The 57671-nt window shown below is 69.8% G+C and carries 50 protein-coding genes (1 of these 50 running past the window's edge); 19 read left to right on the top strand and 31 right to left on the bottom strand.

Features of this window, described 5'->3' with window-relative positions; genetic code table 11:
• The 4 genes from D457_RS0124125 to D457_RS0124110 all read left to right on the top strand — a co-directional run.
• A protein-coding gene (locus D457_RS0124125) for a DUF4350 domain-containing protein (protein WP_017583248.1) crosses the window boundary here: on the top strand, positions 1-893 show its 3' portion. It extends 322 nt beyond the left edge of the window; 893 of the gene's 1215 nt are visible here — the last part of the coding sequence; its start codon lies beyond the left edge, outside the window; the stop codon is at positions 891-893.
• Between the two features lie 109 nt (positions 894-1002).
• On the top strand, positions 1003-1986 hold the full coding sequence (locus tag D457_RS0124120; protein WP_017583247.1) for an AAA family ATPase: 984 nt from the start codon (positions 1003-1005) through the stop codon (positions 1984-1986).
• The gene (locus D457_RS0124115) at positions 1986-3284 is read left to right on the top strand and encodes a DUF58 domain-containing protein (RefSeq protein ID WP_017583246.1); all 1299 of its coding nucleotides are present in this window, start codon (positions 1986-1988) and stop codon (positions 3282-3284) included. The genes D457_RS0124120 and D457_RS0124115 overlap by 1 nt, the downstream gene beginning before the upstream one ends.
• A gap of 64 nt (positions 3285-3348) precedes the next feature.
• Complete coding sequence (locus tag D457_RS0124110; RefSeq protein ID WP_017583245.1) at positions 3349-5373, top strand: tetratricopeptide repeat protein; 2025 nt, start codon at positions 3349-3351, stop codon at positions 5371-5373.
• Positions 5374-5390: 17 nt separating this feature from the next.
• On the opposite strand, the gene D457_RS0124105 is transcribed toward D457_RS0124110, so the two are convergent.
• The 4 genes from D457_RS0124105 to D457_RS0124090 form a co-directional block, all read right to left on the bottom strand.
• Positions 5391-5582: a DUF397 domain-containing protein gene (locus tag D457_RS0124105; RefSeq protein WP_017583244.1), complete on the bottom strand. Its 192-nt coding sequence runs from the start codon at positions 5580-5582 to the stop codon at positions 5391-5393.
• Between the two features lie 171 nt (positions 5583-5753).
• Positions 5754-6125 carry a type II toxin-antitoxin system PemK/MazF family toxin gene (locus tag D457_RS0124100; protein WP_239646202.1) on the bottom strand — a complete coding sequence of 124 codons (372 nt, stop codon included), beginning with the start codon at positions 6123-6125 and terminating at the stop codon, positions 5754-5756.
• Entirely contained in the window at positions 6061-6282 is a 222-nt protein-coding gene (locus tag D457_RS0124095; RefSeq protein WP_026116968.1) for a hypothetical protein, read from the bottom strand. The genes D457_RS0124100 and D457_RS0124095 overlap by 65 nt, the downstream gene beginning before the upstream one ends.
• Before the next feature lie 297 nt (positions 6283-6579).
• Positions 6580-7575, bottom strand: a complete 996-nt coding sequence (locus D457_RS0124090; protein ID WP_026116967.1) for a stage II sporulation protein M — start codon at positions 7573-7575, stop codon at positions 6580-6582.
• 116 nt (positions 7576-7691) lie between these two features.
• On the opposite strand from D457_RS0124090, the gene D457_RS33280 reads away from it, so the two are divergent.
• Positions 7692-8591, top strand: coding sequence for an RDD family protein (locus D457_RS33280; protein ID WP_051073022.1), 900 nt, complete (start codon positions 7692-7694; stop codon positions 8589-8591).
• Between the two features lie 60 nt (positions 8592-8651).
• Positions 8652-8870 carry a type II toxin-antitoxin system HicB family antitoxin gene (locus D457_RS0124080; RefSeq protein WP_039831826.1) on the top strand — a complete coding sequence of 73 codons (219 nt, stop codon included), beginning with the start codon at positions 8652-8654 and terminating at the stop codon, positions 8868-8870.
• Between the two features lie 4 nt (positions 8871-8874).
• Here D457_RS0124080 and ahcY (D457_RS0124075) read toward each other — a convergent pair whose 3' ends face one another.
• On the bottom strand, positions 8875-10137 hold the full coding sequence (gene ahcY, locus D457_RS0124075; RefSeq protein WP_017583239.1) for an adenosylhomocysteinase: 1263 nt from the start codon (positions 10135-10137) through the stop codon (positions 8875-8877).
• 18 nt (positions 10138-10155) lie between these two features.
• Positions 10156-11592 carry an adenosylhomocysteinase gene (gene ahcY, locus D457_RS0124070; RefSeq protein ID WP_017583238.1) on the bottom strand — a complete coding sequence of 479 codons (1437 nt, stop codon included), beginning with the start codon at positions 11590-11592 and terminating at the stop codon, positions 10156-10158.
• Between the two features lie 129 nt (positions 11593-11721).
• Here ahcY (D457_RS0124070) and D457_RS0124065 point away from each other — a divergent pair, with 129 nt between their 5' ends.
• Both D457_RS0124065 and D457_RS0124060 read left to right on the top strand, forming a co-directional pair.
• Entirely contained in the window at positions 11722-12168 is a 447-nt protein-coding gene (locus D457_RS0124065; protein ID WP_017583237.1) for a MerR family transcriptional regulator, read from the top strand.
• A gap of 83 nt (positions 12169-12251) precedes the next feature.
• Positions 12252-13436, top strand: coding sequence for a hypothetical protein (locus D457_RS0124060; protein WP_017583236.1), 1185 nt, complete (start codon positions 12252-12254; stop codon positions 13434-13436).
• Between the two features lie 44 nt (positions 13437-13480).
• Here the strand turns inward: D457_RS0124060 and D457_RS0124055 are convergent, their stop codons facing one another.
• The 4 genes from D457_RS0124055 to D457_RS0124040 all read right to left on the bottom strand — a co-directional run bounded on the left by D457_RS0124055 (position 13481) and on the right by D457_RS0124040 (position 17233).
• The gene (locus D457_RS0124055; protein ID WP_026116966.1) at positions 13481-14854 is read right to left on the bottom strand and encodes a protein kinase domain-containing protein; all 1374 of its coding nucleotides are present in this window, start codon (positions 14852-14854) and stop codon (positions 13481-13483) included.
• A gap of 190 nt (positions 14855-15044) precedes the next feature.
• Positions 15045-15221, bottom strand: a complete 177-nt coding sequence (locus D457_RS35055; RefSeq protein WP_014911237.1) for a Trm112 family protein — start codon at positions 15219-15221, stop codon at positions 15045-15047.
• Positions 15222-15369: 148 nt separating this feature from the next.
• Positions 15370-16740, bottom strand: a complete 1371-nt coding sequence (locus tag D457_RS0124045; protein WP_017583235.1) for a phosphomannomutase/phosphoglucomutase — start codon at positions 16738-16740, stop codon at positions 15370-15372.
• A 91-nt stretch (positions 16741-16831) separates the two neighbouring features.
• Positions 16832-17233: a DUF3499 domain-containing protein gene (locus D457_RS0124040; RefSeq protein ID WP_017583234.1), complete on the bottom strand. Its 402-nt coding sequence runs from the start codon at positions 17231-17233 to the stop codon at positions 16832-16834.
• 222 nt (positions 17234-17455) lie between these two features.
• On the opposite strand from D457_RS0124040, the gene D457_RS0124035 reads away from it, so the two are divergent.
• A complete protein-coding gene (locus tag D457_RS0124035) occupies positions 17456-17851 on the top strand; it encodes a metallopeptidase family protein (protein ID WP_026116965.1) in 396 nt (131 codons plus the stop codon).
• 88 nt (positions 17852-17939) lie between these two features.
• Here the strand turns inward: D457_RS0124035 and D457_RS33275 are convergent, their stop codons facing one another.
• The 14 genes from D457_RS33275 to D457_RS0123965 all read right to left on the bottom strand — a co-directional run bounded on the left by D457_RS33275 (position 17940) and on the right by D457_RS0123965 (position 38789).
• Complete coding sequence (locus D457_RS33275) at positions 17940-18623, bottom strand: DedA family protein (RefSeq protein ID WP_017583232.1); 684 nt, start codon at positions 18621-18623, stop codon at positions 17940-17942.
• 112 nt (positions 18624-18735) lie between these two features.
• Positions 18736-19356, bottom strand: a complete 621-nt coding sequence (locus D457_RS0124025; protein WP_017583231.1) for a VWA domain-containing protein — start codon at positions 19354-19356, stop codon at positions 18736-18738.
• Between the two features lie 39 nt (positions 19357-19395).
• Positions 19396-20979, bottom strand: coding sequence for an Hsp70 family protein (locus D457_RS0124020; RefSeq protein ID WP_017583230.1), 1584 nt, complete (start codon positions 20977-20979; stop codon positions 19396-19398).
• Between the two features lie 12 nt (positions 20980-20991).
• Positions 20992-21201 carry a hypothetical protein gene (locus D457_RS0124015; protein WP_017583229.1) on the bottom strand — a complete coding sequence of 70 codons (210 nt, stop codon included), beginning with the start codon at positions 21199-21201 and terminating at the stop codon, positions 20992-20994.
• Positions 21191-22822 (bottom strand): TRAFAC clade GTPase domain-containing protein, encoded by a 1632-nt coding sequence (locus D457_RS0124010; protein ID WP_017583228.1) that lies wholly within the window; start codon positions 22820-22822, stop codon positions 21191-21193. Before D457_RS0124010 ends, D457_RS0124015 begins: the two co-directional genes overlap by 11 nt.
• Entirely contained in the window at positions 22823-25195 is a 2373-nt protein-coding gene (locus D457_RS0124005) for a GAP1-N2 domain-containing protein (protein ID WP_017583227.1), read from the bottom strand.
• Position 25196: 1 nt separating this feature from the next.
• Positions 25197-26405, bottom strand: coding sequence for a hypothetical protein (locus D457_RS0124000; protein WP_017583226.1), 1209 nt, complete (start codon positions 26403-26405; stop codon positions 25197-25199).
• Between the two features lie 2 nt (positions 26406-26407).
• Positions 26408-29107, bottom strand: a complete 2700-nt coding sequence (locus D457_RS0123995; RefSeq protein ID WP_017583225.1) for a fibronectin type III domain-containing protein — start codon at positions 29105-29107, stop codon at positions 26408-26410.
• Positions 29108-29129: 22 nt separating this feature from the next.
• Positions 29130-30713 carry an Hsp70 family protein gene (locus tag D457_RS0123990; protein ID WP_026116964.1) on the bottom strand — a complete coding sequence of 528 codons (1584 nt, stop codon included), beginning with the start codon at positions 30711-30713 and terminating at the stop codon, positions 29130-29132.
• Between the two features lie 98 nt (positions 30714-30811).
• A complete protein-coding gene (grpE, locus tag D457_RS0123985; RefSeq protein ID WP_239646201.1) occupies positions 30812-31396 on the bottom strand; it encodes a nucleotide exchange factor GrpE in 585 nt (194 codons plus the stop codon).
• 282 nt (positions 31397-31678) lie between these two features.
• Positions 31679-33310, bottom strand: a complete 1632-nt coding sequence (locus D457_RS0123980) for a DUF5719 family protein (protein ID WP_017583222.1) — start codon at positions 33308-33310, stop codon at positions 31679-31681.
• A 3-nt stretch (positions 33311-33313) separates the two neighbouring features.
• A complete protein-coding gene (locus tag D457_RS0123975) occupies positions 33314-36772 on the bottom strand; it encodes a glycosyltransferase family 2 protein (protein ID WP_026116963.1) in 3459 nt (1152 codons plus the stop codon).
• 310 nt (positions 36773-37082) lie between these two features.
• Positions 37083-37370, bottom strand: coding sequence for a WhiB family transcriptional regulator (locus D457_RS0123970; protein ID WP_014908913.1), 288 nt, complete (start codon positions 37368-37370; stop codon positions 37083-37085).
• A 240-nt stretch (positions 37371-37610) separates the two neighbouring features.
• Positions 37611-38789, bottom strand: coding sequence for a hypothetical protein (locus D457_RS0123965; RefSeq protein WP_026116962.1), 1179 nt, complete (start codon positions 38787-38789; stop codon positions 37611-37613).
• Between the two features lie 247 nt (positions 38790-39036).
• On the opposite strand from D457_RS0123965, the gene cofD reads away from it, so the two are divergent.
• Together cofD and D457_RS0123955 are read left to right on the top strand one after the other, a co-directional pair.
• Positions 39037-40026 carry a 2-phospho-L-lactate transferase gene (gene cofD / locus D457_RS0123960; protein ID WP_017583221.1) on the top strand — a complete coding sequence of 330 codons (990 nt, stop codon included), beginning with the start codon at positions 39037-39039 and terminating at the stop codon, positions 40024-40026.
• Positions 40023-41351, top strand: a complete 1329-nt coding sequence (locus D457_RS0123955; protein WP_051073021.1) for a coenzyme F420-0:L-glutamate ligase — start codon at positions 40023-40025, stop codon at positions 41349-41351. The genes cofD and D457_RS0123955 overlap by 4 nt, the downstream gene beginning before the upstream one ends.
• Before the next feature lie 158 nt (positions 41352-41509).
• Here the strand turns inward: D457_RS0123955 and D457_RS37260 are convergent, their stop codons facing one another.
• The 5 genes from D457_RS37260 to D457_RS35915 all read right to left on the bottom strand — a co-directional run bounded on the left by D457_RS37260 (position 41510) and on the right by D457_RS35915 (position 45339).
• Positions 41510-42163 (bottom strand): phosphotransferase, encoded by a 654-nt coding sequence (locus tag D457_RS37260; RefSeq protein ID WP_394297050.1) that lies wholly within the window; start codon positions 42161-42163, stop codon positions 41510-41512.
• Between the two features lie 166 nt (positions 42164-42329).
• A complete protein-coding gene (locus D457_RS0123945; protein WP_017583218.1) occupies positions 42330-43241 on the bottom strand; it encodes an aldo/keto reductase in 912 nt (303 codons plus the stop codon).
• Entirely contained in the window at positions 43238-44419 is a 1182-nt protein-coding gene (locus D457_RS0123940) for a cupin domain-containing protein (RefSeq protein ID WP_017583217.1), read from the bottom strand. Before D457_RS0123940 ends, D457_RS0123945 begins: the two co-directional genes overlap by 4 nt.
• Positions 44420-44428: 9 nt before the next feature.
• On the bottom strand, positions 44429-44596 hold the full coding sequence (locus D457_RS36270; protein WP_017583216.1) for a hypothetical protein: 168 nt from the start codon (positions 44594-44596) through the stop codon (positions 44429-44431).
• A 374-nt stretch (positions 44597-44970) separates the two neighbouring features.
• Positions 44971-45339 (bottom strand): hypothetical protein, encoded by a 369-nt coding sequence (locus D457_RS35915; RefSeq protein ID WP_152514346.1) that lies wholly within the window; start codon positions 45337-45339, stop codon positions 44971-44973.
• Positions 45340-45462: 123 nt separating this feature from the next.
• Here D457_RS35915 and D457_RS0123925 point away from each other — a divergent pair, with 123 nt between their 5' ends.
• A complete protein-coding gene (locus D457_RS0123925) occupies positions 45463-46308 on the top strand; it encodes a helix-turn-helix domain-containing protein (RefSeq protein WP_017583214.1) in 846 nt (281 codons plus the stop codon).
• Positions 46218-46496, top strand: coding sequence for a DUF397 domain-containing protein (locus tag D457_RS35050; RefSeq protein WP_338043094.1), 279 nt, complete (start codon positions 46218-46220; stop codon positions 46494-46496). The genes D457_RS0123925 and D457_RS35050 overlap by 91 nt, the downstream gene beginning before the upstream one ends.
• A gap of 64 nt (positions 46497-46560) precedes the next feature.
• On the opposite strand, the gene D457_RS0123915 is transcribed toward D457_RS35050, so the two are convergent.
• Entirely contained in the window at positions 46561-47427 is an 867-nt protein-coding gene (locus D457_RS0123915) for a helix-turn-helix domain-containing protein (protein ID WP_083926848.1), read from the bottom strand.
• 267 nt (positions 47428-47694) lie between these two features.
• Here D457_RS0123915 and D457_RS33265 point away from each other — a divergent pair, with 267 nt between their 5' ends.
• The 6 genes from D457_RS33265 (at position 47695) to D457_RS0123885 (ending at position 54715) form a co-directional block, all read left to right on the top strand.
• Positions 47695-48132 carry an ATP-binding protein gene (locus D457_RS33265; RefSeq protein ID WP_017583211.1) on the top strand — a complete coding sequence of 146 codons (438 nt, stop codon included), beginning with the start codon at positions 47695-47697 and terminating at the stop codon, positions 48130-48132.
• The gene (locus D457_RS0123905; RefSeq protein WP_017583210.1) at positions 48132-48371 is read left to right on the top strand and encodes a hypothetical protein; all 240 of its coding nucleotides are present in this window, start codon (positions 48132-48134) and stop codon (positions 48369-48371) included. Before D457_RS33265 ends, D457_RS0123905 begins: the two co-directional genes overlap by 1 nt.
• On the top strand, positions 48368-48745 hold the full coding sequence (locus tag D457_RS33260; RefSeq protein WP_017583209.1) for a hypothetical protein: 378 nt from the start codon (positions 48368-48370) through the stop codon (positions 48743-48745). Before D457_RS0123905 ends, D457_RS33260 begins: the two co-directional genes overlap by 4 nt.
• Before the next feature lie 396 nt (positions 48746-49141).
• Positions 49142-50734, top strand: coding sequence for a Na+/H+ antiporter (locus tag D457_RS0123895; RefSeq protein ID WP_017583208.1), 1593 nt, complete (start codon positions 49142-49144; stop codon positions 50732-50734).
• Between the two features lie 179 nt (positions 50735-50913).
• Positions 50914-52158, top strand: a complete 1245-nt coding sequence (locus D457_RS0123890; RefSeq protein ID WP_017583207.1) for a glycosyl hydrolase family 18 protein — start codon at positions 50914-50916, stop codon at positions 52156-52158.
• A 220-nt stretch (positions 52159-52378) separates the two neighbouring features.
• Positions 52379-54715 (top strand): chitinase C-terminal domain-containing protein, encoded by a 2337-nt coding sequence (locus D457_RS0123885; protein WP_017583206.1) that lies wholly within the window; start codon positions 52379-52381, stop codon positions 54713-54715.
• A gap of 117 nt (positions 54716-54832) precedes the next feature.
• Here D457_RS0123885 and D457_RS0123880 read toward each other — a convergent pair whose 3' ends face one another.
• Positions 54833-57460, bottom strand: coding sequence for a bifunctional FO biosynthesis protein CofGH (locus D457_RS0123880; protein WP_083926847.1), 2628 nt, complete (start codon positions 57458-57460; stop codon positions 54833-54835).
• Positions 57461-57671: the final 211 nt, after the last annotated feature.

The raw sequence follows: 57671 nt of genomic DNA, 5'->3' as shown, positions 1-57671 counted from the left end.
TGCTGGTGCTCTTCCTCGACCACCGGCTGCTCCCCGAGGAGCTGGACGCCCTGGCCGAGCTGGAGGCCGACACCGTGCTGGTGCAGCCCTCCCTACGCTCCCTGAACACCTTCGCGCCCGGGACCGACGTCATCGGTCGGGTCCACGAGGGGCGCACCCTCGAACCCGGCTCCGACTGCGAGCTGCCTGCCGCGTCCGCCGCCGGTGACGCCGGGGTGGTCGGCGAGCTGTACTCGGCCGAACCCGGGACCGAGGCCCTGGGCTGCTACCCGGCCGACGGCGGTTCCGCCCTGCTCCAGGTGGCCGCGCCGGACGGCACCACCACGACGCTGCTGGGTACCGGTGCCCCACTGACCAACCGGGACCTGGACTCGGCGGGCAACGCCTCGCTGATGCTGAACCTGCTCGCCGCCGAGGACGTGGTCTGGCTGCGACCGGACCCGCCCGAGGAGGTCGGCAGCGCCACCCTGTGGGAGCTCGTCCCGTCCGGATTGCGCTGGTCCCTGGTTCCGCTGGCGCTCACCCTGCTGCTGTTCGCCCTCTGGCGCGGGCGGCGGATGGGCGCGCTCGTACCGGAATCCCTGCCCGTGATCGTGCGGGCCGCGGAGACCACCGAGGGCCGGGCAGGGCTCTACCGGTCCCGCCAGGCGCGCGACCGTGCGGTCTCAGCACTGCGCGAGGGCTTCCTGGAGCGTTCGCTGCCCAAGCTGGGCCTGCGCCGAGATGCCGGACCGGAGGCGGTCGTGGCCGCTGTGGCGGCCCGCAGCGGGGACGACCCGCAGACCCTGTGGCCGCTCCTGTACCCGGCCCAGCCGGACCCGTACGCGGCGAACGACGACGCGATGCTGCGGCTCGCCGAGGAGATCGACCAGCTCGCCGGGAGGCTGCGGTGATTCCCCGCCGCCGTCGCCCGACGCACAGCTTCGCGCCGCACAGCCGTGAGTCGCACAGACCTGAACAGACCCATGGGGTCACTGACGTATCGAGAGAGGTAGACGGCACGTGAGCGCCTTCACACCCGAGGCACTGCCCTCCGCCGACGAGGCCCGGGCGGCGCTGACCGCCCTGCGCCGCGAGGTGGCCAAGGCGGTCGTGGGCCAGGACGAGACGGTGACCGGCCTGGTCGTGGCACTGCTGTGCCGCGGCCACGTACTGCTGGAGGGTGTGCCGGGTGTCGCCAAGACGCTGCTCGTACGCACGGTCTCCCAGGCCCTGTCACTGGACCACAAGCGGGTGCAGTTCACCCCGGACCTGATGCCGGGTGACGTGACGGGTTCGCTCGTCTACGACCAGCACACGGCGAAGTTCGAGTTCATGCAGGGGCCGGTCTTCACCAACCTGCTGCTGGCCGACGAGATCAACCGGACCCCGCCCAAGACGCAGGCCTCGCTGCTGGAGGCCATGGAGGAGCGGCAGGTCACCGTGGAGGGGCGCCCGATGGCGCTGCCAGACCCGTTCATGGTCGCGGCCACCCAGAACCCGGTCGAGTACGAGGGCACCTACCCGCTGCCCGAGGCTCAGCTGGACCGGTTCCTGCTGAAGGTGACCGTCCCGCTGCCCGAGCGCAACGCCGAGATCGATATGCTCGGCCGACACGCCGCCGGTTTCGACCCGAGCGACCTGACCGCCGCCGGGGTGCGGGCGGTGGCCGGGGCCGCCGAGCTGCACGCCGCCCGCAATGCGGTGGCTCAGGTACGGATCGCCCCAGAGGTGCTGGGCTACATCGTGGACCTGTGCCGGGCCACCCGGTTCTCCGCCTCCCTCCAGCTGGGCGCCTCCCCCCGGGGCGCGACCGCGCTGCTGCGCACCAGCCGGGCGTGGGCGTGGCTGTCCGGCCGCGACTACGTGACCCCCGACGACGTCAAGGCCCTGGCCAAGGGCACCCTGCGGCACCGGATCGGGCTGCGCCCGGAAGCCGAGCTGGAGGGCGCCACCACCGACGGGATCCTGGACGGTGTGCTCGCCTCCGTCCCGGTGCCGCGCTGATGGTGGTCACCGGCCGGGCCGCACTGCTGGCGCTCCTCGCGACGGGAGCAGTGGCGATCTCCGGCGATATCAGCGGGACCGTCACTTACCTTGCCGTGAGCCTGGTGCTGGTTCTGGTCGTGTTGGACGTGCTGTTGGCGACCGGCCCGCGGAAGCTGCGCCTGACCCGGGAGGGTGACACCTCACTGCGCCTGGGTGAGACCGCCGAGGTGTTCGTGACCGTCTCCAACCCGACAAAGCGGCGGCTGCGCGGTTCGGTCCGCGACGCCTGGCCACCGAGCTCGCACTCCTCCCCCAAGGTCCAGCCGCTGCTGGTGGGCGCCGGGGAGCGCCGTCGTGTGCGGACCGCGCTCACTCCCACGCGCCGCGGTGACGCCCGCTCCGCCGGGGTGACGGTGCGCAGCATCGGCCCGCTCGGGCTGGCCGGCCGACAGCGCACGCTCCAGGCCCCCTGGACCGTACGGGTCCTGCCTCCGTTCCACAGCCGCAGACACCTGCCGGGCAAGCTGTCCCGACTGCGCGAGCTGGAGGGGCAGCACACCACGATGGTGCGCGGGCAGGGCAGTGAGTTCGACTCGCTGCGCGACTACGTGCCCGGCGACGACGTGCGCTCCATCGACTGGCGGGCGACCGCCCGCAACGACGGCGTGGTCGTCCGCACCTGGCGGCCCGAACGGGACCGGCGCATCCTCATTGTGCTGGACACCGGCCGCACCTCGGCCGGAAGGGTGGGCGACACCCCGAGGCTGGACCACGCCATGGACGCCGCGCTGCTGCTGACCGCGCTGGCGGGCAAGGCCGGCGACCGGGTGGACTTCATGGCCTACGACCGCGCGGTGCGCGCCCAGGTGAAGGCCTCGGGCAAGGGCAGCCAGGTCAACCGGGTGGTGGAGGCCATGGCCCCGCTGGAGGCAGAACTGGTGGAGTCGGACCCGGCGGGCCTGGTCAGCGCCGTGCTGACCCAGGGCCGGGCCCGCAAGCTGGTGGTACTGCTGACCGACCTCAACGCCACCTCCCTGGAGGAGGGGCTGCTGCCGAGGCTGCCGCTGCTGTCCTCCCACCACCTGCTGATGGTGGCGGGGATCCAGGACCCGCAGGTCGAGGAGATGGCGGCGGAACGGGGCAGCGCCGGGGCCCTGTACCGGGCGGCCTCCGCCGAGCGCACCCTCAGCGAACGCCACCGGATCAGCGCCGAGCTGCGCAGGATGGGCGCCGAGGTCGTGGACGCGGACCCGGAGCACATCGCCCCGGCGCTGGCCGACGCCTACATCAACCTGAAGGCCCAGGGGCGGCTGTAGGAAGTCGCAGGAAGACGTTGTGGAGGCGCTCTCCCCCGGCGGGAGGGCGCCTCCTTCGTGCACTATGGGGGTCATGGCCTCACCCCCCGAAGCCCACAACCGCAACGCGAACGACGTCCAGGGCGCCGTCTACGGGCAGCTGCTCCAGGTCCGGGACATCCACGGCGGCGTCACCGTGAACGCCGCCCAGGCGCCCCCACCGGTCGCGGACGTGTCCTTGGACCCGCCTCGCCCCGCGACGCCCGTACGCGGCCGCGAGGAGCTGCTGAGGACGCTTCGCGGGGCCATGGAACGCGGCGCACCGGTCCCGCACGTGCTCACCGGCCCCGGCGGCTTCGGGAAGACGACCGTGGCGGCCGCCCTGGCCGAACACGCCCGGTCAGCGGGGTGGACGGTGTTCTGGGTCCGACCGGACGCGATCCTGCCGAGCATGCTGGAGGTCGCGGTCGAACTGGGCGGCTCCCGCCAGGAGGCCGAGCGGTTCGGGGCCGCTCCGAGGTCGGCCGCCCGCTGGGTCTGGCGCCACCTGGACGCCGCGCCCCGCCCCTGGCTGCTGGTGATCGACAACGCCGACCAGCCTGAGCTGCTGGATCCGGAGAACCGTCCCGGGGAACAGCGCGGCTGGATGAGGTCGAGCCCGGGCGGGTTCGTGCTGGTCACCAGCCGTGTCGACGATCCCGCGCTGTGGGCGCCCGCCGACGTGCACCGGGTCGGGGTTCTGGAAGGCGGGGAAGCCGTCGCGGCCCTGGCCGACCACGCCGGACTGAGCGAACTCCCCGGAGGCACCGGGCTAGCCGAACGCCTCGGCGGGGTACCACTGGCGCTGTCCCTGGCCGGTCGCATCCTCGCCACCCACGGGATCCTGTTCCCCGACGCGAACTCCCTGTTGGAGCGGGTCGACGGCGACATCTCCGAGCTGGATCAGCTCGCCGCACCCGTGACCGATACGGACAGCGACGAGCGTCGACAGCTCTCCGGTGTCTGGGACCTGTCCCTTCGCCTCGTGGCCGCGAAGGAACCACTGTCGGCTCCCCTCCTCAAGGTCCTGTCCGTCCTGGGTGCCAACGCCGCCGCCGTTCCCCTGCGCAGACTTCCGCTGTCCGAACTGGCGGACGGGACCTTGGCCGACCTCGACGAGGTAGGGCTCGTCCGGGCGATCAACGCACTCGTCGTCCACGGGCTGGTCACCGTCGGCCAGCGTTCGGGCGAGACCTCCCTGCGCCTGCACCCGCTGGTATCCGAGACCATCCGCGCGAACCTGGGGCTTGAGTCCCTCTCCCAACTGGAAACGGCACAGCGCCTGCTGGAGTGGCGCGCCGACCACGACCTCGCTCTGGAAATGGGTGCTCACTCGGCCCTGCACACTGTGCTGTCGCGCCTGCACGGCCCAGCGCACCCGGCCCCGATTCGGGCGAAGATGCTGTTTCACCGGGCCGTGTCACAACTCGGCCACCGGGAAGAGGCGGAGCAGGGTCTCCGGAGCGTCGTCTCCCAAAGCAGCTCCGACCTGGGTGACACGCACCCCGAAACCCTCCGGGCTCAGCACGCGCTGGCTGACGCACTGCGGGCCCTCGACAGGATCGACGAGGCCGAGGAGATCTACCGCGCGGTGGTCGGCAAACGCGAGTCCGTGCTGGGCCCTCTGCACCCGGAGACACTGAGCAGCCGCCAACAGGTCGCCCTGATGGTCGCACTCCGCGGTGACCTGGACTCCGCCGAGGAGGACTTCCGGGCCCTCTGGCAAACGTACGAAGAGCTCTCCCTGCAGGATGATCGGATCGCGCTGTACACGCTGGAGAACCTCTCCTTCCTGCGTATGCACAAGGGCGACCACGACGCCGCCGAGGAAGGATTCCGCAAGGTCCGGCAGGAGCGGATCCGCGCCCTGGGACGGAACCACCCCGTTACGGTCGAGGCCGACTACAACCTCGCCAGGGTCGCGTTCGCCAGGGGGGACCACACGGTCGCGGCCGCGGCGTTCCGTGAGGTCGTGGAACTCCGGGAGGAGATCCTGGGTAAGGACAACCCCCGTACGGAGCAGGCTCGGGAGTGGCTGGAGAAGGTCAGACAAGCCCTTTCCGAAGGCTGATCATCCCGCCCTTCCCGTCAGCCCGACCGGTCAGCGATCAAGGTCACCAGCGCCGACCACTCCCGTGTTCCGACACCCAACACGGCGCTCTCGGGATTCTGTGTGTCCCGGACCAGCACCGGGACGGCCGGTGCGAAGGCCACCTCGACGCAGGCGCTCTCCATGCTGCTGTGACTGCTCTTGAACCAGCGGGGGGTGTCATCGCTCATGGCGCCGATCCTGCCACAGGAGACCACCCATCCGCCTCCCCCATCTCCTCCTCGATACGGGCGAGCTCGGCTTGATCATGACGGCTGAAAACGTTGGAAGCCACAGGACCGAGGTGCGGTAGCACCGGCTTCTCTTCGAGTGCCAAAGGGTCATGGCCACGCCCAAACCGCTCAGAGCAAGCGCAGTACCAGGCGGCACGCCTTGTCGACCTCGTCCAACTCACTGGGGTCAAGCCGCCCCGCGAACTCCCCGCCCCTGAGCTCGCGGTCAACCGAACGCATCTGGTCGGTCAAGACCGAGGTGGAGGTGCCGTCGGCCAATGTGATCTCAGGTCGGAAGATCGCCGGGCCCGAGCTCGTCGACGTGGGGGCAACGACAACAGTCGACAGGTTGAACGGCCCCTGCAGTTCAACGCAGTACCTTGGTCCACGCCGCGCATGTCCCTGGAGTCGCCGGTCAGCGCGAAGCCGGTAGAGATCACCACGCACCCGCGTCACCCATTTCCTCTGCGATCCGAGCACGCTCAGCCTTGTCGGCCTCATCGTGCCGGAGGCGTTCAGCGTCCTCCCGCGCCTGGGCGTAAAGCCGTTCGACATAAGCCTCGTGGATGATCTCCCTGAGCACGGTGGAACGGTCACGCCCCTCGGTGAGCTCTCGCAGCTCACGCTCGGTCTGTTCATCTGGCCTGAAACTGATCATCGCCACGACCTCAGCGTAAGACAAGTTGTCATACGGGATAAGGGCTAACTCTGTGTTACGCGATCCGGCTGGGGTGTTCGTACTGTCCAGCGACCGCGTCGGCGATTCCACGCTGTGGGCGATCGAGTAGCTGCGCAGGTCGGAGGTCCTGGAGGATGTGGGCACAGGGGCAGCTCGTGCCACTACGGAGACTGCCCTTCTCGGACGGCGAAGACCACCCGCAGACCCGGCTGGTGCGGGACAGCCTGCGCGCGGATCGACCGCGCCGAACCTCGAAAGGCGGGGAACCGCCTCCGGTCAGCCCGCCACCGGGACCGCTGCCGGGGCGTCCCTGATGTCGCCGGTCTCGCCCTCCTCGTGGGCCTTCTTGCCTACCGTGAACACGTAGACGAGGAACAGGACCTCCGCGACCACGCCGATGCCGATCGCGATCCAGGTGTTGGTGACCCAGCCAGTGACCAGGCCCTCGATGAGGCCGGAGACGAACAGGACCACGACCAGGCCCAGGGCCACCGCGATGGCCGCACGGGCCTCCTCGCCCAGGGCACGCAGGCGGGTCCGCTCGCCCGGGGCGATCAGGGTCCAGCCGAGTTTCAGGCCCACGCCGCCCGCGACGAACACGGCGGTGAGCTCCAGGAGGCCGTGCGGGAGGATCAGGGCGAAGAAGACGTCGCCGCGGCCCATCGCGAACATCATGCCGCCGGCCGCGCCGATGTTGACAGCGTTGAGGAACAGCACCCCCAGGGTGGGCAGGCCGAAGGCCACGCCGAAGATGATCGCCTGGGCCGCGACCCAGGCATTGTTGGTCCACACCTGGGCCGCGAAGGAACCCGCCGGGTTCTCCACGTAGTAGTTGGCGAAGTCGTGTTCGACGTAGCGCGCGATGGACTCGGGGGTACCCAGGGCGGCCAGGACGTCGGGGTTGGTGGCGATCCACACCCCGGTCACCGTGGCCACCGCGAGGGTTCCGGCGGTGACGCCGATCCACCACCAGCGCAGCCGGTACAGCACCGCCGGGAACACCCGGGTGAAGAAGCCGATGACGTCGGTCCACGAGGAGGAGTGCGCACCGCTGACCGCCGACCGGGCCCGGGCCACCTGGGAGGACAGTCGGGCGGCCAGCTCCGGGTCCTGACCCGAGGAGCGCACCACCGACAGGTGGGTGGACACCCTCTGGTAGAGCTCGACGAGTTCGTCGATCTCCTCACCTGTGAGCGAACGGCGCCTGCGCACCAGTTCGTCCAGTCGGTCCCACTCCCGGGCGTGCGCCGCGGCGAACACGTCGATATCCACGTATGGGACACTACTGGATCCGGGCCCCGCGGCCGTGACTGATGCGAACGGACCGCCGCACGGACGGGTAGTCTCTGGGAGACGGTTTCAGACACCCGGTAAGGGAGCGTGTACTGGTGTCCTATCCCGGTGGCGGCGAGTCCCGTGACAACGCGTACGGCACGACGCCGCTGGTCACCGGTGACGCGGTGGTACTCGAACTGCGCCCGGCCGGGTTCGCCACACGCGCGGCCGCCATCGCGATCGATTTCCTGGTGCAGGTCATCGCGCTGATCGCTCTGGGCCTGGTCGTCTCCTGGATCGCGTTCAGCGTCGACCCCGCCGCGACGGCCGCGATCTCCCTGGCCACCACGATCCTGATCATCGTCGGCTATCCCACCGCGTTCGAGTCCATCTCACGCGGGCGTTCCCTCGGCAAGATGGCCCTGGGTCTGCGGGTGGTCGGTACCGACGGCTCACCCGAACGCTTCCGCCAGGCGCTGGCCCGGGCGCTCTCGGGGTTCGTGGAGCTGTGGATGACCTTCGGTGTGATCGCCCTGGTCACCTCGATGCTCAACCGGGACGGCCGCCGGGTCGGCGACTTCGTGGCCGGGACCATGGTGGTGGAGGAGCGCACCGGAAAGCGCCGCGACACGGTCATCCCGATGCCACCGCACCTGGCAGCCTGGGCGGCGGGCACCGAGCTGTCCCGTCTCTCCCCCGAGACCGCGAACTCCGCCCGCCAGTACGTGCTGCGTTACAGCGAGCTCGCCGAGCACACCCGGCACGAGATGGGCATCCAGCTGGCCGACGCGGTCGCCGCCCAGGTCAGCCCGCCCCCGCCGCCCGGCACCACCCCGCCGTTCTTCCTGGCCGCTGTGTTGGCCGAGCGCCGCCGCCGCAGCCTGGAGGCCATGGGCCAGGGACCACAGGGCGCCCAGGACCCGCAGGGCTACCAGAGCCAGGGGCACTACTCCCAGGGGCAGCCCCAACAGAGCTTCCCGAGCCAGGGGCAGAACCCGCAGCACCGTTGGTGACCCCCCATCAGCGAAAAGCGTCCACGGCGACCGCCTGGGCACGCCGTGTCGGAGGTAGCGATGAGCACGTTCGCGGTCATCATCGAGCGGGCCGAAGACGGTGGTTTCGGTGTCTGGTCCCCTGACCTTCCCGGCTGCGTGGCCCTCGGGGACACGGAGGAGGAAACCCTCCGGGAGATGCACGAGGCCGTGCGGGGGCACCTGACAGTGCTCCGGGAGCGAGGCGAAGCGCTCCCGGAGCCCAGCACCGTGGCGGCGACGACGTTGACCGCTGCGTGAGGGGTCAGGGGCGCCAGGAGTTGAGGTAGGCCTCCTGGTCAGGGGTAAGGGCGTCTATGCCCACCCCGAGGGCGGCCAGCTCCAGGCGGGCGACCTCGTTGTCGATCTCCTCCGGGACATCCACCACGCCCGGCTCCAGGGTGGTGTGCTCCTTGGCCAGCCACTCGGTGGTCAGGGCCTGCACGGCGAACGACATGTCCATGACGGCGGCCGGGTGGCCCTCGGCGGCGCCCAGGTTGACCAGGCGCCCCTCGGACAGCAGCAAGAGCCTGCGGCCGTCGGCGAACACGTACTCGTCAGCCTGCTCGCGTACGCCGCGGTCGACCCCCACGGACAGCGCGTCCAGGGCGTTGAGGTCGATCTCCAGGTCGAAGTGGCCGGAGTTGGCCAGGATCGCGCCGTCGCGCATCACCGCCAGGTGTTCGCAGCGGATCACGTCGCGGTTGCCGGTGGCGGTGACGAACACGTCCCCGACCGGGGCGGCGGTCTCCATGGTGGCGACCGTGTACCCCTGCATCACGGCGTCCAGCGCCTTGACCGGGTCCACCTCGGTGACGACCACGTTCGAGCCCATGCCGCGGAAGCGTTCGGCCAGGCCCCGGCCGCAGTAGCCGAACCCGGCCACGACCACGGTGCGTCCGGCCAGGAGGGTGTTGGTGGCGCGCAGGATGCCGTCGACGGTCGACTGCCCAGTGCCGTAGCGGTTGTCGAACATCCGCTTGGTGCGGGTGTCGTTGACCGCCACCATCGGCAGCCGCAGTTCGCCCTCGGCACTCATCCTGCGCAGCCGGATGACCCCGGTGGTGGTCTGCTCACAGCCGCCCAGGACCCCTTCGAGCAGTTCGGGGCGGTCCACATGGGCGGTGTTGACCAGGTCGCAGCCGTCGTCCAGCAGCAGGTGCGGTCGGGATTCCAGGACCGTGACCAGGTTGCGGTCGTAGGCGGCGGTGTCCATCCCGGCCCAGGCGTGCACGGCCACCCCGTACTCGCTGACCAGCGCGGCGGCGGTGTCGTCCTGGGTGGACAGCGGATTGGAGGCGGCCAGCCACACCTGGGCGCCGCCCGCGCGAAGGACGCGGAGCAGGTTCGCGGTCTCGGCGGTCACGTGCAGGCACGCGGCCACCCGCAGACCTGCCAAAGGCTGTTCCTCGGCGAAGCGGGCGCGGACGCTGCGCAGGACGGGCATGGAGCGTTCGGCCCATGCCACACGGCGGACCCCGGCCCTGGACAGGCCGAGGTCCGCCACCTCGTGTGAGGGGAGTGTCATCTGTGGAAGGACTCGCCCCTAGTAGCGGTAGTGGTCGGGCTTGTACGGCCCGGACACGTCCACGCCGATGTAGGCGGCCTGCTCCTTGGTGAGCTCGGTCAGCTTGACGCCGAGCGCGGCCAGGTGCAGACGGGCGACCTTCTCGTCGAGGATCTTCGGCAGGGTGTAGACGCCGATCGGGTACTCGTCCTGCTTGGTGAACAGCTCGATCTGCGCGATGACCTGGTTGGTGAAGCTGTTGGACATCACGAAGCTGGGGTGCCCGGTGGCGTTGCCCAGGTTCAGCAGACGGCCCTCGGAGAGCACCAGGACGGACTTGCCGTTCTCCTGGGTCCACTCGTGGACCTGCGGCTTGATCTCCTTCTTCTTGATGCCGGGGACTTTCGCCAGGCCGGCCATGTCGATCTCGTTGTCGAAGTGGCCGACGTTGCCGACGATCGCCTGGTGCTTCATGCGCACGATCTGGTCGGCCATGATCACGTTGAAGTTGCCGGTGGTGGTGATGAAGATGTCACCGGTCTCCAGCACGTCCTCCAGGGTGGCGACCTGGTAGCCGTCCATGGCGGCCTGGAGGGCGTTGATCGGGTCGATCTCGGTGACGATGACGCGGGCGCCCTGGCCGCGCAGCGCCTCGGCCGAGCCCTTGCCGACGTCGCCGTAACCGCAGACCACGGCGACCTTGCCGCCGATGAGGACGTCGGTGGCGCGCATGATGCCGTCCGGCAGCGAGTGGCGGATGCCGTACTTGTTGTCGAACTTGCTCTTGGTGACCGAGTCGTTGACGTTGATCGCCGGGAAGGACAGGCTGCCGTCACGCTGCATCTCGTACAGGCGCAGGACACCGGTGGTGGTCTCCTCGGTGACGCCCTTGATGCGCTTGGCGATCTCGGTCCACTTGGTGGAGTCCTTCTTGAGGCTCTCCTGGAGGAGCTTGAGGACGACCTCGAACTCCTCGCTGTCAGCGGTGGAGGGGTCCGGGACGGCACCGGCCTTCTCGTACTCGGCGCCCTTGTGGACGAGCATGGTGGCGTCGCCGCCGTCGTCCAGGATCATGTTGGGGCCCTCGGCGCCCGGCCAGGTCAGGGCCTGCTCCGTGCACCACCAGTACTCCTCCAGCGTCTCGCCCTTCCAGGCGAAGACGGGGACGCCCTTGGGGTCGTCGACGGTGCCGTCGGGGCCGACCACCACGGCGGCCGCGGCGTGGTCCTGGGTGGAGAAGATGTTGCAGCTCACCCAGCGGACCTCGGCGCCCAGGGCGACGAGGGTCTCGATGAGGACGGCGGTCTGCACGGTCATGTGCAGCGAACCCATGATGCGGGCGCCCGTGAGGGGCTTGCTGTCACCGAACTCGGCGCGGGTGGCCATGAGGCCGGGCATCTCGTGCTCGGCGAGACGGATCTCGTCGCGGCCGAACTCGGCCAGGGAGAGATCGGCGACCTTGAAGTCGAAAGCCATGCGTTCCTCACTCGTCAAGTCATGGTTGCGTCCCGATTCTAGGCCCGGGAACGCGCCTCGGACACAAAGCTCACAGCGAGATGTCAGATTTGCGCGATGTGGGGGCGGATGTGGGTTAGGGTCGCCTCCATGGCCGCCCTCGACGACGACCCCACAGCGCCCGGATCCGACCCCGCGCCGATCCCCATCTCCGCGGCCGCCGAGCGGGTCGGCAGCACCGCCCGCATGCTGCGCTACCGCGAGGGCCTGGGCCTGCTCCCCCGCACCCAGGAGCAGCCCACCGGGCGCGGTCACCGGCACCGCCGGTTCACCGAGGAGGACCTGCGCACCATCGAGGGCGGGCTGGAGCTGGAGCGCGAGTTCGACATCCCGCCGGCAGCGCTGGCCTTCGCGCTGCGTGTGCTCGCCGAACCCGACGTGCTGGCCCGGGTCCGCGCGCACGGTGAACGCCTGGGCAGGCTGGCCGCCGCCCCCACCAGGGCTCTGGACTTCGAGAAGGAGAAGGCCATGCGCCTGCTGCACTCCCGGCGCCCGGGCCCTTCCGGCACCGGGACGCGCACCGGGCACTCTGGTTGACTCAGGGCCACGGCCGCCTCCGGACACCCAGACCAACCGTTCGGCATGTTTTGGCAAAGAGCCCACGGGCTACGGATGACACCGTGGAGAGCCAACTCGGCGACACCGCTTGGGAGACACTCCCCGAGCGCGTGCGCGTAGACCTCAGGGACGTCGACAGCCTGCGGGCGGTCTGGGCCAGACAGCGCCAGGACCAGACCCTGGACGCGCGCGGAGCCGCGCGGCGGGAACTGACGCGGGACCGCGTCCGGGAGTGGGGCGCCGATCCCGCGCTCACCGATCTCCTGCTGACCGGTTCGGCGGTGTCCGGGGAGCCGATGACCGCCCCGCACATCGCCGCGCTGGCCGGAAGGGTCGCCGAGCTGCCCGCGGGCGAGATCGCCGCAAGGGTTTCCGTGGCGCGGGCGCTGCGGCCGCTCAGGATCGTCCTGTCCTCCGCGCACGCCGACGATCTCGCCCGGGCCGCGACGATCCCCGCGCACCCCGTGGTACGGGCCGCGCACACCTATGCCGAGTGCGTGCGGGTCCTAGCCGAGGCCGCTGGAGAGGAGTCGGCCGGGGCCGAGTCGTCAGGAGCGCACGGATCGCCCAGGCCGCCCGGGCCACCAGTGGCGCTGCCGTGGGTGCTGGCCTCCCGGGTCCTCCAACGGGCCGACTTCCCCCCACTGCTGCTCGATCCGGGCGCTCCGCCGCCGGATCCGTGTACCGAGCGGGACCCCGGAGAGCGGCTGGCGATCTTGGTCGCGCACTTCGCGCGGCTGGTCACCGGGGCCCTGCGCGGAGAACTCGGTTGGAGCCGCACGGAAGGCCCCCCGGCCCAGGCCCCGGTCCCGCCGCTGACCGCGGTCACGCGCCGCCGCGTCCTGGAGTACGTGCGCTCCCGGCGCGAACCGGTCGCGCTGATCCTGCGTGCCCTGGCACCCGGGGCGAGCGCCACGGTCACCTCGGGCGACGGGGTGGACGGGGCCGACACCGGGGAGGGCTGCTCCTCGCGCTGGTGGACCTGCCTGGAGCTGGTGGTGGGTGAGGTTTCCCTGGCCCTGTACGTGATCGTGCAGGACGTGGGCAGCCCGCCCTGCGGTGTGCTGGCGGTGACCGCCAACGCGCGCCTGGTCACCCCGCAGGGGGTACGGCAGACGCTGGAGATGTCCAGGAGCGACAGTGTCACGGTGATGCCCACGGACTGCGTGGACGACCGCTGGCCGCAGGTGCGGGACCTCGTGGACGAGGCGGTCTCCCGCTCCATGAACGAGCTCACCCGAGTCTGAAGAGGCAGGTGTGACCCCGGGTCGGCACTCGGCACCGGGGCCGGTCAGCCGCTGAGGAACAGAATCACCAGGAGCAGCAGCAGGATGATGATGGTGATCAGCACCGCCGGGATCACCCAGCCCTGCTGGAGGATCGAGTCCTGCTGGGCGGGCTGCGGCCGGTGCGCCCCGTGCGGGCTGTAGGTCTGGTTGGGGTTGACCGCGCCGGTCATCATCGGGTTGGCGTTCTGGGGCATGGCGTGCGGCTGCTGCGGCTGCTGGGGGTGGCCCGGCAGACCCGGCCGCGGGTTGGACATGCCCGGGTGCGCGCCGAACCCGCCGTGCTGCGGGTTCGAGCTCATCGGGTGCCCCATCTGGCCGGGGCGGGGGTTGGACACGCCGGGCCCGGGCCCGTAGGGGTTGGGGTTGGAGACCCCGGGGTTCTGGCCCAGGCGCGGGTCCGAGACACCCGGCGGGTAGCCCATGCCCGGCTGCGCGCCGGTGGGCGGGTACTGCGGTGCCTGAGGCTGTACAGGCGGCAGCTGCTGGCCGTTGAACATGCCGGTCTTGGAGACCTGCTCGCCCTGTTTGAGCGCGTCATCGGCGCTGGCGGGGGCGGCCTCGTCCGGGCCGTCGTGGCCGAGCAGCCGCATGAGCAGTTGCTGGGCGTTGGGGCGCCGGTTCGCGTCCTTGTCCAGGCAGGACTCGACGATCGTCCGCAGCGCGTCGTCGATGCCGTCCAGGTCCGGCGGGGCGCTGATCACACGGTGCACCACGGCCGGGACGGTGTCGGAGCCGAAGGGCGCCCGCCCGGTGGAGGAGAACGCGATCACGCAGCCCCAGGCGAAGATGTCGCACTTGTCGGTGATCCCGCGGCCCTCGATCTGCTCGGGTGCCATGTAGGAGGGCGTGCCGACGATCGAGTTGGTCATGGTGGCGGTGCCGTCGTCGACCCGGGCGATACCGAAGTCGATCACGCGCGGTCCGTCCGGGCCCAGCAGCACGTTGCCGGGTTTGAAGTCGCGGTGGACGATCCCCGCCTTGTGGATGGCAACCAGCGCCGTGGCGGTGGAGACGGCCAGGCGCTGGAGTGCGGCCCCGCGCACGGTCTTGCCCTTGGCGACGGTCTCCTGAAGATCCTTTCCCGGTACGAACTCGCTGACCACGTAGGGCGGGTCGCTGTCGAGCTGGGCGTCGATGATCGCGGCGGTGCAGAAGGAGGCGACCCGCTGGGCAGCCCGGACCTCTTTCTCGAACCGCTTGCGCAGGTCGGCGTCGGCCGACCACTGGTCGTTGAGGACCTTGACCGCGTACTCATCGCCGGAGGGGTCCTCAGCGAGGTAGACGACGCCCTGGCCGCCCTTCCCCAGTCGTCCGGTCACGCTGTATTCACCGAACGCGGAGGGGTCGCTCGGCAGTAGCGATTCGGGACCGGGCATCGATGTCCTCCAGGGAGGTCGTCTTGGGCGGGGAGCGCAAAATCAGGGTACGGGTAAGAAACGCCGGGTAGGGCCGCGCGCGGCTCCGGCACCCGGAGGGCGCCCCTTACCCGGACGTACCCGATATGACTACCGAAACGGGGAGAACGTTCCGTCCCCCGCCGAACCTTTTCAGGTCGTCCTTCGGCGGTCAGGAGATCTTGCGCGCCTCGTCGACCAGCAGGACCGGGATGCCGTCGCGGATCGGGTAGGCCAGACCGCTCTCGTCACAGACCAGTTCGTCGGTCTCCGGGTCGTGGCGCAGCGGCGCCTGGCTCTGCGGGCAGGCCAGGATCTCCAGCAGCCAGCCGTCGATCTTCGTGCTCATGGTTCTCGTTCCTCGTGTGATGACCGCGTGCGGCGGCCACGTGTATCGGGTAGCGCGCCCTGACGGCGCGACCGAACCGCGTACCGGTCGGGTGCCGGCGGGACCCCGGTCAGATCCCGGCCGGGGTCCAGCCGGTTACTGGACCGGGTCAGGCGCGGACGATGGCCAGGACCTCGTCGCGCAGGTCGGCCACGGCGGCGTCGTCGGGAGCTTCCACGTTGAGCCGCAGCAGCGGTTCGGTGTTGGAGGCCCGCAGGTTGAACCACGCCCCGCCGGGCAGGGTGACGCTGAGGCCGTCGAGTTCGTCGACGGTGACCCCGTCCCCGCCCTCGAACGCCGTGCGCACCGCGGCCATGCGGCCGGGGGCGTCGGCGACCTCGGAGTTGACCTCACCCGAGGCCGCGTACCGGGAGTACTCCTCCGTGATCTGCGAGAGCGGACGCTCGTCCGCGCCCAGGACCCGCAGGACGTGCATGGCCGCGAGCATACCCGTGTCGGCCTTCCAGAAGTCCCGGAAGTAGTAGTGGGCGGAGTGCTCACCGCCGAAGATCGCTCCGGTCTCGGCCATGGTCGCCTTGATGTAGGAGTGGCCGACCCGGGTGCGCACGGGGTTGCCGCCGCGCTCGGCGACGATCTCGGGGACCGCGGCGGAGGTGATGAGGTTGTGGATGACCGTGCTGCCGGGCTCGCGCTTGAGCTCCTCGGCGGCGACCAGGGCAGTGACCGCGGACGGGGAGACAGGCTCGCCGCGCTCGTCGATGACGAAGCAGCGGTCGGCGTCGCCGTCGAAGGCCAGGCCGATGTCGGCTCCGGTCTCGCGGACCCGGGCCTGGAGGTCGACCAGGTTGTCCGGGTCCAGCGGGTTGGCCGGGTGGTTGGGGAAGGTGCCGTCCAGCTCGAAGTAAAGGGGGACGATCTCCAGCGGCAGGCCCTGCTCCAGGACGGCCGGGACGGTGTGGCCGCCCATGCCGTTGCCCGCGTCCACCACGACCTTGAGCAGGCGGGACCCGGAGAGGTCGACGAGGTCGCGCAGGTAGTCGGCGTAGCCGGCCAGCAGGTCCCGCTCCGTGACGGTGCCTTCGGGGCCGTCGTGGGCGGGCGCGTCGTCGGCGCCGTCGAGGATCTTCTCGGCCAGGGCGCGGATGTCGTCCAGGCCGGTCTCGCCGCTGATCGGCGCGGCTCCGGCGCGGCACATCTTGATGCCGTTGTACTCGGCCGGGTTGTGGCTGGCGGTGAACATGGCGCCGGGCAGGTCGAGGGAGCCCGAGCCGTAGTAGAGCAGGTCGGTGGAGCCGAGTCCGGCGAACACCACGTCCACGCCACGGGAGGTGACGCCGTCAGCGAAGGCCCGGGCCAGTTCCGGGGAAGAGGGGCGCATGTCATGGGAGACGACGACGGCGGGACCGCCGACCACGCGGGCGAAGGCGGCGCCGACCGCCCGGGCGATGTCTGCGTTGAAGGTGTCCGGAATCACACCGCGCACGTCGTATGCCTTGAAGATGCTTCCGAGATCAGCCACGTCTGCTCCGGCCAGGTCGGTTCTGCGACGAATTCGGTCCAGCGCCCAGTTTCGATCGAGCGCCGTACAAAACTAGCAAGAGGTCGCGGGCTCAGCCGTTGGGGTGGTGCGGCGGACGTTGGTCGCCGCGGTCGGACTTGACCACGCGCAGATGACCGCGGCGCAGGGTTTCCTGGCCCTCCCCCACGGGTTCACCGGGGGACGGCTCAGGGCGCGCCGGGGGCCTCGCCGCCTCACGTACGGCGTCGGCGAGGGCCTCCAGGTCATCACTGCCGGGACCACCTCCCGACGTCTCGACCGGAAGCCGAACGACTTCCCAGCCGCGCGGTGCGGTCAACCGCTCCGCGTGAACGGCGCACAGGTCGTAACAGTGCGGTTCCACGTAGGCGGCGAGCGGACCGAGAACAGCTGTGGAGTCGGCGTAGACGTACGTGAGCGTGAATACGGCGGGCTGCCTGCACGCGGTGCGGGAACAGCGTCGAACATGGCTCACAGCGTTTGACTGTATGCCTTTACCGAGGGACACGCCAGCATCGTCCCATGACCCGCACAGTTTTTGGGCGAGAGTTCTTGACCCGGGCAGGTCGCGGGCCCCTGCCGGGCACGGGACCCCCTTCTCGGTACTCCTGGGCCCACAGGACTACGCGGGGGGCTCGTGATGGCTTAGTCTCAAGGTGTGCGACGTGTGCGCCTTTCCAGTGGCCAACCAGACCGAGTGCGGCGCCGGGACCGCCGCGGCCGAGGCATCCGCGGTCCTCTCGTGCCCGCTGACCTGCCCGTCTCCCGCAGCCGAGCGCAGGCCTTCGACGACCTTGTCCTGGACGCCGTCGAACGCCTGGAGCGGTTGTGGGCGCGTGAGCTGGCGAACGTCGACTTCCTCGTGGAGGACGTTCCCCCGGTTCCGCGCCACGGGAACCCGACCGAAACGATCCCCTTCTCCCGCCTGGAGACCGACCCCGCGGGTCGGGCGCGGATCATCGTCTACCGGCGGCCCGTGGAGATACGGACCAAAGATCCCGACGAGATGGCCCTCCTGGTCCACGAAACCGTGGTCGAGGAGGTCGCCAACCTGCTCGGGGTGGAACCGGAATCGGTGGATCCGGAGAACTGACCGACCGCCCAACGGGCCCGGACCGCGCACGGCCCTGGTACGGGTCGTCCCCGCCCGGGCCCCGCTCACCCAGCGGGGAGCACACGGGTCACACCTGTGCGTCCGCCCGTTTCCGGTGCCGGTACTCGATCAGGAACTGCGCGAGCAGCGCCCCGCTGAACAACACCATGCCCAGCAGGGCCAGGCCCGCGCCCAGGAAAGGTGAACCGCCCCCGCGCAGCGAGGAGCTGGCCGTGGCGTAGACGGTCACGAACAGGGCCGACCACAGCACGCAGGACGGGGCCGCCCAGGCGACGAACCGCGGGAACGGGAAGGCATGCACACCCACCACGAACGGGGTGACGGTCCGCAGGACCGGCAGGAACCTGGACAGGAGGATCCACGGGCCGCCGTGGCGTTCCACCATCCGCGCGACCAGACCGGCGCGCTGTCGCACGGCCCGCCGCCGCGACCACGGCCCCCGGTCCAGGGCCGGCCCCGCCCAGCGCCCGAGCCAGTACCCCGTCACCTCGCCGACGAACGCCCCGACGGAGACCGCGCCCCCCAGCAGCACCCCCTCCCCCGGGCTCGTCACGGCGGCCGAGGCCACCAGCATCACGGTGTCCCCCGGCACTACCAGGCCGGTGACCACGTTCGTCTCCAACAGGGCGGCCAGGCCAGCGAGAAGCGCCCTCAGAGCCGGGTCCACGGCCTGGACCCGGTCAATCAGCCCGCCCGCGGGCTCACCCACGGAGTGCAGCAGGTCCTCGACCCAGGTCCACCAACCGCCCATGCCGCCGCTCCCTCCGTCCACACTCAACGTTGCGCCCCGCGCCCACAGCCCTGTTCCCGCGACGCGCCTGCCCACGGATCACTCCGCACACCCACCTCTCAGCCGGCGCGGGTCACCTTCCCCGGGTCAGGCCCCGGGCCATCGCGGCGATGGAGTCCGCGAGGGTGGCGTCGCTCGCCGTCCGGGGCGCCGCCCGCTCGTCGCCTTCGGTGGAGACGGCCGCGAGCGCCTGGGCGCTCCCCTCCCCCAGACCGCAGGTCAGGATGCGGATGCCGTCCCGGGACAGCTCCGCGGCCTTGGCCTCGGACCGCTGCCGGTTACCGAGGTCCCCGTCACCGAAGACGGCCAGCACGCGGTCTGCGGCCTCCACGGCCATCAGCTGCCGCTGTGCCAATTCCAGGCAGGGGACGAGGTCGTTACCGCCGTTCGTCCTCGCCCGGTCAAGCAGCTTCCGGGCCTCGGCCGGATCGGCGGCCGGGGCGACGCTGTCGGCCACACCGTGGTGCCACAGGGTCAGCCCGACCCGGTACCCGGCTCCGACCGCCTCGTCGATGAACCGTCGGCAGCCGATCACCGCCGTGGCGATCCGGTCGCCCGTCATGGATCCGCTGACGTCCAGGGCTAGTACCACCGCTCCGCCGGACCGTTCCCGCAGCCTTTGCAGGTGCGGCCCGGTGGGGTGCTCGGTCACCCCGTCGGAGTCGAAGGTCCTACGCGTCCATCCCGCAGCCACGATGCCGCCTTTCGTTTCCAAGACCGGTCCAGGGTCGGTTCATTCCAGGGTCAGGCCGTCGACGACCCGCTTCTCCGCGGCGACCTCGGCGTCGTCCGCCACACCGTGGATGAAGGCCTCGACCACCAGTTCCGTACGTTTGCTCCGCGACAGCGGGGTGCGCTGCTCCTGAACCGACGACTCGACGGTGATCCGTCCGTCGAGGTCGACGGAGACCAACAGCACCAGAGGGCTGCCCGAGGGGCGGGGCGGGATGCCCGAGACCTCCCCCTCCAGGACGACCCGGTTGTCCTCCGGTTCCCTGGAGACCACCGCACCGCCCTGTTCGTAGAGGCGAATACGCGCCCGTTCCTGCCCCTCGGCAATGGTCGCGACGGTGTGCTCTCGGCGTTCGATCGGCAGCGGGGTGTTGGCCGGTAGGAAGTGGTGAACGTACGGCTCCGGCCGCCAGGGCTCCCGGCTGGAGTGCGTCAGGATGCCGATGGCCCGGGGCAGTACCGGGGTGATCCTCGACAGCGCTCCGGACGCGCCCGGTCGCGAGCCGTTGGTCCCGGCCGGGGCTCCCCGGCCCGCCAGCTGGTCGGCCAGGATCGCGGCTCCGCGCGCCACCGCCTTGTCAGGGTCGGTCAGCCGCACGGGCAGGCCCAGCCGGGAGGCGAGGGCCTCACGGATCATCGGCATCCGGGTCGATCCGCCGACCAGGAGCACCTGCCCGACCGCGGGCGCGACGCGCGCCGCCTCCCCCGTCACCCGGCTCACAGTGTCCAGGCAGCGCGCGACGAGGTCGCGCGCGGCGGTCTCGAAGGCCCGTCGGTCCACCCGCAGTTCCACGGTCCGCCCTCGCAGGCGCAGCCGCTCCGTCACCCGCTCCCGGCCGGTGAGACGGCGCTTGACCCGCTCCGCGGCGGCCTCGACCGCACCCGCGACGTCCTCGTCGTACCGGAGGTCGTCCGCATCGGGCAGCCCGTCCATCCCCTCCCACAGCAGGTCCTGGACGCGGCCGTCCCAGTCGAGTCCACCCAGGTCGGTCTCGCCGTCCACCGCCCACACACGGGGGACGCCCCCGTGCGTCCCGACCACGGCGACGTCGAAGGTGCCCCCGCCGAGGTCGAACACCAGCGAGGTGCGGTCCGGCTCGTCCGCCAGCCCGTAGGAGTAGGCCGCGGCCACCGGCTCCGCCAAGAGCTCCAGGCAGCGCAGCCCGGCGATCTCCGCGGCCGCGTGGGTCGCCTCCTTCTCGGCCACCCCGAAGTAGGCCGGAACCGTGATCACGGCGGCGAGGTCGCAGGGGTCGACGGCCAGCTCCCGCACCGCGTCGGCGGCCAGGTGGCGCAGGATGATGCCGGAGATCCCCTCCGGAGTGAGGCGCCGACCGTGGAACTCCTGGGGGAAGCGCCGTCCCATCTGGCGTTTGATCCCGGTGACCACGTTCTCCGGGTCGTGTTCCAGCATCCGTTTGGCATCCGCGCCGACCACCACCCGGCCGCCGTCGGCGAAGTGGACCACGGAGGGCGTAAGCCCGCCGCCGTCGAGTCCGGCCACGACGTTCTCGTGGCCGTCGGCGGTCCGGTGGAACACACAGGAGTACGTCGTTCCGAGATCGATCCCGATACCGGTCGTCATGTGTCGTCCGCCCTACATGCCCCACGGCCAGGGGACGATCCCCGCGACCGTCCGCTGGAACTCGAACAGGCCGCCCAGGAAGCCGGAGACAGCGCGCTCGGCGTTCCCGTCTGTGAGCCCCCAGGCGAACAGGGCCCAGGCGGCGCAGGCCACGAGGGCGACGTGCACCGCCGTCCACACTCCCCGGAACGTCCAGTAGACCAGCGGTATGTCATCCTTCACCCTTGTCCTCCCCCATCAGGACGGTCTCGGGTTCGGGGAGAACCGTCATCCGCGTGTTGGTCTTCCTCAGCGCCCAGTCCAGGACCCGGACCGGGTGGACCGGGTCGGTGCCGTCACGGATCCCGCGCGAGCCGACCGCGAAGTAGTCGGCGTCGCGGAAGTCCCGGTCGATCCGCCGGACCAGCCCGTGCGCCCCGTTTGCCTTGAGCCACTCCCTGACGGAGCCGCCGTCCGCGGGGTCCATCGCACCGGTGTCGGGGATCCTCCGGAGCACGTCGAGCTTGGTCAGCACGATGGCCAGCCGTTTGCCTCTCAGCCGCACGCCTTGGGCCCGTAGCCGGTCGACCACGCTCGCGTAGGCGTCCGCCTGGTCGCCCTGGGCGATCGGGACTTCGACCTCCTCCTGTGCGACACGCAGCCGTTCGTTCACCTCGGGTAGGGCCAGCGGGTCGAGGACGAACAGCAGGATGTCAGCGGTGGCGATGTAGCCCAGGGACCCCGAACGCTCCCAATCGACGAAGTTCTCCCCGGCCGCGTCCATGATCTGGATCTCGACCTCCCGTCCCCGCAGGGTCAGGATGAGCGGCACCCCCTCGGGCCGGTCCTCCCACGCGGTCTTCTCCACCTTCTGGTCGGTGGCGACCGCGGTAGTCGCGGACCTCAGGAACTCGTCCGCCACCGACGTCAGCGGAGTGAGCGCCCCCGACAGCGTCTCGGCCCACTCGCGCAGCCCCACCACGCCGCTGGACAGGAACTGGGTCTTGCCCGCGCTGACAGCGCCGATGACCGGCAGGAGCAGGACCCGTCTGACGCCGCTGCCCTCAGGTAGGTCCTGGAGGCAGAAGGGGCAGACGGTGACCAGGCGCTTGGCGGCCCCGCCGACCGCCACCGGGATGCTCGTGCCGCAGCCGCAACGCCGGTGGACGACACCCTGGGGGCCGGGTCGGACGTCGTGGTGCACGGTCGCGCAGTCGGGGTTGGCGCACCGGTAGCTGGGCACGGTCGTGATCCGGTAGCACTTGACGCACCGCAGCACCGCCCTCCTGTTCCAGCGGGTCAGGTAGTCGAACGAGCGGCAGCCGAGGACACCGACCCACTGCCCCAGGTGGATCACCAGGCCGAGCAACCACATCACGACGTACCAGGCCAGAACGGAGGCCCAGGCACCCACGGCGAAACCGACGAAGACGGGCAGGGCCGCGAGTGCCAGGAGCCACCGTTCCATGATCCAGGCGAAGGAGTCCTTGGACAGCCGTTCCACCTCGGCCAGCACGGCGTTGGCGTCCCAACGGGCCTGGTAGGGGTGGTAGACCGGCCAGGCGTGGTCCCAGCCGAAGTACTTGGCCGGCCCGTTCGGAACCCGGCCCAGGACGTCCCCCGCCACGACCGCGTCGGGGGTGGCGATCACCGGTTTCCCCTGCGCCCTTCCGACGAGTACGCGCGCGGGCAGGACCACACCGGTGCCGATACCGGCGACGAGCCCCGCGACCAGTCCCAGCACCCAGAGGACCAGGATCCAGGCGAGGATGCGCACGAGCAGGGCCACGACGACCCACAGCACGAAGACGACGAGGGCCACGATCAGGGCCCCGCCGATCAGCCAGCCTGCGAGCTCTTCCATCTACCTTCCCCTCCTCCAGCCGAAGAACCGGGGCGTCCGCTGACGGCTCTGTGGCCCCTGAGAGCGCTGCCGCAGGTACCTCTCCAGCTCCCCGCGGGTACGGATCCTCCCCTTCGCCTCGTTGACCAGCCTCGGCCGGGACTCGACGAGCCGGTCCAGGGCCGCCTCGCCGGCGGCCGACACCTGCGGCTCCGGGTCGGAGCGCAGGCGCAGCGCGAGCTCGATCGCCTGGATGTCGTTGCGGTTCTCCGCCAGGTGCACCACGTAGGACCGCATCGCGTCCGGGCCCCACGGGGAGACGGTCCGCGCCAGCCTCGTCTTCTCGTCCGGGTTCTCCGAGTTCAGCAGCAGCCAGCCGATGTCCTCCAGCAGCAGCGGGGCGAGCGGCCGTATCCGGGAGAGCACCGCGCCGAAGGATGCGCGGGGGCGCTTGCGCACCTCCTCGCACAGGGCGTCGAGGTCGACCTGGACCCGGGCGAACTCGTCGGCCACCTGGGCCACCCTCCGATCCGGGGCGCCGACGAGGCTCTCCATGAGCGGCGGCCAGTCGGCCAGGGCCACGTCCCGTTCCGCTCCCGGAGCGGACCGCAGCGCCCGCTCGACCTCCGTCCTGAGAACGGACATCAGGTCGGCGGTGTACCCGTGCCTGGAGACCCACCCGGCCCACAGGGACGTGTTCCGGTAGAGGTCGGAGTCGGCCAGCACCACCCGCCACGCCTCGCCCGGCAGGGTGGTGGCCCTCCCGGTCGGTCCTTCGCGTTCGGCGGCGGGGAGACGGCCGATCTGCCCGGCCAGCAGCCACCCCCCCAGGTCGGGGTCGCGCTGCTCACCGACGAGGAAGTCCCAGTCGCCCCGGACCAGGGCAGCCACCGCCCGGCTATCGCCCGCCCGGAAGGCGTTCACCAGGCGGCGCGCGGTGACCGCGATCACCTCGGCTCCGGCGAGCCAGTCCCGCCACCGGTCACGCCCCAGCTCCGCGTCCCGCAGCCACAGCGCCGAGAGCCGGTCGACCGCGGCTCTCAGCGGCGCCGTACCCACCGGGGCCCCGACCACCCGGGCGGCGGCCAGGAGTTCGGGCAGTGCCTCCGCGGGCGCCGAGCCGAGCAGCTCTCCCAGGAACGCACCGGCCGCCGCCCGTTCCTCGTTCCCCGCCCACCGCACCGGCGCCCCGGCCCCGGACAGTTCGCGGGCCCACGCCCCGGCCTGGCCGGGGGCGGCCGCGAGCGCTTCCAGCAGCGGCACGAGCATCCCGGTGGCCACCTCGTCCAGCTCCAGGTCGAGCGTGCGCCGGACCGCGCGTCCGGCCAGGGCGAACTCCTCCGCCGTGCGCGGGCCGTAGGTGACCGCCGCCTCGCACAGATCCTCCCCGTACAGGGACAGGTCGTCGATGAACCCGGCCTCGGCCAGCCCGTCGATCGCCGACACGGCCGAGCGCCAGGCGAAGGCCCCTGCCGTGACCGGCTCCGCGATGCTGACCAGGCCGGCCGCGTCATTGGCGAGCACGGCGCCGAGCGGCGCCTCCCACCGCCGGGCGGTCTCGACGGCGTTCAGCGCGTCGGAGGCGTCGTGCTCGACGAACCACGCGGCCCGTGTCCGCGTGGCCTCGCCGGGCTCGATGTCCGGAACCGTCCGCCGGGCCAGGTCGAGCACGTGAGCGGCGGACAGGTCAGCCGTACCGAACTCGGGGCTGACCCCCACCAGCGGGGCGTCGACGCGCCAGGGGTCGTCCACCAGCGCCCGGAAGCGCAGGCTCCGGGCCCGTTCGGCGTCGACGAAGAGCGTGCCCAGCGCGATCCACCGCATGACCTCGTCGAGGTCGGTGTGGAGCAGCACCGCCTTCTTCGGTTCCGGGGCGGTGGCCGCGTCGATCATCGCCAGGTAGTGCGGGAGGACCGACTGAGCCCACGCGTCCCCGACGACCAGTTCCCGTAGGGCGTCCACCTCGAACTCGGGGCGGATCTCCAACGGTGTCACCCAGGGGTCGACGGTCTTCCCCCGCGCCTTCTCCAAGCTCCACCGCACGGCCCCGTAGAGCTGCGCCGGGCGGTAGGGGACGAAGTCGTCGGGGTCGGAGGTGGTGATGACCTGGGTGACCTGGTTGCCCGGGCGGCCGCTGTTCGTGGCACCCGTGGACAGGCCGCGCGACAGGTAGCCGCGCCCGTCCCTGACCTGGAAGGCACAGGTGGCCGGGTGGCTGAGCGCGTCGTGCCCGAGCGACCAGGACGGGATGACCCGGTGGAGCAGGCTCTCCCGGATGAGCTGTTGGTCACCGCCGGTCAGGCCGGGGGAAACGGCCTGGAAGTTGAAGCCGTCGACGCCGTCGATCGCCTCGGCGGCCGTGACGTCGGTGTAGATCGCTACCTCGAAGGCCATGTCATCCTCCCGTCGACGGAACGAAACCCCGGGTCGCCAGGAGCCACAGCAGCGGCTCGGCGACGCGGTGCGGCAGCAGTCCGCGGCTGTTGACCCGTCTGGTCGTGTAGTCCGGTTCGGCCCCCAGGGCCGAGGCGCCGAAGAGACGGAAGGTGGTGTAGTTGTGCTCCAGTTTCCGGATCAGGCCGACCCCGCCCCACTGCTCGATCAGGGACCCCATGTGGTCGTGCACAGACTGGGACTCGGTCTCGTCGAACAGCGGACGGGCGGAGGACGGTTTGCGCAGGGGGTGGTCGGCCGGTATCTGGTCGAAGAAGGCGTCGATCTTGGACACCACCACCGCGACGGGCTGCCTGATCTTCCTCTTGCGCTTGACCTTCCCGGTGGCGCGCAGGACCGCGGTGACGGCCTCGACCACCTCCTCCGGTCCGGTCTCCATGAAATCCATGCCCTTGTCCTGCGCCAGCTTCTTGTTCTCGGGGAAGCCGAACGGGTCCAGGAGGAGGATGATCCCGGAGGTGGCACCCAGGTAGCGCTGGGTCAGGGCGGACTCGGTGGTCGCGAAGTCCTCGCCGGCGTTGTCGTAGAAGGAGAAGACCGTGTACGCGGGCCGGGAGATCCCCAGCGGCCCCTTGCGGTCGTACCGCCACGTGTACACCGCCGGTGTCTTCTTCCCGCCGCGGTTCCCATCGGTCTGGGCGGGGATCTCCCCGCTGCCCTCGCTCATGATCTGGTGGAACACCCGCAGCTCCCTGGTGAGGCCGGATTTGCCGCCGGGGGCGTCGATGGCCGCGTCGAAGCGGTCAGCGACGGTGGTCTGCAAGTCCGAGTCCAGGACCGAGAGCATGACCGTCTTACCCGCCCCGCGGACCCCGACCAGCCCGAAGAGGGCCGAGTCGGTTCCGTACTCGTCGGGAAGCAGCGAGTGGCACTCCGGACACACCGGTGGGCCGGGGACGGCACCGCAGTCCTTGCAGCGGGGCTCGGAGACGAACTTCGCCTGCGGCCGCCCGTCCTGCGTCATCTTGCGGGCGATGACGGGCAGGTACAGCAGGGTGTCGGCGAAGTGCTCCCTGCGGACCGTGTCGACCTTGGTCCCGCACGGCTCCCGACCCGCCGCGTGCTGCCCGGAGCACCGGTAGGCCAGGTACCTGGGGTTGATCTCGGCGTAGCAGTACGGGCACGGGGCCGTCCTGCGGAAAAGTGTCACCTCTAGCCTCGCATCTGGCTTGTCGGGGGATCTTCGAACCGGACGGCGCTGTCCGGTTCGGGGAACAGCCGCACCCAGAACGGCGCGGTGACCCTGCCCAGGTTGAGTTCGTAGGTGAGGGAACGCTGTTCGGTGAAGTCCAGGAGGCGGCGGTCCACCACGGTCCCGTCCTGGGAGCTTGCGGGCATGAACTTCGCCTCTTTGAGGACAGTGAGGGAGCGGACCGCGCCACCGAACGCCGGGGACTCGACCGTCACCCTGGCGGTGCCCCTGCCACTCAGCCTGGACCGCTTGACGGCGAGGCTGTAGCGCACCACCGGGGCCGTACCGCTCACCGGGACCGGGACGGGGGAGGACACCCACTCCCGGGTCCCGGCGCGTACGACCGTGGCCAGGGTGACGTCGCTGATCCCGTCCGCCTCCGGGATCCGGGCCCCGCCCTCCTCGTTGTACCTGGTCCGCGAGAACCTGCGGCTGGCCCTGTGCCCGCCGGAAGTCCAGCCGACCTCGATCAGGTAGTCGCCCCGGGGCCACTGCCAGGACAGGCGGAGCTGGTCGCCCAGCCGTTCCGCGGTGGGTGTGCGCACCGAGGGTGCGGAGCCGGTGATCCGCGGTGTGCCTGCCAGCCCCCCGTCACCGTCCAGCGTCACTGGCACCAGCAGGCTGACGTTCTCAAGGGTGTCGAACTCGCGCACGGTGCGCCCGTCGGCGCCCCCGCCGGGCCGCAGTGTGAGTCGGCTCCCCCGCAGGCTGGCCAGTTCGGCCTGAGAGAGACGGTCCCCGGAGCCCACCTGCGCGGCTACAGGCAGGACCCACAGCTCGACCGGGTAGCCGGCGATGGACGCCCAGCTCGCCCGGTGGCCGCCGTCGACCGACTCGACGTGCAGGTCGTCGACGGCCCGGATAGCACCTCGCGGGGTGGCGTCCGCCTCGACCGCCTCGGAGACCTGCCGTCCCCCGCCCGCCAGCAGGTAGACGGCCTGGACCGAGAAACGGTACCTGGTCCCGGTTACCAGCCCGGTGGCGGACAGCTGCCCCGGTGTCGAGGGGCGGTGCTTGTGCTGCCCGCCGTCCGGTGCGGTCCGTGTGACGATAACGTCAGCGGCCTCCGGCGGTGTCCCCCAGGAGAGCGACACGTCCGTCTCACCGGCCGAGGCGGCCAGGTCGAACGGCGGGGGCAGGACGACGCAGACGGCCGAGGCCGGGTCCGAGTACAGGGAGCCGTCGCGGGTGGCGAAGACCGAGTAGCGCACCCGGGTGCCCACCGGCGGGTTCTCGTCCCGGAAGAGGGTCCGGTCGAGGTCACCGGCGAGAAGGTCGCCGTCCTCCCGGTTGGCCGGGACCCCGCCCGTGGTCCGCACCACCGTGTAGCGGACCGACTCCTCGCCGTCGGCCGTCCAGGACACCGTGAGCGAGCGACCCTCGGTCCGCGTCACCACGTTCGCCGGGGGCAGGGGCGGCAGGCGCCCGAGCCGGGCGCGCAGCTCTTCGTCCTGGGGGTCCACGGCCAGGGCGTCCCGCAGCGCGGTCGCGGCGGCCACGTAGTCCCTGGCCCTGACCGCCGACTCGTACCGCGCGACGCTGTCGTCCTTCTTCTTTTCCGCGGCTTCGACCTGTGCTGTGACCCGGTCGCGCTCTCCGGGCTCCTCGCCCTCCTGTACGGGCAGGGCGTCGAGCAGCCTCCTGGCCTCACCCAGCGCACCGCTGGCCAACCGTTCCGTGACATCGTTCAGGTTGAGCACCTGGGTGGTCGCGGACAGTTTGGTGACCAGCCGGGCGGCGTCGACCTTGTGCACGCCCCGCTTGACGAGCTCGTCGCGCACGATCGGCAGCGGCAGGCCGCGTTGCAGCAGTTCCTCGGTGGTCCTGGCCAGGGTGGCCAGGGCCAGGGCGTGCAGTTTTTCGGGGGACGCGTAGTCGGTCGCCAGTGACGAGAGCGCGTTCTGGGCGGCCTGCCGGGCCTTCTCGTCGACTCGCGCCTCCTGGCGTTCGAGGCGTTCCTTGGCCTCACGCACCGCCTCTTGGCCTGGGCGGCACAGGGGTTCCCCGAAAGCGAGCTCGTCGACGACCCTGATGTCTCCGTGCCGCTCAGGACGGGTCAGCACGTCGACGATGGTCCGGAACTCCGGGAAGCCGGTCACCTTACCCACGGACGGGTGCACGATGATCTTCGGAACCTCGAAGTCGGAGGTCACCCGCACCCCGTGGTCGGAGAGCGCCTTGACCAGCTCCTGCTCAGTCACCCCTGCCAATCCCGCTCCGGCGGCCTGCTCGGCCACCTGGGCCGCCAGCACCACCTTCAGCGGGCGCTCCTGCGCCACCGCGCGGGCGAACTCCGCCAACTGCTCGCGCAGGGCCCGCACCCGGGCCTTGGCGAGCCCGGCCCAGAACTCCGGTGTGTGCACCGGCTCGCCGGACTGACGCAGCAGCCCCAGCAGTCTCTTCAACAACTGGGCCGGTTGTCGGCTCTTTTTCACGAGGGGATTGAGCGTGGCCTCCACACTGCTCAGGTGCTTCTCCAGCTCCGGCCCGCGCATCGACGGCTCCACCGCGAACAGCTCGGCCAGGTTGAGCCGGGCGATGGCGGTGATCCCGTCCTCCCCCTGGAACTCCCGGGTGGCATCCGAGAGCAGCGCCATCCGCTCCTTGTCCCGTTCCAGCCCGATGACTGCTTTTCTGTACTTCTTGGCGTCGAACACCACCCCTGGCCCCCTTTCCGGCTGTTCAGGAACGCAGTGAGAGACCCGAGACCTGCTTGGTCGCCTGCTCGACCTCTTCCTGGCTGAGCTCGGAGACCTGCGACTCCACGTCGATGCTCTGGCCGCTCCCCGGTTCGTGGGCCGTCACCCGGGCCAGCCCTTCGGCGGTCACGATGAGAGTGATCTCGACCGGCGACCCCGCGGGAAGAGAGGGCGGCAGCGGAAGCTGCTTCTCCTGGAGCAGCCTGTTGTCCTCCACGGCCTCCGACTCGCGTTCCCCGCCCTGCTCGTAGAGCGCGATCCCCGCGTACTCCTGGTCGTCCACGCTGGTCACGGCGGGCAGGGGGGCCGAACTGGCGGGGATGGCGTCGTTGGCGTGCACGAGGAAGGAGACGTAGGGCTCGTCGCCGCGGCGTACGAGCCTGACCCCGAGACCGCGGGAGAGGACGTTGGTGACGCTGAGCCTCGGGGTACCGCCGAGGAAGAACCTCTCCTCCGTGCCTCCGGTCGCCGCCTCCTCCCCGCCGTCGATGGACAGGACCTCATCGACCGCTGCCTGTCCGTAGACGGCCGCGCCCTTGGCTACCGCCAGGTCGAAGTCGGTCCGGACCGGATCCCAGCCGAGCTGTTCGCGCAGCGCCCGCTCGATCATGGGCATCCTGGCGGACCCGCCCACCATCAGGACCCGGTCGATCTGGAGCCCCGGGGACTTCTCCTGTGCGGTGGCCACGGTCCGCTGCGCGATGTCCAGGGTCTGGTTGACCAGGTGACGGGCGGCGTCCTCGAACTCAGCGCGCGTGACCTCGATCGTCTCGGCCCTGTCCTCGAAACGACAGCGGACGGTGGCCTTCTCCCTTTTGGTCAGCGACTTCTTGGTCTCCTCGACCTGTGCCGTGAGCTCGGTCTCGAACTCCTCGTCCGCCATCGGGTCCTCGTCGCCCAAAGCCGCCTGTTCGACGAACTTGTCCACGATCAGCTGGGTGAGGGCGGTGTCCCAGTCCGCTCCGCCCAGGGTCCTGTTCCCGTCGATGTTGACCACCTCGACCCGGCCGGCCTCCGCCCGCATGACGGTGGTGTCGAAAGTGCCCCCGCCCAGGTCGTAGACGAGGACCGTCTCCGGGTGCTCCCCCCGGATCTCCAGTGACAGCGCCGCCGCGACCGGCTCGGTCACGATGCCGACCACGTCCAGTCCGGCGATCTGGCCGGCCTGTTTGGTGGCCTCCTTCTCCTTGACCCCGAAGTAGGCGGGAACGGTGATGACGACCTTGTCGAGCCCTTCGCTGCGTTCCCCGTTGGCGGTGGTCACCAGTTCCTTGAGGATCAGCGCGGAGATGCTCTCCGGGGTGAAGGACTGGCCGTGGAACTCCTGGGGGAAGTCCGTGCCCATGTGGCGCTTGATCAGCGAGCAGACGAGATCGGGCTGCGCCCGCTGCTCACGCTTGGCCTCCCCGCCGACCACGGCGTTGGTCCCGCTCTCGAAGTAGACCACCGAGGGCGTGGTCTGCTGGCTGTCGTAGTTGAGAACGATCTCGGGCCTGCCCTGATCATTGATCCGGGCCACCGCCGAATAGGTCGTGCCCAGGTCGATCCCGTACACACTGTCACTCACGGAGAGTTCCTCTTTTCGACAAACAACGCATGACTGACAACCCGGAGGGCTCCGCGAAAGGCCGAACTCCGGGAAATCCAACGAATAAAGCGGGGTGACTACCGAGAGGTCTCACATCGGTAGATACTCACCCGAGCGGGGAGAAACACCCTTTCGGCCTCGACATAGGTGAAACCCTGCCGGAGCACCCGCTGGACGCGCCGGTCCAGCTTCGGGTCGTCGGTGGCCACGACCCTGACGGCATGGTGCTTGCCGGGGTCGAAGTCGGCCAGGGGCGCCGCGCCCACCGACTCGATGTCGAGGAGCGCGAGGGTCTCCTCGATGGCGGTCACGAAGAAGTCGAAGTCCTGATCGGCCTGTTCACCACGGTCACGCGCCCGCTCCGCGGCCTCGACCGCCTGGGTGTGCAGACCGGCGAACCGCCGGATGGCCGGCTTCAGTAGGGCCTGTACCTGATCGCCCTGGAGGTGCTCGATCCGACCCTGCATCTGCCGGATGATCGCCTCGTAGTTCTCGGCCCGAACATGGAACCGGCGCACCTGGTCCTCCAGGGCGCCGACGGCGGCCGCGACCTCTGCGAGGGGCGGACCCGCGGGCGCGCGACGGCCGGACCCGTCCGGTTCCAGCTCCACCCGCGGGACCGACTCACCCTCCTCGAAAGGAGAATCCGGATCTGAATCCACCCCTGAGGCACCGAAGGCCCCATTCTGTGATTCATACACACACAACCCCCCAGAAACACTGGACTCAGAAGCAGTCCAAGTATGTCAGGATCGATTTCGCGATTGTTGCCATTTTCCTGACACGTAGGGGCGAATTCCCGGTTCAGGGAGAAACCGCTCCGGGCCGTGGGAGTTCGCACGGCTTCGCCCCGCCGAGCGACGACTCGACGGGGCGAAGTGAGCAGGACCCGGAATGGGCCAGCGGCGCCGGAGGACGACCGGGGCCCGGCGCAGAGCTCCGGGTCAGGGCACCACGCCGGTCATGCTGTCGCGGACGACCGGAAGTTCGACCTGGACCGGGGCGGGGCGGACCGGAAGGACGCTGATCCCGTCCCCGGAGCGCAGGACGCGGGCCACGTACACCGGGCCCGACCCCTCCAGCAGTTCCAGCCGTACTGCGTAGCCGTCCTCAGGGTCGACCCCGGAGGGTGCTCCCCAGCCGTCGGTGTCGGTACCGAAGACGTGGGTCGTCCCGGCGGCGACCTCGGCTCGCACGGCGTCTCCCATGCTGCCGTCGGCGGCGATCGGCGTCGCCACGACCTTGGCGTCGCCGTCCAGGGCTCCCAGGACCAGCTCCACGTCCACACCCTCGGGCATGTCCGGGATGACCGCAGTGGTGTCCAGCGGGCCCGTCAGCGGGTCCACCGCGGCCGTGTAGGCGGTCTCCACGACGTTCACGTCGTCGCCGTCCACCTCGACCTCCTCGGCGATCAGCCCGGCGACCACGGGGGCGTCGGCCTCCACCACGACCGTCCCCGGGAGCCCGCCGAGCACGCTCTCCAGCGTGAGCCAGGCAGAGGCGGCCGGGGGGACGTTCAGGACCAGCGGGTCCTCGGCGGTTCCTGCAGTGCCGTCGGCCTCGGATTCGTCGTCTTCGGCTTCCTCAGGCACGGCGGTGATCGCGTGCACGCGGACCTGGACGGGCTCGTCGCCGGGCGCCGCCACGATGAGCCGCCGGGTGCCGTCGCCGCCGGGTACCCCGGGGATGACGTGTGCTTCATCGGGCGCCCGGGTCGGCGGAACCCAGTCCGCGGGCCCCGCGGAGTGCTCGGCGAGCAGGGCCGCGGCGGCGCGGCCCGTGCTGGTGCGCACGTGGACGCCGATGGAGCTGGTGTTCTGGATGAGCTCGGTGACGTCGAGTTCGGTGGACTCCCCCGGGCCCAGATGGATGCCCCGGCTGTCAGGCGAGTAGGAGGGGCCCTCCCTCGTGTAGATGTCCACGCTGACCGTGGCCCGGAAGGCCTCCGGGTTGGACAGGTGCACGGTGAGGGTGTCCAGGTCCACGCCATCGGGGTCGTTGGCCCCGGGCAGGGCGAACCACGTGCCGATGGAAGGTTCGGCGCAGCGGACCTCGGTGATGCCGTCCTCGGAGACAGTGGTCTGCGCGGCGTCCAGGCCGGAGGCCAGGGAGCCCTCGGCGTGCAGGGCGGTGGGCAGGCCGGCCTCGCCGGTGTTGGTACGCCAGACCCGTCCGGGTTCGGTCTGCTCCTCGCCGAGGAGCTCGCCGCGCTCGTCCGCGTCGCCGTCGGGGCTGGGTGAGGGGCTCGGGCTCGCGTCGTCGGCGTCGTCGGCGTCCTCGGCGTCCTCGTCGGGCGGCTCGACAGCCTCGATCAGCGGGACCGCCCACAGCACGCCCTCGTCGTCGCGGCTGACCCGGGGCGCGAAGGCGGCCACCGAGCTCTCCGCTCCGTCGTCGGAGGACGCGTGCGGAGCCGGGCAGACCCGGGCGGCCAGGTCGGGCCGGACTGTGCCCCGTTCGGACACGCCCAGCTCGGGGTTGATCGGCCGGATCACGAACGCGACCCCAAACAGGGCGAGCAGCGCCAGCGCGACCAGCCCGAACAGCGCGAACCGGTTCTCCACGATCAGTCGCATGACCTACTCCTCCCGCTCGTTGTCATCGGTGCCCTCCGAGGCGTCACGGTCCCGGGACGATCCGGCACGGCGCTTGCCCCCCGAAGATCTGCGGGTCCCCGCGCGGCGGGTGCCCCGGGTGCCGCGGCGCTTGCCGCGGACCACAGGGATGGAACCGGTCGTGGTCGGCCCGGTGTCGGGCTCGCCCTCCCCCGAGGGGCGCTCTTCGGCGGGCCCCTCAGCAGACTCTGCGTCCGGAGCGGAGACGACCTCAACCGCACCCGTGTCCGCCGGTTTCCCGCGCCGTGAACTCCCCCTCCTTGACCTTCCGGAGCGGGCCAGCGGGCCCCGGCTCGGCCGCCGCGGCCGGGGCATCGGGGTGGACTCGATGAGTTTGCGCTCCTCCTCGGTGCGCACGCCCGGGGCGGCGAGCACCGCGACGACTAGGAGCAGAATCCCCTGGGTGACCACCCAGGCGGTGTGCACCAGGTCCGTGTGCCACACGCGCAGCTCACCGCCGTGCACCGGCAGGGCCCAGGCCTGGGTCCCGTTCTCGGTACTCACCTCGGTGAGCTCGGTGCCGTCCAGGGTGGCGCGCCAGCCGCCGTCGGCCGGTTCGGCCAGGGCCAGGCGGCGTCCGGTGCGCCCCTCGCCGACCTCCGCGGTGAGCTGGTCGGCCGCACCCTCCACCTGGAGCGCCTCGGCCTCCAGGCCGTCCTCGGAGACCGTCCGCAGCACGCCGGTGGTCTCCACGATCCGCCAGAGCCCGTAGTGATCCGACAGCGACTGCCGGCCCAGCCCGGGGGTGCCGTCGAGGGTGTCGACCATGGTGGCGTCAGCGGGTCCGCTGCGCTCCGGACGTGGGTAGAGCACGTACTGGATGCCGTAGTCGAGCAGGGTGTGCAGCTGGTCCCCGCCCTGACCCGCGGCGAGCTCGGCCACGGCCCGGTCCACGGCGGCGCGGGCCTGGGGTTCGGGCAGGACCCGTTCCTCGCCCAGCCTGGGCTCCCGGCCGCGGACCACCACGTAGTCGACGCTGCCGTCGTCGGCCGGGGTGACGATGACCGTGCGGGGGTCGGTGCCGTCGGAGCTGACACTCTCCAGCGCCCCCGGGACCGAGCGGGGGGCGTTCGCGGTGATCGGGCCGTCCACGCCCTCCCACATCCACAGTCCCGCCGCCGAGACCGGGGTGGCCAGCGCGAGCGCGGCCACCCCCAGGGCGAAGTAGCGCTTGAGCCCCCCAGTACGAATCATGTTCCCGAAGGCGCGGGCCGCCGTGGAGGCCGTCAACAGCACGGCCGTGGCGGCGAAGGCCAGAGCGACGCCGGGCCAGACCTGGGCGGGCGGGCCGCCGAAGTAGGGTTCAATCACGATGCGGCTGGTCAGGACGGCGATGAGCATGCCGAACAGGGCCAGGCACCAGCCCGCCGCGACCAGCATCCGGTTGCGGAGCAGGAGCAGCGAGCACAGGGCGGCCGCGATGAACCCGGCTGTCACCCAGTACGGGGGCGTTCCCGGGCCGCCCGGGGAGAGCATGAGCAGCTCGACGGGGGTCGCCCCGGGATCGGACAGCTCAGGCCGGTGCAGTCCGGCCTCCAGCAACCACAGGCTCGGGTGCATCAGGAGTTCGAGGGTCCACGGCATGAGCAGGACCACCGGCGCGGCCAGGCTGATCGCCACACTGACATAGATCCGGCGGCCCAGGTGGCCGAAGGCGACCGCGACCAGCACCCCGGTGACCAGGCACAGAAGCCAGACGATGGGGACGAAGGCGGTGGCCACGGTGAGGGCCAGGCCCAGCCCCCAGGCGGACCGCCGCGAGGACTTGGGCGGCATGGAGACCATCCGGACCAGCAGCAGGCCGAGGATCGGCAGCAGGGCGTGCACCAGGGCAGTGCCCAGGCGGCCCTGGGCGACGGCTCCGGTGGCCATGGGCAGCAGGGCGTAGGCCCCGGCCATCCACAGGCGGGCCGGGCGGAAGCGCAGCACCTCGCGGGCGAGCAGGTAGGAGGTGAGCCCGGCCAGCGGCACGCAGCCCAGCAGGATCACCATCACCGCGATCCACGGCTGCCCCAGGGTGAGGGTGGACAGCAGCGCGAGGAAGCCCACGTAGGGCGGGATCGGTCCGGAAGACCCCACTCCGCTGTCCGGGTGTCCGGACAGGTACAGGTTCCACAGGTCCAGGGCGTTACCGGTGACCGGAGGCAGGGCGCCGCCCGCGAGCATCCCGCCGAACAGCAGCGAGCGTTCGGCGATGATCGTGATCACGGTCAGGCCGATGACCAGCAGGGGCCCCGGTTGCAGGACCACCCGGCGCAGGAACGAACTGGAGTCGTCGGCGGGGCCGTCGTCCTCCTCCCCCGGCGCGGTGGTGACCGCCTGGTGGCGTCCGGCGGTGTCGCCCACCCGTTCACCGGTGAGGATGCCGGTGACCGCGTCGGCGAACTGGCGCATGGCCACACCCCTGGCCAGGTAGGGCCGGATGGCGCTGTAGGTGCGGCGGCGGTCGCGGCGGCGCCGGAAGCGCGCCCGGGCCAGGCGGAACGGCCGACCGTAGACGAGAGTGATCGCGGCCGCCTCGTCCAGCGCGTTGGCCGGCTGCTTGATGAGCAGGTACATGATCACGCGCAGCAGCGACCCGACGGAGTTGCGCAGCAGCGCGAACACCATCCCGCCGAAGGGCAGGTTAGCCAGCAACACGAACACCGCGTGCCTGCGGTCCACCCGGCGGGGGTGGTTGCGGGTGGCGGTGATCTTCCGACGGCGGCGGGCCGAGGCCTCCGCGTGGTAGGCGACGGCGTCGGTGACCATGCGGACCCGCAGCCCGGCCCCGCCCACGCGCCAGCAGAAGTCGATGTCGTCGCGGAACAGCGGCAGCGCCGGGTCGAAGCCGCCGAGGCGGTTCCACACGTCACGGCGGACCAGCATGCCCGCGCTGGAGACGGCCAGGACCTGGCGGGTGCCGTCGTGCTGACCGTGGTCGAACTCACGCTGCTCCAGCCCGGTCTCGCGGCGGCCCGCGCCGTCGATGGTGACGCCGACCTCCACGAGGAGACGGCGGTCGAACCAGTCCCGGAGTTTGGGACCCAGGACGGCGGCGCGCGGGTCCTTGTCCGCGGCGGCCAGGAGTTGTTCGAGGGTGTCCTTCTCCGGGGTGAGGTCGTCGTGGATGAGCCAGATCCACTCCGTGGCGTCGTCGTCGAACCCGTGCACCTCGGTGGTGGATCTGGGCAGGTCGAGGGCGGCCTTGACCGCATCGCCGTAGCCGGTCCGGGCGGGCAGGTCGAGGACGGCGTCGGCCGGGAGGTGGTCGGCGAGGATGTCGGGGCTGCCGTCGGAACTTCCGGTGTCGGCGGCCACGACCCGCTGCACTGGCCGGGTCTGGGCGCGGAGCGCGGACAGGGTTTCCGGCAGCCACCGTGCGCCGTCGTGGGACACGATGACCGCGGTGACGACATGGCGGGCGGAATCCAGGTCAAGCACGGCTGTGGTGGGTTCTCTCCGGGAGAAGGGTCGGGCCCGTGTGCGGGTCCGGGGGTGTCTGCCGGCCGTGGCGGCCGGTGGGCGCGCGTGTGCGCCGAGCGCGGCTCGCGAACGCGAACGCGGGACATCACGATACGCCACCCCGCATCATTACGGACCTATTCGGTCGGGGTGAGGCGGGGGCGACCATATCGGAGCATTCGGCACCGGTGGGGCAACCCGCCCCAATCCTGCCCAAGGCCATGAAGGGTACCGAACATGAAAAAGGCGCGCCCGGGCTCGTGGCCCGGACGCGCCGCAACGCGTACTCCTACAGCATGTCCGCCAGGAAATCGAAATCTCCCCCGGCGGCTTTCTTCAGCCTTCGGCGTTCACGCTCGGAGAGTCCCCCCCAGATGCCGAAGCGTTCGTCATGCTCCAGCGCGTATTCCAGGCACTCCGCACGAACCTCGCACGACTGGCAGACCTTCTTGGCCTCCCTCGTCGAGCCGCCCTTCTCGGGGAAGAACGCCTCCGGGTCCGTCTGCGCGCACAGGGCGCGCTCCTGCCAGCCCAGATCTTCGTCCGAGCCGTGCGCCAGCGGGATGACCTCGCTCATGCGCACCTCCTGTAGCCCCCCAATAGATGTCCCCGACCCTTTTCGTCCCCCGGGCCGGCTGGAAATCCCACATTGGAATTACACGCGTGCGCATGACTGTGAGTCAAGCGCCCTGCGTGGTAATCCACTGAATATCATGTAACGAACCTCCAACGGCAGGCCCGCGATGTCCGTTCTGTGGATTACCACGCAATTCACGTACCTTCCCAAGGTGTGGGGAGCGTGGCGGTTCAGGCGGGCTCAGCGCTGGCCGTCGTTGCCGTACCAGTTCTGTTGGTTGTCCGTACCGCCCTGTCCTTGCTGGTCAGAGCCGTACGACGAGCCGGACTCGTACTGGTTTCCGTACGACGCACCGTTCTGGTCGGGCGTCTCGGTACCAGTGTTCTCACCGGAGTTAAAGAATGGTTCAACTCCGGGCTCGGAGGGCGCCTGACCCTGCTGGGCCGGGTCCTGGTACCAACCGTGCTGGATGGCGTCCTGGGCCTGCTGGTCCGCGGCGGGCTGACCCTCGTAGGTCTGCGGCGCGTACTGCGCCGGGTCGTAGCCCTGGGCTGCGGCGTCCTGGCCGTAGACGGCCTGCTGGCCGTACGCGTCCTGACCGTAAGCCTGCTGCTGACCCGAAGCGTCCTGGCCATAGGCCTGCTGAGCGCCGGTGCCGTACGCCTGCTGCTGAGCAGCCGCATCCTGACCGTAAGCGGCCTGCTGACCGTACGCGTCCTGACCATAAGCCTGCTGCTGACCCGAAGCGTCCTGACCATAGGCCTGCTGAGCGCCGGTACCGTACGCCTGCTGCTGAGCAGCCGCATCCTGACCGTAGACGGCCTGCTGACCGTACGCGTCCTGACCATAAGCCTGCTGCGGTGCCCCCGTCTGCGACGGGTCGGCGGCCGGGTAGCCGGGCTGGGCGAACGACTGCTGGGCGCCGGTCGCGGGCGGGAACTGCTGCTGGTTGTACATCTGCTGCTGCGGCTGTGCCCGCGGGACGACCGTAGGGTCGTTGAAGATCTTGATCAGGTAGAACCCGAAGAAGCCGAGCACCGCGATCAGGGCTGCCCGGTGCAGGAAGCCCGCGAAGGCCAGACCGCCGTTGTCGATATCGATGAACCCGCTGATCAGACCGATCAGACCAAAGAGCAGGCCGACACCGACCATGATCATCGCGGTTAGGATCACCGGGAAGGACGCCGGGCGGGTGCGCTCGCTGGTGAGCACCAGGGCTACCGCGGCCACCAGCAACAGGGTGATGGTGATGCCGTAGAAGGAGGACCCGGCCGCACCCATGGCCCAGGCGAAGCTCCCGTTGTACTCACTTGATCTGATGATCAACTCGATAAGTCCGGCAAGCATCTGGACGCCCACGGCCCCCAGCAGGACCCAGGCCCCGGGAAGGCGCAGGCGTTCTAGTGTTTCGTTGTTCAAGAGAGGTTCCCCTCTGCTGCTTCGCCGTCGCGTCGGAGGAAGCTTGGCATATCGTCGGGCTGTCGGGTGAATCGGCCGGGGCGCGCCGGGGAAGGAAACGGGGACACCGAACGCGGGGCCGATGGAGTGGGATGGCGACCGCCGCCCGAAGGTTCACACACCGTCGGTACCGGAATGGTCACGCCAGATCGTACCCACGGTGGGGCAGACGACCCATACACGCCCCCAGCCTGCCAGACTTGGGCGCATGCGGATAGTCGTACCGGCCGGCGGTATCGGCGGCGCGCGCTTCCTCCGCGGCCTCAAAGCCGCTCTGGGAATCGACGCTGCGACCGAATCGGACCAGGCCACAGACCACCAGATCACCGTCATCGGCAACACCGGTGACGACATCACCCTCTTCGGTCTCCGGATCTGCCCCGATCTGGACACTGTGATGTACACCCTCGGCGGCGGGATCAACGAGGAGCAGGGCTGGGGCAGGACCGACGAGACCTTCACGGTCAAGGAGGAACTCGCCGCCTACGGGATGAAGCCCACCTGGTTCGGGCTGGGTGACCGGGACACCGCCACCCACATCGTGCGGGCTCAGATGATCGCCGCGGGCTACCCCCTCTCCGCGGTCACCACCGCCCTGTGCGACCGCTGGCAGCCCGGTGTGCGGCTGATGCCGATGACCGACGACCAGGTCGAGACGCACGTGATCGTCAACGACGAGGAGGGGCGCCGGGCCATCCACTTCCAGGAGTGGTGGATCAAGCACCGGGCCGCGCTGCCCGCCGAGCAGATCATCAGCCTGGGCGCGGAGAAGGCCAAGCCCGCCCCCGGTGTGATCCGTGCCATCCGCAACGCCGACGCCGTCATCATCCCGCCGTCCAACCCCGTGGTGAGTGTGGGCTCCATCCTCGGTATCGAGGGCATCCGCGAGGCCATGGTCGGCAAGACCGTGGTGGGCGTCTCCCCGATCATCGGCGGCGCGCCGGTGCGCGGGATGGCCGACGCCTGCCTGAGCGCCATCGGGGTGGAGACCAGCGCGGGCGCGGTCGCCGAACACCTCGGCTCGGACCTGCTGGACGGCTGGCTGGTGGACGAGGCCGACGCGGGCACCGAGGTGGACGGGATCGAGGTGCGCTCCCGCCCCCTGTACATGAGCGGCCCGGAGGCCACCGAGGCGCTGGCCCGGGCCGCTCTGGACCTGACGGTGGAGCTGTCCGAGCGGAAGGCCGGAGCACAGTGAGCGCGGACCCCCGAACACCGGAAGTACGGGTCTCGGAAGTACGGGTGCGCGGGCTCGGCGGGATCCCCGAGGTGGGTTCGGGCGACGACCTCGCCGCGCTGATCGCCGACGCCGTGGCCGCCTCGGAACAACCCCTGGTCGACGGCGACATCCTGGTGGTCACCTCCAAGATCGTCAGCAAGGCCGAGGGGCGCTCCCTGCCCGGCGACGACCGCGAGGCGGCCATCGACGCCGAGACGCAACGCGTGGTGGCCCGGATGGGCCGCACTCGGATTGTCCAGACCCGGCAGGGCCTGGTCATGGCCGCTGCCGGGGTGGACGCCTCCAACGTCGAACCCGGCACCGTGCTCCTGCTGCCCGAGGACTCCGACGCCTCCGCGCGCGCCCTGCGCGCGGGCGTGGGCGCGCGCCTGGGCGTGCGCGTGGGAGTCATCGTCTCGGACACTTTCGGGCGCCCCTGGCGGATCGGCCAGACCGACGTCGCCATCGGCGCGGCCGGGCTGCGGGCCGCCCAGGACCTGCGCGGCACCGTCGACACCCACGGCAACCTCATGGAGGCCACGGTCAACGCGGTGGCCGACGAGATCGCGGGCGCCGGTGAGCTGGTCAAGGGCAAGACCTCCGGGGTGCCGGTCGCCGTGGTCTCGGGCCTGGGCGACCTGGTCACCGAGGAGGACGGGCCCGGCGCCGCGGAGCTGGTCCGCTCGGCCGACGCCGACCTGTTCCGGTACGGGTCCAGGGACGTGGTCGCGGCCCGCCGCACCGTGCGCTCCTTCACGGACCGACCGGTGGATCCGGCTCTGGTGCGCCGGGCGGTGGCCGCCGCTGTGACCGCGCCCGCCCCGCACCACACCACGCCCTGGCGGTACGTGCTGGTGGAGTCCGCCCACACGCGCAAGCGGCTGCTCGACGCGATGCTCCAGGCCTGGACGGCCGACCTGCGCGGTGACGGGTTCACCGAGGAGCAGATCGCCAAGCGGACCAGGCGCGGGGACGTGCTGCGCGGCGCCCCCTACCTGGTGGTGCCGTTCCTGGTCGCGGACGGCGCGCATCCCTACCCGGACGAGCGCCGGTCCGACGCGGAGCGGTCGATGTTCCTGGTGGCGATGGGCGCCGGGGTGCAGAGCCTGCTGGTGGGCCTGGCCATGGAGGGCCTGGGTTCGGCGTGGATCTCCTCCACGATGTTCTGCGCCGATGTCGTACGCGAGGTGCTGGACGTGCCCGAGGACTGGCAGCCGATGGGCGCGGTGGCCGTGGGGTACGCGGCCGAGGCGCCCAAGGAGCGGCCGCCCCGCGATCCGGACGCCTTCGTCGAGATCCGCTGACCCTGTCGGTGGTTGGCTGCCCTGTCCGCCTGATCTGGGCCTGATCCAGACCGAACGGGTCCTTACCGAACTCGGGAGGGTCGAGCGCACGGCGAGGCCCGGTGTCCTCTCGATGGAGCAACGGGCCTCGTCATCACCAACAACAACGCAGAAGGCCACTACCGTGGGGTGAGTAGTTCCTCCACCTGCCGCCGAACATGCGGGAGCAAGCGGGCATGAAGGTCGTCGCGTACCGCTGCCTGGATCACCTCCGCAGCGATGATCAACTGAGAGAACCGCCCGGCTTCGGTCTCCATCACGTCGGCGAACACCTCGCGCACCCTGGCCGCTGTTCTCGGTTCGGGAAGCGCGTAGGTGTGGAGAACGGCGGCATCGTATCCAGCTGGGGCCATCCCCCACCCCTCCCAGTCGATGATCGCTAGCGGGACTGCGGTGAGGTTCGCCCAGTGAAGGTCTCCGTGAGAGGTCTCCCACGTCGACACGGTGAGGTCCGTGCCCGCCAACTCCGGGATGAACTTCGGAAGGCGTTCGATGAACCCGGGGGTGTGGCTTCGCTGCCGGTGCTGTGGCACGGGTGCCTGTCGAAGACGATCGAGCGCGCCCCGCAACTCGTTCCACCAGCGGTCCGAGACCGAAGGCGGCTCGGACAAGTCGGGTGTTTTCGAAACCATGCGGCCGGTGAGTCGTTCCCACAGGTGGGCCTGGAACACCAGGCCCGTCTCCGGCTCGGGCCAGGCATGTTCACCGAGCAGAGACGGCCGCGGAATCGTGTCATCGAGTAGCCCGTCAGCGAGCGTAGAACCCTCCCACATCCTCCCGCCCGGCTTGGTCGCACTCATCACCCGCAACCATGCCGGAACTCCGTCGACGGTGGCCGGGCCGCTCAGGGTTCTGCCGCCCACACCGGGATGCAGATCGGCTCCGGGGTCGGGTGTGGCGTCGAGCTCGCGCGCTGCACGGTTCCACCGGTCGGCCAGGTCAGGAAACGGGTTGGAGCAGGTCACAGATCTCCTTGAGTCGGAGCGGAGGCAGCTGTGGGGAGTCCACCACATCAGCGGCCTCACGCCAGTGGTCGGCGCTTCCGGTGCTCAGCAACAGCCCGGTGAGCCCCGGAGTGGAAACGGCGACCATCAGTGCCGCCTGCGCCTTGGTGGCTCCGAAGGCGACGTAGTCAGCCAACCCCTCGCTGATCCGGCTGAGCAGTTCACCGCCATGTAACGGGGCCGATCCCCAGGCCTCCAATCCTGCCTGTTCAGCAGCGGATACGGGGCCTTCTCCGGCGAGTGCCTGCCTGATCGGCTCGATATCGACCATGGACACCGGAAGCTGGATCGCGCGCAGGCCCGTTTCAGGACCTCCTGACGCTTCCTGGGCGAGCTTGATCAGTTCACGGACGGAGAAGGCACCGTCTCGGAAACCGTTCCACGTAGCCACTCCGTACCCGAGCACGGTGTCGGTATCACGCAGGGCTTCGAGTGAGACGAAGGCCGCGCGAAGGCGTGCGAGCAGTGCGTCACGGTCACCGGAACGGTGGTGGTCGGGGTTGTGCAGGTGGACCAGGTCCAGCTGGTCGCGCTGTACCTCCGCGCGGTTCATCGCGACCTGGTAGTGCACGTAGTCGGGCGCGATGCTGTGCCGTCGCAGGGCCTCGGCCTCGGAGATCACTTTGCTGAACAGAGCCGCGCTCGCCTGGTCGGCCGTCATGTATCCGACCTTCGTCGCGATCCTCAGTCGAGGGTGTGCTCTGAGAACCGGCGAGATCGCCGCCTGATGGGTTCCGTGCCCGTAGACCGGGGCCGTGTCGATGAGCGGACATCCGGCCGCAGCCGCGATGGTCGCCGAGGTGACGGCATCGCGACTGCGGTAGGTGCCCAGGCCGAGCAGGGTCATCCGTCTTCGCCTTCCCAGACCAGGGCTCCGTCTTCCAGCAGTTTGAGCAGCAGTCCGAGCAAGGTGTCTCGGGGGATACCAGGAACGAGCTGACAGAGTTCCTTGATCGTGGCGCCGCGGTGGTTGAACAAGTGGGTGAACACCGGCTCGGCCTTGTTCGCGAACTTCCAACGACGCCCCTGCGCCGCGTAGGAGACTTCGCTCTTGCCGTTGATCAGGGTTCCGCGTTTGGTGGCCAGACGCAGCCGGGAGGCGTCCGTCAGCTCACCGGTCACGACGACGGGCAGGCTGAATGCCACACGAGCGGGCGCGATCTCCTCCTTCGACCAGTAGTCGTCCACCACATTCGGGTCCTGGAGCCGCGCAGTGATCAGTTCGGACATCCGGTAGGACCAAGCGGAGAACTCTTCGGGATTGCGGGGGATGTCGGCGCGCACCTCTTCGTGCTCGACCATGCGAGAGGTGAGCCAGGTGAGGAAGTCGGTTCCGGTGTTGGTGACCAGACCGCACGTGAGGTGGAGACTGGGTTCACCTTCGGAGGCGGCGACCGCGTGCCAGCATCCCCGAGGGACGTGGAGGATGTCGCCGGGTGCCATGACGAACTCATCGACGGGCTCGGTGGGCGGGTCCTCGGTGAATTCCACGTCGGTGTGCAGTGGTGCGGTTCGGGTGGTGCCGTAGAGACGCCACCGTTTGCGGCCCGCCACTTGGAGCACGAGCACATCGTGGTCGTCCCAGTGAACTCCGAACCCCTCCTTCGGGGTCCAGGAAGCGTAGGCATTGACCTGGATGCCCGTTCTCAGCCACGATTCCAGATCCGCGATCACCTTGCCGATGGGCGGATGCATCTCGTCGATGGCGTCCAGAACCAATGTTGCGCCCTCGCGCAGCTGCTCGTGGAACAGGTTCGGGACGGGAGCTTCCCAGTCAGGCATACGACGGTACCGACGCCTCTGGGTGTATCGGCTCGTGTCGATGCTCTCCCCTGCGGACAGACGCATACGCGGAGGGTTGAGACGTTGGGAGGCCAGGATCCGGTTCAGGTCCGACCAGGTGAGCAGATGCGTGAAGGCGTCCGCTTCGGCGTCGGATGCCGGGTAGCGCTTGTGTTCGCGGCCGAGCACCTGGGCGGGGAACGAGTCCCCGCCCAGACGGCCGCTGATCAGGTCAGCGGTCACTGTGCACTCCTAGCGGACGCTGTCGTTGTGGTCAGAGCGGCCAGTCCCGCCGTCGGAGGGCTGGTCGCCGCGCGAACGCAAGGTGGCGATGTCCTCCACCGCGACGAGGAGGTCGCCGACGTCCGTCTGGGCGGAGGTCTTCTGCTGGGCCTGGGGCTGCGTGTTGGTCACGGTCATGCTGTGTTCTCCTTCGTTGCGGTACGGATGAGGCCTGGTACGGAATGAAGGCGGTGCTCGTGCTGGCGCGATGTCCGCTTCCCCTTCTGTGGTGGGTGGTGAGGGCTTCCCCCGTCGCTGTCTGTGGCGACAGCCCTCGCCACCGTTCGCCACGCGCTCATCGGACGGAGCCGAACGCGTGGAATCTGCCGAACCTGTGCCCGCCACCGCAGCGCACAGGTCAGCGCTCTGTCCGATTCGTCATCCTCACCCGAAGGCGAACTGTCCAATTTCTGTTCTTTTGGACATTCATGCGTCCTGTGGGCGTCTTCTTCGGTGGAGGTATGACCGCATCGGAAGCAGTTCCAGTACTGGAGCACCACGGAACCGCTGATTCAGACCTTGAGCTGCGCGAGTTCCAGGACTCCGAGAATTCTTCCGACCGACATCGGCTCGTTCCCAATGCTGGTGACCGGGTCGAGGGCGGGGCGTCCGCTGCCGCCCTCGGGGGGCCAGACGAAGCACCATTGGAGGTCGTCATCCGAACCGCGCAGGGCGACGACCTGGGACTTGCCGTTCAGCTTCGCGGTGACCGTCCTGCGACGGCCATCCACCTCAACGCTGATTCCTTTGGCCTTGAGAGCCCGGGCGAGGTTCTCAGCGGCACGCTTGTGCGTGAGAAGTCCGTCTTTCGGGCATGGTTCAGTTGGGTTGTTCGATGCCTTTTCAGCGCTTTCGGAAGAGCGCTGCGTTTCGGTGAGCATGGACACAGCCTCACTCACAGCCCGTAGTCTGAACCAGACCAAACGATGTTCTGTTGGGAACGCACAGAGTGCGTTCGGGATCGCCCCTCCCCCTGTTGGCCCAGTTGCGAACTTGGAACCCCCATGAGTGATACCGAGATCGAGGGCGTGTCGGCTGACGCCACCGAAGCCTCACCCATCGTGATCTACTTCGCCACGCAGCTGAAACGGCTTCGAGGCGATAAAGGCTGGACTCAGGAGCAGCTAGGGAAGCGGATCAGGTACACAGCGGGCATGGTCGGGATGGTCGAGACCGCGAAGCGTGTGCCATCCGAGAAGTTCGTTCTCACCTGTGACAAGGTGCTGGACGCGGGCGGGATGCTGGCGGATCTGTGGCCTGCGATCACTCGGGACAGCTATCACGATTGGTTCCGACCGTTCGTCGAACTCGAAGCCGAGGCCGTCAGTATTCGCGAGTTCGAGGTTCAAGTAGTTCCTGGTTTGTTCCAGACCGAGGACTACGCACGCGCGGTGCTCAGTGCTGCGTGGCCCCCACCCGCCCCGGAAGACGTAGAACGCCAGTTGGCAGCACGACTGGAACGACAGAAGATTCTCGACCGCACGAACCCAACTGCACCCCTGTTGTGGGTTGTGCTGGAAGAATCAGTCCTGTGCCGCCCCGTGGGTGGGCGGGACGTCATGGTCGATCAGCTGAAGCACTTGCTGGAGATGGCGCAACGGTCACACGTTCGCCTCCAGATCCTCCCCTTCAGCAAAGGCGCACACGCCGCCATGGACGGGGCGTTCACCCTGTTGGAGACGGGAAACCGGGACCGCATGCTCTACACCGAGCGACCCGGGAGCGGTCAAGTGACGTCTGATGCTGACGAGGTGGCAAAATGCGATCAACGGATGAGCGCACTGATTGGCCTTGCCCTGTCGCCAGAAGAATCCATCGACCAACTGGCGACCCGGATTGGAGAGACATGAGCGACCGGCTCGATGACCTGTCTTGGCACACGTCCACCTACAGCGGGAATCAGGGAGGACAGTGTGTAGAGGTAGCTGAGACACCCGATGCGGTGTACGTCCGTGACACACAGAACCGGGAGAACGGTGCCCTCGGGTTCTCGCCCACGGTCTTCCTGCAGTTCGTGAACAGCACCGTGAAGTCTTGATCTGAACAGCCTGAACGTCTCCCCTCACCCCTCATACGCTGGTAGTTCAGTGTGAGGGGAGGCGTTATGAATACTCGGTGAGCACTCGCTCGATAAGGGCTCGGGAGTCGTCCTCGCTCAAGGCGCGGTCTCGCAGGTTTTCGAAGATCGCGCGGAAGCGAGTCGTGGTGTCCTCATCCTCCAAGTAGGAGGCCCCGGCTTCGTGGCCCTGATAGACGACCTCACCGAAGGAGAATCCGAGCTGATTCTCCTCCTCGAAGGACAGGGAAGTGAAGGACCCGCTCTGATGCGGGAACGCCCCGGCCGAGTAAGGGAAGATCCGGCAGGTCACGTTCGGTAGATCGCAGCGCTCCAGAAGCGAACTGAGCTGCGGTTTCATAGTCGTGGCACCGCCCACCTCCAGGCGAAGGGCGGATTCGCTCATGACCACGTCCAGCCTCAGCGGGTTCAGCCCGGTAAGACGTTCCTGACGCTTCAGGCAAATTTCGACCCGTTCGCGCGCTTCAACCTCAGAGAGCGCCGGGATACAGGCCTGCGCCACGAGGCGTGCGTACTCCTCGGTCTGGAACAGGTCCGGCAACAGCTGATCCCGATAGTCACGTATGAAGACGGCATCGGCCTCCAGCCCCAGGTAGGGCTCGAACCACTTCGGAACCGACTTGTAGGAACGCCACCAGCCCTTGCGGCGAGCCAGGTGCGCGAGCTGGAAGGCAGCTTCGCACTCCTCATCGGATGCCCCGTAGAAGCGCATGAGGAGCTGGGCGGTGCCGGGCTGGATACGGGTCGAGGCGCTCTCGACCCGACTCAGGGTGCCAGCGTGCATGCCTGCGTGGCCAGCGGCTTTCCCCCCAGTGATGCGGGCGGCTTCCCTACGCTCCCGAAGCGCTTTGGCCAAGATCCGACGTGCAACCGTGGGGCTGGCCTCCGCCACCCGACACCTCCTGAGACAGCCGTGGAACTCCACAGTTTCACTGATGCGATGCGCGGCACCAACTTCGCACAAGTTGCATCGAACAATAAATTGCCAAACGGCTTGTGGACCTAACCCCTTCGGTGCACACTGGAGGCACGCCTTCCAAAATCACAAATTGCGCGATGCAATGTCGTTTAGAAGAAGGCACGAAAACGGCCCTGACCTGGTGCGGGAACACCTGATCAGGGCCTTGGCCCACTACCTGACTGAACCAGGTGAGGACCCATGAGCAACCGTATCGTTTCCGCGTGCCCGGAAGGCAGGCGGCTGGCACCGCTGCGCCGTTCGACCTTCCGCTACCCCGCTCGGCCCGAGTGCGTCAAGGACGCCCGTCGCTGGCTCGACCGGAGGATGTCCATGGCCGAGGTTCCCGGCGACTCCTCCGCAACCGCCCTTCTCCTCATCTCCGAGCTGGTCACCAACTGCGTGACCCACCAGCAGGCCGGATTCATCGTGGTCCGGGCACACCTGTGCGTCGGCGGTCTCCGAACGGAGGTCCGTGACGACAGCGGACAGCTGCCGGACCTGCGCGTCCACTCCCCCTCGCCCGACTCCGAGAGTGGGCGGGGTCTGTTGCTGGTCGACGCCCTGGCCACCCGATGGGGTCGCTTCGAGTCGAACCGCGGCCCCGGGGTCTTCTTCGCTCTGACGTGGGAGCGGTGATGACATTGACCGGCTACCACCTGCGACCGAGCGCGGAGATCCTGAAGCTGCGCGCCGAGTTCCCCGACTTCCTCATCTGCGAGCTCCACGGGGTGAACTCCGAACGCACCAGCTACGTGGCGACCAGCACCCGAACCGCCCTCAGCGGCCAGCCGGAGCTGATCGTGACCGCCAGCGCTACGGAGCTCCGGAAGGCTCTCTCGGTACTGGGGATCCAGCCCGAGGGAGGTCAGCGATGATCACTCTGGACCACGACTGCGGCTCGATAAGGCAGGAACTCGACCGAGCGCGCGCCACCTTCCGGGGACGCGGGTGGACCTTCTGGCACGGCGGTGCGACCGGCCAGTACTGGGCCGCACACACCGGCCGAATGGTCCTGCTCTCCGGAAACAACTCCGCCGAACTGATCGAGGGGATCCGCAAGGTGACCGGTGATACCGCACCACGGCTGAACCTGGCGCCGGTGGTGCGGGTTCCGGCACCTCGACGGCCCTCGCCCCGGAGCGCGGGTGACCCGAAAAACGACCTCCGTGCCCGTCCCCGAGCGCCGAGGCGGCAGACTCGGTGGATCCGAGAGCTGACCCCCTGGCCCCGTCTGCGCCGTTCCGGTTAGCCGCATGGATCTCGTGGCGGCGGGTGGGAACTCTTCGAGGGGTGGTCTCGCTCGACGGCGGGTGGTCATCGCCGCCCCTTTCGATGAGGACTCCCTCGGAGGGTGAACACCATGAACCGGCGTTCCCTCGCTCTGTTCGTCGTCCTCCTGGCCGCCGCCACGGATCTGACTGACGGGGCTGTGGTCAACATCCTCCTCCCCGTCATGCGACACGATCTCGGAGCGGGCGACAACACCCCGCGGGCGAACGCGGGCGTGCACTGGAGCTGTTCGCCGTGGTGGCGGGCCCCGCGACCCGGACGCCTTCGTCGAGGTGCGATAGCGGCGCGTCCCCCCTTCGGCCCGTCCCCGCCCCGGCATGCTGGGGCGGGGACGGGCTGAGGCGAAGGGGTTCGGGTGGCTGTCGAGGATTACGTGATCGCCACGCTGATCGTGGTGGTGGCGGTCATCGTGGGACAGCTGGTCGCCGGGCGGGTCCGGATGCCCGGCGCGGTGGTCCTGGTGATGCTGGGCATGCTCCTGGGGGTCATGCCGTGGATGCACTCACTGTCCATCACCCCCGAGGTCATCCTGCTGGTGTTCCTGCCGCCGCTGATCTACAACGCGGCGTTCTTCTCCTCCCCCAAGGACATGCGCGACCTCGCCCGGCCCATCATCGTGATGTCAGTGGGGATGACCCTGGCGACGGCGTTCGGGCTGGCCGCCGTCATTCACCTGCTGCTGCCGGACGCGGGCTGGCCCGCGGCGATCGCCATGGGCGCGGCGATCGCACCGACGGACGCGGTGGCGGCCTCGGCGATCCTCAAACGGGCGGGCACCCCGCGCCGGGTGCTGACCATCCTGGAGGGCGAGTCCCTGATCAACGACGGGGTCGCCCTCACGCTGTTCAGCCTGGCGATCACCGCGATGCTGCACCCGCTCACCCCGGCCGACGCCGCCTGGGAGCTGGGCAAGGTGGTGGTGGGCGGGTTGGTCTACGGCGCCGTCGTGGCCGTGGTGATCGCCTGGGCGCGCAGCCGGATGCCGGACGCGTCGCTGCAGCTGATGACGGTGCTGATCACCCCGTTCGTGGCCTACATCCCCGCGGAGATGGCAGGGTTCTCCGGAGTGCTGGCCGCCGTGGTGGCCGGTTTCTACCTGGGTACCCACGGCGAGGGGCTGCTGCCACCCCGGGTCCGGGTGAGCGGTCAGACGATCTGGACCACGCTGGTGAGCCTTTTGGAGGCGATGCTGTTCGTGCTCCTGGGCCTGCAGCTGGACGCCGTGGTGCGGTCCGTGCGGGAGGACTACGCCTTCGTGCATCTGGTGCTGGTGGCACTGGCCGTGACCGCCGCCGCGATCGTGCTGCGGATGGTGCTCATGTTGTTCGTGATCCCCGTACAGCGGTACCTGACGAAGTCACGGCTGGACGTGTCGACCTTCAAGGAGCGCGTCGCGATCGGTTGGAGCGGTATGCGCGGGGCGGTGTCCCTGGCGATCGCGCTGTCCCTGCCCGCGACGCTGGGCGGGGAGGAGTTCACCGACCGGGGCGCGCTGGTTTTCGTCGCGGGGGTGGTGGTGATGGGCACCCTGGTCGGTCAGGGCACCTCACTGCCGTGGCTGCTGCGCAAGCTGGGGCTGAGCGACGAGGGCACCCGACAGCAGGAGTTCCTGCGGGCCGAGTACGAGATGGACTGCGCCGCCGTGCGCAAGGTGGACGAGATGCTCACCGGGGGCGACGTGGACGGAAAGACCGCGGACGCCGTGCGCGAGCGGTACGCGAAGCGGATCTCTCACGTGAAGGGCCTGCTGGACGCGGAGGATCCGGACCTGGACGGGGCCAAGGAGTCCGTGCGGGACCGCAAGGCGTTGCTGGACCAGGTCACCCAGGCCCGTAGGGACGCGCTCATGGCGCTGTACCGCTCGGGGGAGATCGACTACGACGTGTTCACGAAACTGGCCCGGGACATGGACATTCGGGACAGCGGAAGCGGTCAGTACGGGATCTAATTCGGTACTGGGTTCGACTTGGTTCGCAGTTCAAATAGGAGCCGAGACCCCAAGAAAACCACAAACTTTCTTAACCGTTTCCGTTGACGAGCCCCAGAGGCAACTCTAAGGTTTCCTAACAATTACTGCGTCGCAGATCACACCCTTCGTCACCCCCGCTCGACGAAAGGAGCACCCCCATGCTCAACACCCGCAGAACCAGGCTCGCCCTTCTCGGCGGCCTCGCCGCGACGGCCACAGCGCTCGTCACCGCATGCGGCTCCCTGGCGTCCGGACCCACCCAGGCGGAAACCGTGTCCGACACCGCCCAGGTCCAGCAGACCCACCAGTGGCTCACCGGCTACTGGCACAACTTCGACAACGGCTCCACCGTGATGCCGCTCTCCGAGATCCCCAGCGAGTACAACCTGGTGGCGATCGCCTTCGCCGACAACCACCCCACCCTCGACGGCGGCATCACGTTCAACCTGGCCAGCAGCGAGCTGAACGGGTACACCGACGCCCAGTTCCGCGACGACATCGCCGCCATCCAGGCCGAGGGCCGCAAGGTGATCATCTCGGTGGGCGGCGAGATCGGCAACGTCGACGTTAGCAACCCCACCCAGGCGCAGAACTTCGCCGACACCACCTACGAGCTCATGCAGGACTACGGGTTCGACGGGGTGGACATCGACCTCGAGCACGGCATCAACGCCGAGCACCTGACCAACGCCCTGCGCGACCTCAGCGACCGGGCCGGTTCGGACCTGATCATCGCGATGGCCCCGCAGACCATCGACTTCCAGAGCCCCAGCGCCGGGTACTACCAGCTGGCCCAGAACATCTCCGACATCCTCACCATCGTGAACATGCAGTACTACAACTCCGGCTCCATGCTGGGTTGTGACGGCAGCGTCTACAGCCAGGGCACGAGCGACTTCGTCGCCGCCCAGGCCTGCATCCAGCTGGAGATGGGCCTGGAGCCGAGCCAGGTCGGTCTAGGCCTGCCCGCCGTGCCCTCCGCCGCTGGCGGCGGCCACATGCCGCCGAGCGAGATCGTCGCCGCCCTGGACTGCCTGGAGGCCGGGACCAGCTGCGGCTCCTTCTCCCCCGACACCCCGTACGGCCCCATCGGCGGCGTGATGACCTGGTCCATCAACTGGGACGCCACCAACGGCTACGACTTCGCCAACACCATCTCCGACCGTCTGGCCAGCGGCCCCGGCACGACCCCCTCCCCCACGCCCAGCCCCACGCCCAGTCCCTCCCCCAGCCCGACCGACCCCGACTGCGACGCCGCCGCTTGGAACGCCGGCAGCGTGTACACGCAGGGCGACACCGTCTCCCACGGCGGTTCGGTCTACACCGCGCGCTGGTGGACCCAGGGTGAAGAGCCCGGCACCACCGGCGAATGGGGTGTCTGGGACCGCGTCGGCAGCTGCTGACGCCGCTCCGCCCCCTGAGCCGCTCCCGCCCGCGGCCACCGGGGACCGCCCCCTCACGCACACACCTGCGGGGGGCGGTCCCCGCCCCAGCGGTCACCCTCCTTTCGCACGCCCGCTGTCGTTCCCCACTTGACTGATCCCCCACCGGTGCCCCAGAGCCCTGTCTCCCCGGACCGGGACAGGTACCCCGGCACGCCAAGCAGAACAGAGGGAATCCCCCATGACAGTCAATCCGTCCAGCCGATGGGCACGCGCCCTGGCAGCAGCCGCGGGCCTGGGCACCGCGGCGAGTCTGCTGTTCGCGCCCCCGGCCGCCGCGGCTCCCCAGGAACCGGCCCCGCCCTCCGTCTCGTCCGACCACGCCGACTGCCGTCCCGACGGCCTCTATCCGACCCCCGGTCTGGACGTCCCCTACTGCGACGTCTACGACTCCGACGGGCGCGAGATCCTGCCCAACGGCCTCGACCGCAGGGTGATCGGCTACTTCACCAGCTGGCGCAACGGAGCCAACGACCAGCCCAGCTACCTGGTCGACGACATCCCCTGGGACAAGATCTCCCACATCAACTACGCGTTCGGGCACGTGAACTCCGACAACGAGCTCTCCGTCGGACCCGACACCCCCGACAACCCCGCCACCGGGATGACCTGGGACCGGCCCGGTCTCGAACCCGACCCCGAGTTCGACTACGACGGACACTTCAACCTGCTGAACAAGTTCAAGAAGGACAACCCCGGGGTCCGGACCCTGGTCGCCGTGGGCGGCTGGGCCGAGACCGGCGGGTTCTTCGGGCCCGACGGCGAGCGGGTGGACAGCGGCGGCTTCTACTCGATGACCACCACCGAGACCGGTGTGAACCACGCCGGGATCGAGACCTTCGCCGACTCCGCGGTGGAGTTCGTGCGCGAGTACGGGTTCGACGGCCTGGACATCGACTACGAGTACGCGACCTCGATGCAGGGCGCGGGCAGCCCGGACGACTACTGGATCTCCGACGCCCGGCGCGGTCTGCTCTGGGAGGGCTACGAGGAGCTGATGCGCGTCCTGCGCGAGAAGCTCGACGAGGCCGCCGTGGCGGACGGCACCTACTACCAGCTGACCGTGGCGGCTCCCTCGTCCGGCTGGCTGCTGCGCGGCCAGGAGGTGCACCAGGTCGTCCAGTACCTGGACTTCGTCAACATGATGACCTACGACCTGCACGGCACCTGGAACCACTTCGTGGGCCACAACGGCGCGCTCTTCGACAGCGGCCAGGACCCCGAACTGAGGGATGTCTACAACGCCTTCGACGGCATCGGCTACCTGAACGCCGACTGGGCCCACCACTACTTCCGAGGCGCCATGCAGGCGGGCCGGATCAACCTGGGCGTGCCCTTCTACACCCGCGGTTGGCAGGACGTGCAGGGCGGGGAGAACGGTCTGTGGGGCACCTCGGCCCTGCCCGACCAGACCCAGTGCCAACCGGGGACCGGCATCAACGACCCCTGCGGCCACGGCGCCGGGGGCATCGACAACCTGTGGTTCGACAGCGACCCGATCACCGGCGACGCGATCGAGGCCGGTGTCAACCCGATCTGGCACGTCCTCAACCTGGAGAACGGGGTCGTCGGAGACTACGTCGAGGACTACGGGGTGGACACCGAACTGGTGGGCACCTACGAACGCCACTGGGACGACGTGACCAAGAACGAGTGGTGGTGGAACCCGCAGACCCGCACGTTCCTGTCGGGTGACGCCGACCAGACCATCAGCGCCAAGGCCGACTACGTCGCCGACACCGGACTGGGCGGCGTGATGATCTGGGAGATGGCGGGCGACTACTCCTACGACGCCGACGCCGAGCAGTACTTCATGGGTGACACGCTCATCACGTCCCTGCACCAGACGCTGAGCAACGCGGGCCCCTACGGCGCGGTCAAGGCCGAGACACCCGCCCCGGAACAGGTCCTGGACGTGGACGTGGAGTTCGGCGACTTCGCGCTGGGCGACAACAACTACCCGATCACCCCCGAGGTGACCATCACCAACAACTCCTCCGGCGAGATCCCGGGCGGTTCCCGCATCGTCTTCGACTACGCCACCTCGGCCCCCGGTTCCATGGGCGACCAGTCCGGCATGGGGCTGACCCACGTGCACCGGGGCCACACCCGGGACAACAACGTGGGCGGCCTGGACGGCGACTTCCACCGGGTGGAACTGACCGTGCCCGGATGGCAGAGCATCCCGGCCGGGGGCTCGCTGGACTTCACCATCAACTACCAGCTCCCGATCTCCCAGCCGTCGAACTTCCGCATCGAGGTGGACGGCGTCGAGTACGCCCTCACCTACGACCACCCCCGCGAGGGCGAGCTGGTGGAGGGCCCCGGAAACGGGGACGACAACGGCGGCGAGCCCATCGAGTGCGAGGCGTCGGCCTGGAGTTCCGGCGCGGTGTACAACACCGGCGACGTGGTGGAACACGACGGAAGCGAGTACCGCGCCCGCTGGTGGACCCAGGGCGAGGAGCCGGGCACCACGGGCGAGTGGGGGGTCTGGGAACACCTGGGCACCTGCTGACCCGGACACCCGCTGACCCGGGCGGTCCGGCACATCCGGCCCCTCCCTGACGGGCCGCCCACCGACAAGGGGAGGGACGCCATCCCCCGGCGTCCCTCCCCTGCTGTTCGTTCCGGGTCAGACCACCGGGAGGTTGGGTCGCAGGATGCTGGGGGCCACCCCGTCGCTGGCCTCGGCGACCCGCTGGCGTTCGGCGGGGACCGGGCCGTAGGTGGTGGTGCGCTGGCGGACCGGGCGGCCCGTGGGTTCGACGAGGGCCTTGATATCGCTGATCGTCTTGTACGAACCCTGCCCGGAGCCGGCCATGCGACTGATGGTCTCCTCCATGAGGGTCCCGCCGACGTCGTTGACGCCGCCGTCAAGGAGCTGGCGGAAAGTGTCCTCGTGCAGCTTCACCCAGGAGCCCTGGATGTTGTCGATGTGGCCGTGCAGCAGCAGCCGGGCCAGGGCGTGCACCGCGCGGTTCTCGCGGACGGTGGGGCCCGTGCGGGCCAGGCCCGCGAGGTAGATCGGCGCGTTGGTGTGCACGAACGGCAGCAGCACGAACTCGGTGAAGCCGCGCTTGCCGTTGCGCTCCACGGCACGTTCCTGGAGGGACCGCAGCAGTTTGATGTGCGCCACCCAGTGGTGCGGAGAGTCCACGTGGCCGTACATCATCGTGGACGTGGTGGGAATCCCCAGGTCGTGGGCGCTGGTGATGACGTCGATCCACTCGCTGGCGGGCAGTTTGCCCTTGGTGAGGATCCAGCGGACCTCGTCGTCGAGGATCTCCGCGGCGGTGCCCGGGATCGAGCCGAGCCCTGACTCGCGGGCGCGGGTCAACCACTCGCGTACCGGCAGGTTGGTGCGGGCGGCCCCGTTCACCACCTCCATCGGGCTGAAGGCGTGCACGTGCATGTCCGGGACGCGGTCGCGGACCGCGGCGGCGATATCGAAGTAGGCGGTGCCCGGCAGGTCCGGGTGGATTCCGCCCTGCATGCACACCTCGGTGGCCCCCGCCTTCCACGCCTCCTCGGCGCGGTCGGCGACCTGGTCCAGGGAGAGCGTGTAGGCGTCGGCGTCGGTGCGCCGCTGCGCGAAGGCGCAGAACCGGCAGCCGGTGTAACAGACGTTGGTGAAGTTGATGTTCCTGGTCACGACATAGGTGACGTCGTCGCCGACGGTGTCGCGGCGGACCCGGTCAGCCAGGCCGGTGAGCGCCTCCAGAGCGTCCCCGTCGGCATGCAGCAGGGCCAGGGCCTCGGAGTCGCTGAGCCCTGCTGGGTCGCGTTCGGCGCTGCGCAGGGCCGCGGAGATCTCCGGGTCCAGGCGCCGGGGCTGCGCGCCCTGGCGGTCCACGCCCGGGGTGAGTTCGTCCCAGTCGCCGTAGACGGCGTCGAAGTCGCCGCGCCGGTCACTGGTGCGGCCCTCGGTGTCGATCTGCGTGTGCAGGTCGGTGCGGCCCGAGGAGACCAGGACCGCGTCCGGCTCCTGCCAGGGGCGGCCCACCAGCGGGGCGTCCTCGCGGGCCAGGCCGGTTTCCGGGTCCACGATCGCGTCGATGTGCGCGCGCAGCCTCGGGTCCACCCAGGGTTCGCCCGCCCGGATGTACTCCGGGTAGACGGTGAGGCGCTCGCGCAGCGTGAACCCCTGGGCGGCGGTGCGGGCCGCGAGGTCGTCGATCTGCGGCCATGGGCGTTCGGGGTTGACGTGGTCGGCGGTGAGCGGGGAGACCCCGCCCCAGTCGTCGATGCCCGCGCGGATCATCAGCTCGTACTCGTCAACGCCGCCCCGGTCCGCGCCGATGAGGTTGGGCGGGGCCTGGATGTGCGCCTTGGGGCCCATCACCAGGCGGGTGACGGCAATGGTCGCGGCCATCATGTCGCGCTCGGCGTCGGGCCGGTGCATCATCGCGGTGTCTGGCTTGGCCCGGAAGTTCTGCACGATGACTTCCTGGATGCCGCCGTAGCGGCGGGAGACCCCGCGCATCGCGAAGATCGACTCCGCGCGGTCGGCGACCGTCTCACCGATCCCGAGCAGGATGCCGGTGGTGAAGGGGACGCTGGAGCGTCCGGCGTCCTCCATGGCGCGCAGCCGCACCGCGGGGTCCTTGTCGGGGCTGCCGTAGTGCGGCTGGCCCTTTTCCTCGAAGAGCCGCCGCGAGGTGGTCTCCAGCATCATCCCCATGGACGGGGACACCGGCTTGAGGCGCTGGAAGTCCGACCAGGTCAGCACCCCGGGGTTGAGGTGCGGGAGCAGCCCGGTCTCCTCCAGGACCATGATCGCCATGGCGCGCACGTACGAGAGGGTGTCGTCGTAGCCGCGCGAGTTCAGCCACTCGGCGGCCTGCTTCCACCGGTCCTCGGGCCGGTCCCCCAGAGTGATGAGGACTTCCTTGCAGCCCATGCGCGCGCCCTCGCGGGCGATCTCCAGGACCTCGTCCGGAGACATGAAGGGCGCGTCCAGGCGGCCCGGAACCGTGGCGAAGGTGCAGTAGTGGCAGCGGTCCCGGCACAGGCGGGTTAGCGGCACGAAGACCTTGCGGCTGTAGGTGATCACCCCCGACCGCCCGGCCGCCTCCAGGCCCGCGTCCCGGACCCTTCCAGCGTGGCCGAGGAGCTGTTCGAGGTCCTCACCGCGGGCGTGCAGCAGCACCTCCGCCTCAGTGACGTCAAGGGTCTTGCCGTCCCGCGCCCGGGCCAGCGCCCTGCGCATGCCGGCCGCCGTCGGTGTGGGGATGGGGGCAGGGTCTTTCGCACCACTCATACCGGCACACCCTACGCGCCGGCCGTTTCCGCGTGACGACCGCCACCCGGTGGCGCCCTGCAACAAGGAACACACGGCGAGGACGGAATAGACCGGAAGATGGCGACTCGTGGGCAGGCCGAAGCGAGCGGAGCCGAAACCGGGCCTGTGGACAACCGGAGACAGGTGACTTGTGTGATCTGTCAGGGTTTGGCGGGACCGGTGCGAAAAG

The organism is Nocardiopsis valliformis DSM 45023, from assembly GCF_000340985.1.
In the GTDB taxonomy this organism is placed as follows: domain Bacteria; phylum Actinomycetota; class Actinomycetes; order Streptosporangiales; family Streptosporangiaceae; genus Nocardiopsis; species Nocardiopsis exhalans.
The sequence above is the reverse complement of the archived record's forward strand: the minus strand, read 5'-3'. Positions and strand labels throughout refer to the sequence as shown.

Excerpts from the sequence above, each read along its gene's own strand:
- D457_RS0124115 (WP_017583246.1), top strand. The coding sequence starts at position 1,986 with ATGGTGGTCACCGGCCGGGCCGCACTGCTGGCGCTCCTCGCGACGGGA.
- D457_RS0124110 (WP_017583245.1), top strand. The coding sequence starts at position 3,349 with ATGGGGGTCATGGCCTCACCCCCCGAAGCCCACAACCGCAACGCGAAC.
- D457_RS0124105 (WP_017583244.1), bottom strand. The coding sequence starts at position 5,582 with ATGAGCGATGACACCCCCCGCTGGTTCAAGAGCAGTCACAGCAGCATG.
- D457_RS0124100 (WP_239646202.1), bottom strand. The coding sequence starts at position 6,125 with ATGAGGCCGACAAGGCTGAGCGTGCTCGGATCGCAGAGGAAATGGGTG.
- D457_RS0124095 (WP_026116968.1), bottom strand. The coding sequence starts at position 6,282 with ATGATCAGTTTCAGGCCAGATGAACAGACCGAGCGTGAGCTGCGAGAG.
- D457_RS0124080 (WP_039831826.1), top strand. The coding sequence starts at position 8,652 with ATGAGCACGTTCGCGGTCATCATCGAGCGGGCCGAAGACGGTGGTTTC.
- ahcY (WP_017583239.1), bottom strand. The coding sequence starts at position 10,137 with ATGACACTCCCCTCACACGAGGTGGCGGACCTCGGCCTGTCCAGGGCC.
- ahcY (WP_017583238.1), bottom strand. The coding sequence starts at position 11,592 with ATGGCTTTCGACTTCAAGGTCGCCGATCTCTCCCTGGCCGAGTTCGGC.
- D457_RS0124065 (WP_017583237.1), top strand. The coding sequence starts at position 11,722 with ATGGCCGCCCTCGACGACGACCCCACAGCGCCCGGATCCGACCCCGCG.
- D457_RS0124055 (WP_026116966.1), bottom strand. The coding sequence starts at position 14,854 with ATGCCCGGTCCCGAATCGCTACTGCCGAGCGACCCCTCCGCGTTCGGT.
- D457_RS35055 (WP_014911237.1), bottom strand. The coding sequence starts at position 15,221 with ATGAGCACGAAGATCGACGGCTGGCTGCTGGAGATCCTGGCCTGCCCG.
- D457_RS33275 (WP_017583232.1), bottom strand. The coding sequence starts at position 18,623 with ATGGGCGGTTGGTGGACCTGGGTCGAGGACCTGCTGCACTCCGTGGGT.
- D457_RS0124020 (WP_017583230.1), bottom strand. The coding sequence starts at position 20,979 with ATGACGACCGGTATCGGGATCGATCTCGGAACGACGTACTCCTGTGTG.
- D457_RS0124010 (WP_017583228.1), bottom strand. The coding sequence starts at position 22,822 with ATGGAAGAGCTCGCAGGCTGGCTGATCGGCGGGGCCCTGATCGTGGCC.
- D457_RS0124005 (WP_017583227.1), bottom strand. The coding sequence starts at position 25,195 with ATGGCCTTCGAGGTAGCGATCTACACCGACGTCACGGCCGCCGAGGCG.
- D457_RS0123980 (WP_017583222.1), bottom strand. The coding sequence starts at position 33,310 with ATGCGACTGATCGTGGAGAACCGGTTCGCGCTGTTCGGGCTGGTCGCG.
- D457_RS0123970 (WP_014908913.1), bottom strand. The coding sequence starts at position 37,370 with ATGAGCGAGGTCATCCCGCTGGCGCACGGCTCGGACGAAGATCTGGGC.
- cofD (WP_017583221.1), top strand. The coding sequence starts at position 39,037 with ATGCGGATAGTCGTACCGGCCGGCGGTATCGGCGGCGCGCGCTTCCTC.
- D457_RS37260 (WP_394297050.1), bottom strand. The coding sequence starts at position 42,163 with ATGTGGGAGGGTTCTACGCTCGCTGACGGGCTACTCGATGACACGATT.
- D457_RS0123945 (WP_017583218.1), bottom strand. The coding sequence starts at position 43,241 with ATGACCCTGCTCGGCCTGGGCACCTACCGCAGTCGCGATGCCGTCACC.
- D457_RS36270 (WP_017583216.1), bottom strand. The coding sequence starts at position 44,596 with ATGACCGTGACCAACACGCAGCCCCAGGCCCAGCAGAAGACCTCCGCC.
- D457_RS35915 (WP_152514346.1), bottom strand. The coding sequence starts at position 45,339 with ATGCTCACCGAAACGCAGCGCTCTTCCGAAAGCGCTGAAAAGGCATCG.
- D457_RS0123925 (WP_017583214.1), top strand. The coding sequence starts at position 45,463 with ATGAGTGATACCGAGATCGAGGGCGTGTCGGCTGACGCCACCGAAGCC.
- D457_RS35050 (WP_338043094.1), top strand. The coding sequence starts at position 46,218 with ATGCGATCAACGGATGAGCGCACTGATTGGCCTTGCCCTGTCGCCAGA.
- D457_RS33265 (WP_017583211.1), top strand. The coding sequence starts at position 47,695 with ATGAGCAACCGTATCGTTTCCGCGTGCCCGGAAGGCAGGCGGCTGGCA.
- D457_RS0123905 (WP_017583210.1), top strand. The coding sequence starts at position 48,132 with ATGACATTGACCGGCTACCACCTGCGACCGAGCGCGGAGATCCTGAAG.
- D457_RS33260 (WP_017583209.1), top strand. The coding sequence starts at position 48,368 with ATGATCACTCTGGACCACGACTGCGGCTCGATAAGGCAGGAACTCGAC.
- D457_RS0123890 (WP_017583207.1), top strand. The coding sequence starts at position 50,914 with ATGCTCAACACCCGCAGAACCAGGCTCGCCCTTCTCGGCGGCCTCGCC.
- D457_RS0123885 (WP_017583206.1), top strand. The coding sequence starts at position 52,379 with ATGACAGTCAATCCGTCCAGCCGATGGGCACGCGCCCTGGCAGCAGCC.
- D457_RS0123880 (WP_083926847.1), bottom strand. The coding sequence starts at position 57,460 with ATGAGTGGTGCGAAAGACCCTGCCCCCATCCCCACACCGACGGCGGCC.